This window comes from Flavobacterium phycosphaerae, from assembly GCF_010119235.1.
In the GTDB taxonomy this organism is placed as follows: domain Bacteria; phylum Bacteroidota; class Bacteroidia; order Flavobacteriales; family Flavobacteriaceae; genus Flavobacterium; species Flavobacterium phycosphaerae.
Genome location: NZ_JAAATZ010000001.1, coordinates 553,872 through 611,542, shown reverse-complemented (window position 1 = coordinate 611,542; position 57,671 = coordinate 553,872). Strand labels below are relative to the sequence as shown.

Sequence of the window (57,671 nt, the reverse complement as noted above, 5' to 3'; positions counted from 1 at the left end):
AATGGCCGGAATTCCTTCTATACCGGCTTCCACAGCGGCACTCATCGTTCCTGAATAGATCACATTAATGGAAGAATTTGAGCCGTGATTCACTCCTGAAACACACAAATCGGGTTTCTTTTTCAAAATTTCATTAACAGCCAATTTGACACAATCTACCGGCGTTCCGGAACAGGAATACTCGGTTACCTCGGCATTTTTGGCAGAAACTTTATTCAGATATAATGTGCTGTTGATGGTGATGGCATGACCCATGGCGCTTTGCGGACTATCAGGAGCCACCACAATGACTTCGCCGATTTCGGCCATTACGGAAATCAAAGCACGTATTCCCGGTGCATTGATACCATCATCATTAGTAACTAAAATAACAGGTTTGGAAATCATTTAATTTATTGAATTATGTAACGGTGGCTCGGTTTTTGCGTCTGATTTTACCGTCTGCAAAATTAACTTTTTTTAAAGTTTTATAAAGATACATTTTTTATAACTTTGATGCTTTAGGTATTGCAGCGCTTTATCCATAATGTTTTTAACAAAAAATAAGTCCCTAAGAAATGTTGGCAAGGTTTTTTGTTTACTTTAGACTAATAATTAATGAAAATTATAATTCAATTTATGAAAAGAAACTATAAAATACTACTGGTAATTGTAACCTTATCAGTAGCCTTGTGGAGTTTTATGCCTACTCAAAAAGCATCTGACCCCGAGAAAGACAAACTGCTGTTGGAATTATTGACTTTCGTTATTGAAAAAGGGCATTACAACCCGGCAGCTATAGATGATACCTTTTCAAAAGGTGTTTACAAAGATTATTTGAATGCCTTAGATCCTTCAAAACGTTTCTTTTTACAATCTGATATTGATGAGTTTGCCAAATTTGAAACACAATTGGATGACCAAATCAAAAATAAGGATTTAGCTTTTTTTGATTTGACTTATACCCGATTAATGAAACGTATGGAAGAAAGCAAAAGCTATTATAAAGAGGCTTTGGAGAATCCGTTTGATTATAAAAAAGAGGAATCTTTCAACACCGATTATGAAAAAATGCCTTTTGCCAAAAATACTGCTGAATTAAAAGAAAGATGGCGCTTGCAGGTGAAACTGTCAACTTTATCATCATTGGTAGAAAAGCAAAAACTACAAGATGATTTGGCAAAAGACGCTAAAAAAACCATAGAAGAAAAACTGGCTGACTACCGCAAAGATTCAAGCGAGGAAGTAACGCCTGAGATGGAAAAGAAATTCAGAGAAAATGACGCCAAAAAGAAATCACAAAAAATAAAAACCTATGCTGAACTGGAAAAAGAAACCAGAGAAAGCACTTTAAATTCACTTAACGATAACTTTAGTTTCATCAAAGACTTGAATAGAGAAGATTGGTTTTCAATTTATGTAAATGCCATTGCTTCTCGCTTTGATCCGCACACTTCTTATTTTGGACCTTCTGAAAAAGAGAAGTTTGATGTAAGTATGAGCGGAAAATTGGAGGGAATTGGAGCACGCCTTCAAAAGAAATGTGACTTTACCGAAATCTCTGAATTGATTTCCGGAGGTCCGGCTTGGAGAGGAAAGCAATTAGAATCAGGTGATGTCGTGTTGAAAGTAGCACAAGGTGAAGCAGAGCCCGTTGATGTGGTTGGAATGCGTTTGGATGATGTGGTTAAGAAAATTAAAGGACCAAAAGGAACTGAAGTTCGTTTGACCGTGAAGAAAACAGACGGAACGATAAAAGTAATTACCATCATTCGAGATGAGGTTGAAATTGAAGAAACCTATGTAAAATCAAGTGTGGTAGAGAAAGATGGTTTCAAATACGGTGTAATTTATTTGCCAAAATTCTATATCGATTTTGAAGATCAAAACAGTCGTGATGCCGGAAAAGACGTAGCGCAAGAAGTTGAAAGATTGAAAGCAGCTGGCGTGCAAGGGATAGTGATGGATGTGAGAGATAATGGTGGAGGTTCATTGAAAACTGTGGTTGATATTGCCGGATTGTTTATTGAGCAAGGTCCAATCGTTCAGATCAAATCAGCTGCCGGTAAAAAAGAAGTTTTATTTGACAGAGATTCCAAAGTACAATGGGATGGTCCGTTGGTAATTATGATTAATGAATTTTCGGCTTCGGCTTCTGAGATTTTAGCCGCTGCCATTCAGGATTACAAACGTGGCGTTATCATTGGTAGCAAACAATCTTATGGTAAAGGAACAGTGCAAAATGTGATTGATTTAAATCAGTTTGTTCGTGGCAGTACTTATGGTGATTTGGGTGCTTTGAAAACAACCACACAAAAATTTTACCGAATTAATGGGGGTTCCACTCAGTTAGAAGGAGTAAAAAGTGATATTGCTATTCCGGATAGATATTCTTACCTGAAAATGGGAGAGAGAGATATTGATAACGCCATGCCATGGGACAAAATTGACCCTGCGGATTACCAAGTTTGGAACAAGCAAAATAACTTTGATTTGGCTATTGCTAAAAGTAGAGAGCGTATGAATGCCAATGCTCAAATGAAGTTAATTGATGAGAACGCCAAATGGTTAGACGAGCGTAATAAAGAGAATGTATACAGCCTAAACATAGATAAATTCAAAGCGGAACAAAAAGCTTTAGAAGACAAAAGCAAAAAATACAAATCAATTGTAGATTACAAAAATCTATTCGAATTTAAATCGCTTCCGTATGAAGTTGAAGCTATGAATAAAGATTCAGTTTTAAAAGAGAAAAGAGAGCGTTGGCATGAAAGCTTGTCAAAAGACATTTATATTGAAGAAGCCATCCACATATTAAACGATTTACAATCGGAAAACAGTAAAGGATTAACGACTAAAGTAAAGAAGGATAAAATAGTAAAATCATAATTATAATTTGCTAAAGAAAAAGCCACCAAATTGGTGGCTTTTTTATTTTTAAGAGGTTGTAAAATCAATTCTGAATTACCATTCGTTTACCTTGTTGGCATCCATTTTTAGGAAAATAAATAGTAGAATAGTAAAGCCCCAAAGTCCGGAACCACCATAAGAAAAGAAAGGCAATGGCACTCCAATAGTTGGAAATATTCCCAAAACCATAGCAATGTTGACAAAGAAATGAATGAATAAAATCCCGGCAACACAATAGCCGTAAACCCTGCTAAACTTAGTCTTCTGTCGTTCCGCCAAATAAATGATTCTAATAATCAGAGCTACAAATAGCGCTATTACAAACAAAGAACCTAGGAATCCCCATTCTTCACCTACAGTTGTAAAGATGTAATCGGTATGTTGTTCAGGAACGAAACCTCCTTTGGTTTGAGTACCTTCCAGATAGCCCTTGCCAAACCAACCTCCGGAACCAATAGCAATTTCCGACTGGTTAGTGTTGTATCCAATACCTTTCATGTCCACTTCTTTACCCAAAAGAATATTAAAACGGTCACGATGGTGTTGTTTAAAAACATTTTCAAAAACATAATCCACCGAAAAAACAAAACCGGAAATCGTCACAAATATGATGGCACTTAATATCCAGTTTCGATGAATAATACGACTACGATAATATACAAAAATGATAACGGCTAGCGAAAGTCCGACCAAAGCCAAAGGTTTTATGATTAGTGCCAATACAAACAGCACTAAAGCTATAAATCCAGTCCATACATACCAAGAGGGCAAGCCTTCACGGTATAAAACTAAAATGAAAACACTATAGATTAAGGCACTCCCCGGATCGTGTGGTATAATTAACAATATAGGCAAGGCCAAAATTCCAAGGGCTTGAATCTGCCGGTTAGTGTCTTTTAAATTGACTTGTACGTCACTCAAATATTTAGCTAAAGCCAATGCGGTAGCAGCTTTCACAAACTCTGACGGTTGTAAACCAAAGGAACCAAACGAATACCAGTTAGCCTGACCTTTGATGGTTTTACCAAAGACAAACAAACCCGCCAATGACAACAACCCGACGACATAAATCACACTCGAAAATTTTTCATAGAATTTACCGTCAACGGAGAGCACTATGAATATCAACGGAATGGAAAAGAGTATAAACATAAACTGTTTCCCATAGATTTGTGTAAAATCAAAAATCGAAGTTTCTTCAGCGATTGAGGATAACGAAGAGGAATAAATATTCAGCCAACCCAATATCACAAGAGTCATATAGATAAGTACACTTATCCAATCCAGATTATTCGTTACACTTTGATTTTTCATTGGCTAGAAATTAATTTGCGGGAGCAACTTTAGGTTTGACTTCTTCTTTTTTAATTTCCGGTTTTATAAATGAGTCTACCTTTTGTTTGATTAAAGTATCCACAATAGGTTTGGCGTAGTATTTATTGTATTCGCCTTCAAGACTTCCTTCAAGCATTCGTTTTTCTAAATCTTTACGGGTGATTTTTTTTCTGATATATTTTTCAATCATCAAACTGGTAATCGGACCGGCCCAACGCGCTCCCCAATACCCATTTTCCACAAATACCGCAATGGCAATTTTTGGATTGTCTTTCGGAGCAAAAGCCACAAAAATAGAGTGATCCTGAAGTTTTACACGCTTACCGTTAATCTTGGCGTAGTTTTCGGCAGTTCCTGTTTTTCCGCAAATCTCAATGCCTTCCACATTCAAACCGTGAGCAGTACCCAAGTTATACACGTCAAACAGTCCGCTAATCATCGGCTCAAAATATTTTCGGTCAATGGTAGTAACATGCTTGGTTCGGAAGCGTTTGTCAATTTGTTGTCCTTTGATTTTTTTAATGATATGAGGCGTGTAATAGTATCCGCGATTAGCCACAGCAGCAATCATGTTCGCTAGCTGAATTGGTGTCATCAAAACCTCTCCCTGCCCAATAGCATTCGAAACAATAGTCTTACTCGACCAGCCCCAGCCGGGATACATTTTTTTATAGGTTTTTGATGTTGGTATACTTCCTTTTCTTCCCGTAGGTAAATCATATCCCATGAATTGTCCTAAACCAAAACTTTTCAAGTGGTTACTCCATACATCAACTCCTTTTGGAGGGCTGCTATACTTGTTAATCGTTCTCATATAAGAACTGGAAAATAAGGTGTTACACGATTCGTATATACCGCGGTGCAATTGCATTTCGCCACCATGACAGTGACATTTCATAAAACGCCCGGGCGCGTAGCTAAAACCGTGATGACAATTAAAAGATGTTGTTTCATCAATAGCACCTTCTTGAAGCGCCACTAATCCGGTTAAGATTTTAAAGGGAGAACCGGGGGTGTATTCTGCCAATAATCCTCTGTCATACAATGGTTTTGCAATAGAGTCATGGTAAAGCATTGTATAGTTCTTGGAACGCTGACGTCCTACCAAAATAGCCGGGTCAAAGGATGGTGCGGTAACAAGGGCTAAGATTTCTCCGGTTTTGGGTTCAATAGCTACAATTCCGCCACGTTTGTTTATCATCAATTCTTCCCCATACTTTTGAAGTTCGGCATCAATACTTAAATTAATGTCTTTTCCCTGAACGGCAATGGTATCAAACTTCCCCTCTTTATACGAACCAATTTCACGGTTGTATTTATCTTTCTGAATGTATTTTACGCCTTTGATACCCCGTAAAATCTCTTCATAACTTTCTTCTACACCTTGTCTTCCAATCAAATCACCACTGTTGTAGTATTTGTTTTTCTCAATGATTTTGTCATTTACCTGAGTGATAAACCCAAAAACATTGGCGCCAAAAGCTACCTGATAATCTCTCAAAGCACGTTTCTGAATGTAGAAACCATTAAATTTTCGCTGTATTTCCTGAAAGGCAGCATACTCTTTTTTATTCAACTGCGCCAAAAATACCGATGGTAATCTCGGGCTGTATACTTTGGCTTTAGCCACTTTGGTTAAAAATTCCTCTCGGGTGATTTTTAATAACGAACAAAATTCAGTGGTGTCCAAATCTTTGATGTCTTTTGGGATAACCATGATGTCATATGACGGTTGGTTGGCTACCAAAAGCTTGCCGTTTCTATCATAAATATACCCTCGCTCAGGATAATCATATTTGATTTTGATGGCGTTATTGTCTGATTTTAATTTTAAAGTATCGTCAATGACCTGCAGGTAAAAAAGCCGCATTACAAGAAAAAGCGTAGCAACGAAAATGATTGTGGGCAACAAAACTTTTCTCATCGTTTGCTTGGCTTAATGATGTAGATGATGATGATACAAGTGATGATGGTGAAAAGCGTACTAAGTACTGTACGGACTAAAATATCCCAAAGGAAACTCATTTTGAAAACCTCTAAAACGAATAACACAAAGTGATGAATCACAACCGCAATTAGTATAAATGAAAAGCGTTCCGGGGTTAAAACATCGTTGAGTTTTACCGTTTGGTATTCATAACTCAACCCAAAAGAAAATTTAAAAATAGCGGGTCGGTAATAGGCGAGTACCACACAAGCTGCGGCATGCACACCACCCGAATTCCAAAACATATCCATTAAAATTCCCAAGAAAAAGCTGGCTGCCAACAATCCCATTTTGTTTCCGTTTACCGGATATAAAATGATAAACAGCACATACGGAAACGGGTTAATGAATCCAAAAAGATCAATTTTATTGAATATCAAAACCTGTGCAGCGAGCAACAAGACAAATCGGGCGATATTTCCAAGTAAGGCACTATTCATCTTTTTTGTTTTGGTTTTCTAAGTTCGAAATTTCTTCGGCATCTTTGCTTTTAATGATATACACATGACCCAAATTAGTCATGTCATTAAACAACTTGATATCCAAAGTGTAGTAATTGGTTACGTTATCGATATAAACCTTATCAATGGTTCCAATGCCAATGTTTTCAGGGAAAATGATAGACTGTCCTCCGGTTACGATAGTATCGCCTTTGCGAACACCGGCCAAACGCGGTACATCAATCAACTGCACAAAACCGGTACTTTTCCCGTTCCAAACCAAAGACCCGAAGTGATTCGATTTTTTGATTTTAGCATTGATTTTCGAATTAATATTCAAAATACTGATAACCGTAGCATAATTTTTAGAAGTCTTATCCACGATACCCACTATCCCGGCACTGTTGATAACCCCCATGTCAGGTCTCACACCAGCAGCTTCTCCGCTGTTGATGGTCAGGTAGTTTTCGTGTATGCTGTAAGAGTTGTGAATGACTTTAGAAACAATAATCTCTGTTTTCTTAACGCCTTTGATGGTATCAATCTGAGGCACTTTAGTCGTGTCTTTCTGATTGAATAAAAGCGATTTCAATCGGGCGTTTTCAAGAGCCAATTCATCGTTTTGCGATTTCAGACTGAAATATTCGTTGACGTTGTTTATCCTGTCATAAATCCCGCCGGTAAAGAAATTAGCCGAACTGATGATTTTACTTTTGTGATAAGAATGCGATTGAATCGTGAGCGAAAACGATAGGATTAAAAGCAGCAAAAACAGTAAGCGATTACTGTTTTTAAGTATAAAATTAAAAATTTGCTGCATTTTTAAACTGTATAATGTTTGTTATAAATATCCGTCGAAATAAAGATAAAAAATAATTAGTGTTAACGTTCTAATTACTTGATTAAAATACTTCTGAATTTCGGAATATTTTTAAGGGCCATCCCAGTTCCGCGAACTACCGCTCTTAATGGGTCTTCAGCGATGTAAACCGGTAAATCGGTTTTTTGAGAAATACGTTTGTCCAAGCCTCTCAACATTGATCCTCCACCCGCAAGATAAATACCGGTGTTGTAAATATCCGCTGCTAATTCCGGTGGCGTTTGTGACAACGTTTCCATAATAGCATCTTCAATTCGTTGAATCGATTTGTCTAAGGCTTTAGCAATTTCTCTATAAGATACTTCTACCTGCTTTGGTTTCCCGGTCAATAAGTCTCGACCTTGTACCGACATGTCGTCCGGTGGTGTTTCCAAATCATCGGTAGCCGCTCCAATGGTAATCTTGATTTTCTCTGCCGTACTTTCTCCCACAAATAAATTGTGTTGCGTTCTCATGTAATAAACAATATCATTCGTGAAAACATCACCGGCAATTTTAACCGATTTGTCACAAACAATTCCGCCCAAAGCAATAACGGCAATCTCTGTTGTTCCTCCACCGATATCCACAATCATGTTTCCTTTAGGTTGCATAATATCGATACCGATACCAATCGCTGCTGCCATTGGCTCGTGGATTAAGTATACTTCTTTTCCGTTTACGCGTTCACAACTTTCTTTTACCGCACGCATCTCCACTTCAGTAATCCCCGAAGGAATACAAACTACCATTCTAAGTGCCGGAGTAAACATTTTTTTCTTCAAAGCCGGAATGCTTTTGATGAACATCGAAATCATTTTTTCAGATGCATCAAAGTCGGCAATAACCCCATCTTTCAACGGACGTATGGTTTTTATGTTTTCATGTGTTTTACCCTGCATCATGTTGGCTTCTTTTCCAACGGCGATGATTTTACCCGATATTCGGTCACGGGCAACAATTGAAGGGCTATCAATTACAACTTTATCATTGTGTATGATCAGAGTGTTGGCTGTACCAAGGTCAATGGCGATATCCTCGGTCATGAAATCAAAAAATCCCATAAGTTTTTTAAGGGTTTAAATGTTTATAAATTTTTAACGGACAAAGTTAAACAAATTAATGTTTAAAATGACGTGTTCCTGTAAATACCATGGCAACTTTATTTTCGTTGCAAAAATTGATGCTCAACTCATCTTTTATCGAACCTCCCGGCTGAATAACTGCCGTAATTCCTGCGTTGTGCGCTATTTCAACACAATCCGGAAAAGGGAAAAAAGCATCGCTGGCCATCACGGCTCCGTTCAAATCAAATCCAAAAGTGGTGGCTTTTTCAATGGCTTGTTTCAAAGCATCCACTCGCGAAGTTTGTCCGGTTCCCGATGCCACTAATGTACTGTTTTTTGCAAATACAATGGTGTTTGATTTAGTATTTTTACAAATTTTTGAAACAAATAATAAATCGTCAATTTCTTGTGCCGTCGGAGCAGTGTTGGTAACTACTTTCAAATGGTCTTTGGTATCGGTAACATTGTTTCTGTCCTGAACCAAAAGTCCGTTCAAACAAGTCCGAACTTGACGCTCCGGCAAAGCCACTTCATGCTGAACCAATATAATTCTGTTTTTCTTTTCAGATAAAACGGCAATGGCTTCATCATCATAACTTGGCGCAATAACCACTTCGCAGAAAAGGCTGTTAATTTCATTAGCAGTAGCCAAATCTATCGTACCATTGGCTATTAAAACACCCCCAAAGGCCGAAGTCGGATCACCGGCCAAAGCAGCCAAATAAGCTTCTTTCATGTTGCTTCTGGTCGCTAATCCACAAGCATTATTGTGTTTTAAAATGGCGAAGGTAGGCTCGTTTGCTTTAAATTCCAATATCAAATTTACAGCGGCATCAACGTCCAACAGGTTGTTGTATGACAATTCTTTGCCGTGCAATTTGGTAAACATCTTGTCAAATTCACCAAAGAAAAAGCCTTTCTGATGGGGATTTTCTCCATAGCGTAAAACTTGCCCCTGGTCTATACTGGTCTTGAAATAGGTTTCATCCGTATTAAAATAATTAAATATAGCCGTGTCATAATGCGAAGAAACATGAAACGCTCTGGTCGCCAAAAGTTTTCTTTGCTCCAAAGTCGTAGTACCGTTTTGAGTCGAAATCAAATCCAATAACATAGCATACTCATTAACCGAAGCCACGATTACCGTATCGTTAAAATTTTTCGCAGCAGCACGAATCAACGAAATCCCGCCAATGTCAATTTTTTCAATAATATCCTGTTCACTAGCTCCCGAAGCCACTGTTTTTTCAAAAGGATACAAATCAACAATCACCAAATCAATCTGCGGAATTTCAAAATCCTTCATTTGGGCCACATCGGTGGCATTGTCCTGACGGTTCAAAATACCGCCAAAAATTTTAGGATGCAAAGTCTTAACTCTTCCGCCAAGAATCTCAGGAAACGAAGTCACCTCTTCCACCGGAACTACCGGAATCCCCAAGTTGTTAATAAATTCTTCTGTTCCTCCGGTCGAGTAAAGGGTTACGTTTTGTTCGTGTAGCCTACGAACGATCGGCTCTAATCCGTCTTTCGAAAATACCGAAATCAGGGCCGATTTAATGGTTTTTGTAGTGTTCATTGTGTAGTTGTGTTTAAGCGACAAAAGTAGTTTTTTTCAAGCCAAAATTCAAGCCTCAATTGTAACAATATTTTATTTTTTGACACCTATACAACATTCAATAAAATTGTAGTGATTTCAATTATTTTTATAGAAATTTACAATTCCGTAAACCCATCATAAATGCTACTGTACTTTCGACTGCTTAAAGAGAGTTTTGCCTTTGCCATGAACGCACTCCGCAACAATAAATTGCGAACCATGCTTTCCCTTTTAGGCGTAACCATCGGTATTTTTTCCATCATTGCAGTATTGGCCGCAGTCGATTCGTTAGACCGAAAAATCAAAGCCGATTTAAGTACACTCGACAAAAACACTATTTATTTAACCAGCCAATCCTTTGGGCCAACCGAAGTGCCCCGCTGGAAAAGAGAACAATTTCCCAACGTAACATTTGAAGAATACCAATATTTAAAAGGTTCCTTAAATAATGTGGAGAACACTTGTTTCCAATATTTCACCAACAATCAAAACATCAAACAAGATTCAAAAACTGTATCAGCGGTAAATATGGTGCCGGTGACTTCAGAGTTTGTCGATATTCAACGCATGGAGTTTTCCGAAGGACGCTTTTTTAACGAAGCCGAATCCAATTCCGGAAAACAAGTAGTGGTGTTAGGTTATGAAATAGCCAAAAGTTTATTCGATGATTTCGACCCGATAGGGAAAACTGTTAGGATGTATGGCCAGCAATTTACCGTTATCGGAGTGACCAAAAAGAAAGGCGATTCGGGTATTGATATTGGTGGAGGCGATGATACGTCAGCCTTTTTCCCGTCTACCTTTTTAAGAAGAATTTATGGCGATAACAACGAGCAGGTTTTACCGGTTATTATCATCAAACCCGAAAAAGGAGCCGATATTGAACAGCTGAAAGGGGAGATTTCGCAAAAACTCCGCAACATCAGAGGGGTAAAACAAGGCGATATTGATAATTTCTTCGTCAATATCTTGGCCGGACTTACCGATATGATTGATAACATTATCGGTAGCCTCAAAGTAGGAGGGTGGATTATCAGTATCTTTTCACTACTGGTAGGCGGCTTTGGTATAGCCAACATCATGTTCGTTTCGGTAAAAGAAAGAACCAACCTCATTGGCATTCAAAAATCCCTCGGCGCCAAAAATAAATTCATCCTGTTTCAATTCCTGTTCGAAGCCATCATTCTTTGTGTAATCGGCGGATTAATAGGCTTGCTACTGGTCTGGATTATCGCCATTATATTAACCCAAGCGCTTGACTTTGAATTTGTATTGGGCATGGGCAATATCCTCTTAGGAACCGGTTTAGCCGCTATCATTGGTTTGATTTCCGGTATTCTCCCTGCCATTTCCGCATCCAGATTAGACCCGGTAGAGGCCATCCGCAGCGGTATGTAATCCCCAAAAAGCTTTCCCAAAACCATTCGCACTACCGCTATTGCCAAACGAAGGACTACTATAGCCTTTCTTGTTAATGGTTTAGTCAATCTTGCCAATGGTATAGCCTCTCTTGCCATTGGTTTAGTCAATCTTGTCAATGGTATAGCCTCTCTTGTCATTGGTTTAGTCAATCTTGTCAATGGTATAGACTCCCTTGTCATTGGTTTAGTCAATCTTGCCAATAGTATAATCTCCCTTGCTATTAGTTTAGTCAATCATATTAATGGTTAAGCTCTTTTTATCCTTAATGGAAGTCATAATACCGTTGTCAAAAGCACTATTCCTTTTTGTTGAAGCTCCAATAGCAATAGTTTGACCACGATAACCAAGGGCAAAGAACCCCTTCCCAATAGAGTAAACAATATAAGCCCTATAAGAACCGTCATCACCACTATACCAAACAAAAAAAAGACACAAAGTGAAAACTTTGTGCCTTTCTATAGGGTGTTTCTTTTAAGTAAAAAACTATCTCACGTCCTGATTCAAAATCAAGTCAATATATAAATTGATTTTGTCTTTCAATTCTTTACGAGGTGCAATAAAATCTAGGAAACCATGATCCAATACAAACTCCGCGGTTTGAAAACCTTCCGGCAAATCTTTCCCGGTAGTGTCACGCACCACACGAGGACCGGCAAAACCAATCAAAGCACCCGGTTCGGATATGTTAATGTCTCCCAACATAGCATAAGAAGCGGTAGTTCCTCCCGTAGTAGGATCAGTACACAAAGAAATATAAGGAATTTTAGCCTCAGCCAATTGCGCTAGCTTGGCAGAAGTCTTAGCCAACTGCATTAACGAGTAAGCCGCTTCCATCATACGAGCCCCTCCTGATTTGGATATCATCACAAAAGGCGTTTTGGTTTTAATAGCATAGTCAATACCGCGAGCAATTTTCTCACCCACTACAGCTCCCATCGAACCGCCGATAAAAGCAAAGTCCATACAGCAAACCACCAAGTCTTTCCCTTTTGATTTACCTACTCCGGTTCTAACCGCATCCTTCAATCCGGTTTTGTCAATGGCATCTTTTAAACGGTCTGAATATTTTTTAGTATCTACAAAGTGTAAAGGGTCCTTAGCCGTCATGTTGGCGTCCAACTCTTTAAATTCATTGTTGTCAAACAAGATTTCAAAGTACTCTTTACTGCCAATTCTAACATGAAAATCATCTTCCGGACTCACCCATAGGTTACGAGCCAATTCATCTTGATCGATAATCTTACCCGTCGGTGATTTGTACCAAAGTCCTTTGGGTACGTCTTTCTTGTCTTCGGTTGCGGTGGTAATCCCTTTTTCTGTTCTTTTAAACCAAGCCATATGTTTTAATTTAGGAATTAGGAATGAGGAATTAGGATTTTCAAATCCTTAATCCCAAATCCTTAATCGTAATTTATAATGTGTTAACGTTATTTAAATCAGCAAACGCCTGTTCTAACCTTTTGTTGAAAGTCAGTTCGCCTTCTCTAATCCACTTTCTCGGATCGTAGTGTTTTTTGTTCGGTGAATCAGCCCCGTCAGGACTGCCTATTTGAGTTCGTAAGTAATCAATTTTTGAAGTCATGTAGTCTCTTATACCTTCTGTAAAAGCAAACTGTAAATCGGTATCAATGTTCATTTTGATAACACCATACTCAATAGCTTCTCTGATTTCTTCTAAGGTAGAACCTGAACCGCCATGGAAAACAAAGTCAACCGGATTATGACCCGTATTGAATTTATTTTGAACATAGTCCTGAGAGTTTTTCAAGATTTTTGGAGTCAGTTTTACATTACCCGGTTTGTATACACCATGCACGTTTCCAAAAGCAGCAGCAATAGTAAACTTCGGAGAAACTTTCATCAATTCCTCATAAGCAAAAGCTACTTCATCAGGCTGTGTGTATAATTTAGAACTGTCAACATCGGAGTTGTCTACACCATCTTCTTCACCACCGGTAATACCCAATTCAATTTCCAAAGTCATACCCATTTTGCTCATACGGGTTAAGTATTCTTTGCAAATTTCAATGTTTTCGTGCAAAGGCTCTTCCGATAAATCAATCATATGCGAAGAGTATAGTGGCTTTCCGGTTTCGGCAAAATGCTTTTCAGAAGCATCCAACAAACCATCTAACCAAGGCAATAAATTTTTAGCACAATGGTCCGTATGCAGAATTACAGTAGCTCCATAAGCTTCCGCCAAAGTATGAATGTGTTTAGCTCCGGCAATCCCACCAAGGATAGCGGCTTTTTGACCTTCATTAGACAATCCTTTTCCGGCATTGTAGGCAGCTCCACCGTTTGAAAACTGAATAATCACCGGCGCATTTAACTTAGCAGCCGTTTCCAAAACACCATTGATGGTACTGGAACCAATTACGTTTACCGCCGGAAGTGCAAATCCTTTTTCTTTGGCATAGTTAAAAATTGCCTGAACTTCATCGCCTGTTGCTACTCCGGGTTTGATATTGTGAGCCATTGTTGTGGTTGTTTTTAAGTTAAGGGTACAAAAATAATAATTTCTAATTTTAGAAAGGATAATTTATTCCAATATTTAAAACCGATTTATCGAAGCGCAATTCCTTGAACCATTTGTCTTCAGAAAGCGCCGGATTATAGGTTTTGAATCCCATATCAATCCTTAATATAAAGAAATTAAAATCATAGCGTAAACCATATCCGGTACCGAGCGCCATATTCTCTAACGACTTTAGGTTTCTGAAAATAGAAGGCTCAAAGGTAGTGTTGTCTAAAATGTTCCAAATATTTCCGGCATCGGCAAACAGCGCTCCGTTCAGTTTTTGAAATAAATTAAAACGCAATTCTGTGCTCAACATCAGTTTCATATTAGCTTCATTAAAATCCAAAATACTACTGCTTCCTCCCGGACCTAAACTATAAGATTGCCAAGCTCGGTTGTCATTAGAACCTCCGGCAAAATAACTTCGTGAAAAAGGAATACTCGTAGAGTTTCCGTAGGGAATGGCAATACCGAAAAAAGCTTTAGAAGCCAGTACTTTTTTTCGTTTTAAATCCCAATGTTTGATAAACTCAACTTCGGTTTTAATGTATTGCGAAAATTCAACATCAAAAATGGTATTGGCTCCGTTTTGATTTTTAAGTTGTTTTGCCGCCCTGGCCAAAAGAGACAGCATGTTTCCGGCCGATTCTAATTTGGTTTTAAAGGCATAAAACTCATTGTCAAACAAATCGCGCTGTGAGGTTTTAGAGAAAGAAAGACTGGAAGCAAAAATCAGGTTGTTTTCGGTCAATCGGACTCTTCTTTCTACAATACTCAATATTGATTTAGAATCAGCAGCGGTGATGCCTAAACTTGGATCTGTGAGCGCATCATTGGCAAAGCCTAAGACACCGCTTTCAATTTTCAAATCACCATTTGCATCCGTATAGTCCGGATTAATAGTGTAGTTTTTGGCAATATCATTTATCGTATTGTATGATGATTTATAGATGTTAAAATAATTGGTAGGATTCAGGTTTTTTACAAACTGAATATTGAATAAATCAAATTTAAAGTTGACGCCTTTCTTAGGTGTCCAGTTGTAAGTTAGCGAACTCGTAAAGTTTTGTTTGTCTAATCCGATATTGGTTTGTTTGGCATAACCAATACTCATCTTAGTATAAGGAATCATCGTTTTCGGAATGATTTTATCCGTTTTGAACGGTAAAAACAAACGCGGGAAATTCAGGTTGGCATCCACACCAATTTCCGAAATATTAAAGAAGTTATTGTTAGGATTGGCCAAGTCTTTTGAAGAACCAATATTGCCTCTAAACCCAATGTCAAAGGTTTCGGCACCGTTAAATACATTTCGAATGGCCAAAAAAGTATTGCCCGAAATTCCGAAATCCTGAATGTTGGAATGGGTAAAATCAGTCGAAAAACCAAAGGTGTATTTCTTCCTTGGTGTCAGATATACATTGGCAATCAAAGCATTTTTTTGTGTTTTGTCTTCTACATATTGAATCAAAGGATAGTTGAATACCTTAAGATTACTCAGGTACTTAGAAGTAAGCGTTGTTTTGTTATCTGAAAAATAAGTGCCTTTGACTACAAAAACACCATCGGTTATAGCTTTCGGGCGGTATTTTAGTTTATTAACACTGTATAATGTAAAGTCTTTGTAAACCGTGCTGTCGCTTATTTTTGCGTTAGGATCAGTGGCGCTGTGGTCCGTAAAAATATTTACTTTGCTAATCTTGTACAGTTCAAAAGGAGCCATTTTAACGCTGTCGTCAACTCTAACCGATTCATTTTCTATGACCAAATCTACATTGGCTTTGTGGGTTTTCGCAATAGTGTCAATGTCAAAAGTCACATAATTTTGCTGAAAACGGTAGGCACCATTGTTTCTGAAATCTTCAGTGATTCGACCTCTTTCATTATCAAAATCAACGGTTTCATAACGTTTGCCTGTTTTGAGAAATGAATTTTTCTTTCGCAATTGATAAATCGAATCTAACGGGGCACTGCTGATGTAACTATCAATGCTGTCAAGAATATAGGGTGTTCCGGTGGCAATGTCATATTTGAGTTTCACCCTTTTTGAATCAAGGGTGTCAATTTTGTATTTGGTGGTAACGTCAAAATAACCTCGGTTGAAATAGTATGACTTTAAACGGCGTAATGATTTTCGAGTGCTGGCAGTATCTAAAATCACGGGCGCTTCACCTGTTTTTCGCAAGAAATTATCTTTGCCCGAATAAAAGAAAGACTCGCCCAAACGTTTGACTTGTTTTTTGGATAACCATTTTGCTTTTCGGTAATAGCGTTGCGGATTTTTAATCATTTTGGCCTTGAACAGTGAATCCGATTTTGGTTTGGCCAAATTGTAGATGTTCAAACGAAGGTGATACCCTAAAATTGAAGTGTTTTGTTTTTGATAGAGTTGATTAAAGATGTCTTCGGTGTTGTCTTTTTTGCCATCAACATAGATATCATTTTTGTTCAGGAGTCTTTTCCCGTCAGGAACTCTTTTTGTGGTGTTGCAACCAAAGATAATTAGTCCAGTTAGAATAAATAATGATATTTTTGTGATACTATTTTTCAAGTGTTGCGAAATATTTAATTCAAAAGTACAGTATTTTATGGTTAGTAAAAACCAAATAAAATTAATTACCAGTCTTCAACATAAAAAATACCGAAATGAAGAACAATTGTTCCTTGCTGAAGGTGTAAAAGTAATACAGGAATTGTTACTATCAAATTTTGTGCTGGAACATTTGTTTGTTACCGAAGATATTTTCCCAAAGGTTACGACTTCGCAAAAAACAATGATAAAAGAGCAGGATATGAAACGCATTAGTGCGCTAAGTTCTCCGAGTTCGTGTTTGGCACTTTTTAAAATTCCAAAAGAAACAAATGTTGAAAATTCTGGCTTGATAGTAGCTTTGGATGATATTCGTGATCCCGGAAATTTGGGAACTATCATTCGACTGTGTGATTGGTTTGGAGTCAAACAATTAATTTGTTCTAAAGAAACAGTTGATAGTTACAACCCAAAAGTAATTCAATCAACCATGGGTTCTATAGCTCGTGTCAAGGTCAATTATTTAGATTTAGAGGAGTATCTCTCCAAAAGTCAATTGCCGGTTTTCGGTACTTTTATGGATGGGAAAAATGTTTATAAAGAAACATTGCCCACTGAAGGAATATTGGTTCTTGGTAACGAAGCTAACGGAATTTCGGCAGTTTTAGAAAAAAGCATCAAAAACCGAATTGCCATTCCGAGATTTGGAGACTTACAACAAACCGAAAGTTTGAATGTAGCTACGGCGACCGCTATTTTCCTGAGTGAGTTTAAAAGAAATTCTTAGTGGAAAGTAAAATTGATAAGCACCGCACGGGTTTTCAATGATTCAATGTTTCCTGTCCACGGGCTGTTAGGGTCATTGTCGCGAATCAATTCGTCTTTGAAACCAAAAACCCCTCGAATAGAAGGAGAGAATTTAAAATATTCAAAATACAAATCAACGCCAAAACCAAAAGTATAATTTTGGGTCCAAGGTTTTACTCTGAATTTTTGTTGCAGGTTGTCGTCTTTTGATTTCGAGTTGCTCGAAAGATTCAATGTAGAGGATACACCACCAACCAAGTAAGGGCGAACATTACCGGTTCTTAACGAAGAAAATTTCAACATCAACGGGAAGTCGATGTAAGTTGCCTTTACTTCTCTAATAGCATCACGATCTTTGTTGAATCCTGAGTATGTTAATGTTCTGCTAGCGTAGTACAAGCCTGGTTCAAAACGAAGTTCTACGTATTCATGAAGTCTTAAACTGCCCACAAGTCCAACATTGAATCCGGTATGTCCTTTCACATCAATATCCTTTCCGGGCACTTTATAATCGGTTTTGTAATCAAAAGTACTAAATCCTAAAAAATAGCCCCAATACACTTTTTGTTTGTCAAAATTCTCCAAGTTTATGATTGGGTCTTTGGTAAACAAACTTTTGCCCAATTGTGCTTGTGTCTGTAGTGTAATTAGAAGAAATAGAACAAATATTTTTTTCATTGGTATGCTGACAACTTCAGTTTTATTTTTTTGTTGCGGTATAAATGGTGGCTACTCCAAAGGTTTGCGGCAACGCTTTACAATCTATAAACGAAGTTTTTCGTAAAATATTGTTTAACGCTTCGCCAAATGGAAAGTTAGCAGCTGATTCTGATAGGTAACCGTAGGCACTATTGTCTTTAGAAAATAATTTCCCTACCAAAGGTAAAATGTATTTAGTATAAAAAGTATAACCTTGTTTGAAAGGGAATTTTGTCGGAACCGAAGTTTCTAGTATAACAAAAACACCGTTAGGTTTTAAAACACGGTGAATTTCAGCTAAGCCTTTTTCTAAGGTTTCAAAGTTTCGAATACCAAAGGAAACCGTAATGGCATCAAAATAATTATCGGGATAAGGAATGTTTTCACTGTCACCTAAAACCATTTCTATTTTATCGGATAAATTTTTACCTTGAATTTTTTCTTGCCCACTTCCAACATGCCTGAGGATAAATCAAGACCAATTATTTTTTGGGCGGTAGTGGTAGTCATCAAAATGGCCAAATCACCGGTTCCGGTGGCAATGTCTAAAATGGTTTCCGGTTTTTTTGCGGCTACTAAAGCGACAACTTTTTTACGCCATTTAACATCAATGCCCAAAGAAATGACTCTGTTTAATCCATCATAATTCCCCGAAATGGTATCGAACATTTGGGTTACTTGTTCTTTTTTGCCAAGTGCGGAATCTTTATAAGGAGTGATACTCTTAGACATAGGTTATTTTTCGACAAATATAAGCCAATATTTTAATTAGCGGAATGATTTAGTAAAACAGCTATTTTTAATTTCAGATAAATTAATTGTAGTAAAATTATATCATTTTTTAATAAAAAATACCCATTGTTGGGGATTTTTTTGTCATTTATAATTAGAAACTTTGTAGTATCAAAAATCAAAATATTTAAGACCATGAATGCAAGAGTTATGATGTCAGAAATAAGATGGATTGTAGTTTCACTTGTGGTAACTTTTGTCCTTTTATTTCTATTGAAAGATTCTGTCAATCTTATTGGGGGCAATGAGGTTGAAAGGCATTTGTTTATTGGGTTAAATAAATTTTTGGAAATTTTGACATATTTCACCTTTAGCACTTTTGTGGTATTTGGCGTTAAAGGATTCTATGAAATGTACTCGCAAAGAATTTCCAATGTGATAATGATATCCTCAGGCCTGTTCTTGGTACTGATTATTTTCGTCTTAAGCTGCCAATTATTATTGGAAACTTAATGAGAAATGGATTAACTGTTTTGATTTTAAACACCTTTCGGGGTGTTTTTTTATCTTCTGACGTAAGTTAAAAAAGTAAAGTCAAAAGCATGCTTTTCATCTTTGGGATGAAATTCTTCACTTATCAACTTCCATAGCTTCAAATCGATTTCGGGAAAAAAAGTGTCGGCTTCAAAATGCTGATGTACTTTGGTGATGTCAATTTTATCAGCCATGGCTATAGATTGAGTATAAATTTCACCACCTCCAATGACAAAAACTTCTTCGTCTTTTGGACAAACCGCAATAGCATCTTCCAATGAATTGACAACAATACAACCTTCTGGAGCATAGTTTTTTTGTCGGGTGATGATAACATGCGTTCTGTTGGGCAAAGGTTTTGGAAAACTTTCAAATGTTTTTCTTCCCATGATAATATAATGTCCGGAAGTTAAACTTTTGAATCGTTTAAAATCATCGGGCAAATGCCAAAGCAGTTGATTGTCTTTACCCAGTGCATTGTTTTCTGCTACTGCCGCTATAAGTGTAATCATTCTGCAGTAGATTTAGCATTATCAAAATCATTTTTCAATTGTTCTAATTTTTTGGATTGTTGCAACATTAGCTTATCAATTTGAGCACGCTCCCAGTGTTTGTTCATAAAGCTGTCAATGATAAATACTTTAATGGTGTGAAGTAAAAACAGGAATATCCAAAGGGCAACCGCCCAAGTCCACCAGGTTCTGTCAGGATAGAAAGAAAGCCATTTGTTGGCAACAAATAAAAACAAACTGCCGATTAACAGCACCATGAAATGAAAATACAAACTTTTTTTTTGTTTGATTCTATCTCGGGCATATTCGTATAATTCGTGTTGATCTCTTTCCATAGGGCGAAATTAGTGCTTTAAAGATAAAACTTATTTTTAAAATGCTAAAATCTCATTTTCAGATAATGCAGTAAGAAAACGTTTTCTTGATAAAGAATAAAGAAATTAAGGAGTCATAAATTATGTGTTTTCTTTTAATCACACCTGCTTTTTTAGTAATCTCCTAAAAGTGATAGCGCTTGTAAAATAGTAAATTTGGTAAACAATACGGAAGCCGACAGTTTTACTTATAACGATTTTGCCGGAGCAGAAAACAGTGTTTTGGTACTATGATATTTTAGTTGGTTAAAAAATAAAAAATCCGCTTAAGAGCGGATTTTATGCATAAGATATAAGGTGATTAAGCATCTAATGGCTGAACTACCGTTGGCTGATTTTGCGGTTTAAGTCTTTCGGCCAAACGTTCAGCTTGTGTTCTAAGTTCATTCACCGCGGTGCTTTCCCAAAGTTCGCCTTTCAAATTTCCGCCCAAGGTAAATAAATTGGAATGCGGTTGATTGTTGGCATCAATAACTTGAAAAGTGGTGGTGTCAGCAACAATTCCCAATTTAAGAGTGTCTTGTTTTAAGAGTCCTTTTAGCAGACAGTTTTTCAGAAACGAATGCTCAATATTATTCAAATCGGTGTCTGGACCGGTGCAGTTAATGATTCTCGATACTTTTACTTGCTTGTTGGCGTGTTCTTTTTTGTCAAAATAATCCACTAGGATACCATCTGCCACTTCGGTGAAATTCAGTAATCGGCCGGAATTGATTTTTAACTTGCCGTCAATACGCAACTGCTGTAATTTATCGTGAGAGTGAATCGGAATTCGATGACGCGCAACTCCCCATAAATGACGGAATCTCGACATGAATATACTTCTTTCTTCATCGGTAAAACGTTTCCACATATTTTGAGTAAACGGACGCAAAGAATCGATGACCGGTTCGGCAGTTGCGCCATATTCTCTAACCGCTTTGATGTGTTTATGAACCAATTTCACCAAATCATACAAACTCATATCGTCTCGCAGCTCTTCGGTTAGTTTGGTGTATTTCAATCCGTTGTGACGGTGTGGTAAAATATTAAATCCGTTAGGGGAAATGGAATAAATTTCATTTTTAAATCCTTGTTCCAAAAGAGCAATTACAGTATCCACCATGGTCAATCCATTACCTACAATCAATACGGGCAAATCGGGGTTGATGTTAAGTACTGAATCAATCTTCCAGGGGTTTTGGAAATAATTTTTGCTTTGGTAAAAATCAGGATTTTCTATTTTTGGATTCTTTGGCACTTGATTTCCGGAAGCAATTATACCATAATCCACCAGCAATTTGTCGTTGTTGTCTAACCAAAGTTCTACGGAATTAGGATGTACTTCTAAATCGACCACAAAACTTTCAATGACGGTTAGTTTTATGTTTTTTGATTTAGCAACTGCTTGGTATTTTTCCCAAATGGTAACCAAATAATCGCCAAACAATTGACGTGGTAAAAAGGAATTGGCAATAAAAGCCTTGTCTTTATTTTTAAAGTCATCCCTTTCCATAATCCAGTCCAAAAAATGATCCGGCTGATCAGGGAAAGCACTCATTTTAGCGGTTATGACATTTAATAAATGTTTGTCTGAATACGGATTATAAGCAATGCCTCGGTTCAGTGTTTCTCTCTCATTTATTAAAGTTATTTCACATGGAGCTGTAGCTTTTTCAATAAGCTGAACGGCTGTCATTGTTCCGGTGAATCCGACGCCGATAATTCCGATTGTTTTCATTGGTTAAAGAAAAGTAAATTCCATATAAAAATAAACAAAAAATTAGCGGAACTAATAATTGGTAGTCTTTTTTAGAAATTTGGAAACGATTTAAATAGCAACAGCGCCTTTAATATGAGGATGCGGGTCGTAATCTACTAAAGTAAAATCTTCAAAAGTAAAGTCGAAGATGTTTTTCACCTCCGGATTCAGAATCATTTTCGGTAATGGTCTTGGCTCACGCGATAATTGCAATTCTACTTGTTCAAAGTGATTGTTATAAATATGAGCATCGCCAAAAGTGTGAATGAATTCGCCTACTTGTAAGTCGCAAACCTGAGCAATCATCATGGTAAATAAAGCATAAGAAGCAATATTAAACGGAACGCCTAAGAAAATATCAGCGCTTCTTTGGTATAACTGACAAGATAATTTGCCATCGGCTACATAAAATTGAAAAAAGGCATGGCAAGGAGGTAAAGCGGCTTTTCCGTTGGCTACATTTTCGGCAAACGATTTTGAAGTGTCCGGCAATACCGAAGGATTCCAGGCGGAAACCAACATGCGTCGACTGTTGGGGTTTTTCTTTAAAGTGTCAATCAATTCGGTGATTTGATCAATTTCTTCGCTGTTCCAATTGCGCCATTGATGGCCGTATACCGGACCCAAGTCCCCGTTTTCATCAGCCCATTCGTCCCAGATTTTTACGCCGTTTTCTTTTAAATAAGCAATATTAGTATCGCCTTTTAAGAACCATAATAACTCATAAATAATTGATTTCAGGTGAAGTTTTTTGGTAGTTACCATTGGAAAACCTTCATTTAAATCAAAGCGCATTTGGTACCCAAAAACACTTTTGGTTCCCGTCCCGGTTCTATCTCCTTTTTGACAACCGTTTGCTAAAACGTGTCGCACTAAATCATGGTACTGCTTCATAAAATTTATTGTAAATGTTGAATGATAAATTAATCTGGGTTAGTTAAATTGATAACGCATTTAACATTCAAAATAATTATTTAGCTTTCTCTTTTCGAAATTTCGTCTCTTATCTTGGCGGCCTTTTCATAATCTTCATCCTGAACGGCTTTCTCTAAAGCTTCGTGCAGTTCAGACAAACTCATGCTGACATAAATATCTCCTGATTTGCCTTCGTTGTCTAAACCGAAAGTTTCCGGAGTAGAGAGTACGCCTTCGTCTTCTGAGCCCGGATTTTCCAATTCAGCCGGATTTGGATTTAAATAGATTCCGGCTTTGTCTAGAATGTTTTTATATGTAAAAATCGGAGCGGCAAAGCGCAGGGCTAAAGCAATAGCATCCGAAGTTCGGGCATCGATAATTTCCTCTATTTTGTCGCGTTCGCAAATGATGCTCGAGTAAAAAACACCATCCACCAATTTGTGGATAATGACTTGTTTTACTACAATATCAAAACGGTCAGCGAAACTCTTGAATAAATCGTGTGTCAACGGCCGTGGCGGTTTGATTTCTTTTTCGAGTGCTATGGCTATAGATTGGGCTTCGAAAGCGCCGATGACAATCGGTAATTTTCTTTCCCCGTCTACCTCGTTTAGAATCAACGCGTAAGCGCCATTTTGTGTTTGACTATAGGAAATCCCTTTTATGGTTAGTTTTACTAAACTCATTATGGTTTTTAATGTTAGATTCAGTTACTCCAGTTTCTGTATTCAAAACGATAGCAACTATGCAATACAAATCCTCATTAGCCCTGATGGCAGTGTAAATCCTTTTTTGGATTGCCCTGTAGCGATAGCGAAAGGGAAATGCAGAAAAGATTGGAACGTACAGCAGGAAAATGGACTGCAAAGTAACAAAAACTTTTCGCTTCTAAAAATGGAAAGGATAAAAAAAAGAGCCGTCAAAAAAATAATTTTTCGACAGCTCCTGATTTGAATTAATAAATTTATTTTAGGCGTTTTGCGCTTTGAACTCTTTTAGTTTTTGCGTCAATCTTGGTACAATATCGAAGGCGTCACCCACCACACCGTAATCGGCTACTTTGAAGAATGGCGCGTCGGCATCGGAGTTGATTACCACTTTTACTTTTGAGGAATTGATTCCGGCAATATGCTGAATAGCTCCCGAAATTCCTATGGCGATATATAAATTGGTAGCTACCGGTTTTCCGGTTTGTCCTACGTGTTCGCTGTGAGGTCTCCAACCTAAATCGGATACCGGTTTTGAACAAGCGGTAGCCGCTCCTAAAACAGAGGCTAATTCTTCTAACATGCCCCAATTCTCCGGTCCTTTTAACCCACGACCTCCTGATACTACTATGTCTGCATCGGCGATGGTTACTTTACCGCTGGTTTTTTCAACCGAAGCTACTTTTACATTGAAATCGGCTTCGTTTAAGCTTGGCGCGAAATCTTCTTCAGTAGCTGAGGAAGCACTTTCTACTAATCCGTATGAGTTTTTAGCTAAGCTTAATACTTTTACATCTGTTGTAATTTCGGTGATGTTGAAGGCTTTGTTTGAAAAAGCATTTCTTTTTACCTGAAAAGGTGATGTGCTTATCGGCAATCCTACTACGTTTGAAGCAAATCCGGCGTCAAGGCCCACGGCTACTATTGGTGCCATGTATAAACTATCGGTAGTAGAGGAAAGCAAAATCACTTTGGCTCCTTCTTTTTGTGCGGCTTGTTTTACTACATCGGCATAAGCTTTGGCATTGAAGTTGGCCAACTTGTCGTTAGATACTTTCAATACTTTATCTACACCATATTTTGATAAATCGGAAACATTACCGGCGTTTACAGTTACTGCTGTTACGGTTGTTCCTAATGATTCGGCTACTTTTTTTGCATAAGACGCCAACTCAAAAGCTACTTTTTTGAATTTTCCGTCTGCCGATTCTGCGTAAATTAATAATGACATAATTTTTTTATTTAAGATTAAGGATTTTCGGATTAAGGATTTATAGATTTTGGATTAAGGATTTTAATTCCTGATTCCCAAATCCTAATTCCTAAATCACTTTTGCTTCGTTGTGTAAGGCATTTACTAATCCGTCTAAATCATCAGCGGAAAATAATTTTACGGCTGATTTCGGAGCTGGTTTTTCAAATTTCACCGCTTTGGTATTTACATTAGCCGCAACCGGTTCAAGTACTGTTAATACTTTGGTTCTGGCGGTCATGATGCCTCTCATATTCGGGATGCGTAAGTCTTTTTCTTCCACCAATCCTTTTTGTCCGCCTATTACTAATGGCAATGAAGCTGCAATAGTTTCTTTTCCACCGTCAATTTCTCGAGCTACTTTGGCTGAAGTGCCTTCGATAGTTAACTCGGTACAAGAGTTTACAAAATTGTAATCTAATAAACCGGCCAACATACCAGGAACCATACCTCCATTGTAGTCTAACGATTCTTTTCCGCAGATCACTAAATCATAGCCGCCTGATTTAACGACTTCCGCTAATTGTTTGGCAACAAAAAATCCGTCGGTTGGATTAGCATTCACACGAATCGCTTCGTTAGCGCCTATAGCTAGTGCTTTTCTAAGTGTAGCTTCCGCATCAGGACCGCCAACATTGACAACCGTTACAGTAGCTCCTTGTTGTTCTTGAAACCAAATCGCTCTGGTTAATCCGAACTCGTCATTGGGGTTGATAACGAATTGTACACCATTGGTATCAAATTCTGAATCACCGTTAACGAAATTGATTTTTGAAGTAGTATCAGGCACATGACTGATGCAAACTAATATTTTCATTATAGTATCTATTAAGTGAATTTTAAGAGCGTAAAAGTATAAAATATATTTCTAATTTTTATATGCGTGCATAATATTTTTTTTAAATTTCAATCGATTTCGTAAGGAATGAAAAATGCAATTGGTTTTATTTCAAATTTATGTTGGGTCAAAACGCTATTAATTAAGGGCGATAAATGTTTTTTAATCGTTTTTAATTTTTATTTTTGCCATTCAAAATTATAGAAAGTAACATAATCATACTATGAGAACGATACAATTTAGAGAAGCGATAGCCGAAGCGATGAGTGAAGAAATGCGTCGCGATGAATCTGTATATTTAATGGGAGAGGAAGTAGCCGAATACAATGGTGCTTACAAAGCTTCTAAAGGAATGTTAGACGAATTTGGCCCGAAAAGAGTCATTGATACTCCTATTGCAGAGCTTGGTTTTGCCGGAATTGCAGTAGGTTCAGCGATGAACGGTTGTCGTCCGATTGTAGAATATATGACCTTCAATTTCTCATTAGTCGGAATTGATCAAATCATCAATAACGCTGCTAAGATGCGTCAAATGTCGGCCGGACAATTTCCAATGCCGATGGTTTTTCGTGGGCCTACCGCTTCTGCCGGACAATTAGGTGCTACACACTCACAAGCTTTTGAAAATTGGTTTGCCAACACACCGGGATTGAAAGTTGTGGTTCCGTCTACCGTTTATGATGCCAAAGGATTATTGAAAGCCGCCATTCGTGATAACGATCCGGTAATTTTCATGGAATCGGAGCAAATGTATGGTGATAAAGGCGAAGTGCCTGAAGAAGAATACACTATTCCACTTGGTGTTGCTGATGTTAAAAGAGAAGGGACTGATGTAACGATTGTTTCTTTTGGAAAAATCATTAAAGAAGCTTTTATCGCTGCGGATGAGTTAGCCAAAGAAGGCATCTCTTGTGAAATTATCGATTTGAGAACTGTGCGTCCGATGGATTATGATGCCATTATCAATTCGGTTAAAAAAACGAACAGATTAGTAGTGTTGGAAGAAGCTTGGCCATTTGCCAGCGTAGCCTCTGAAATCACCTATATGGTTCAAGAAAGAGCTTTTGATTATTTAGATGCACCTATCCAAAGAATCACTACGGCTGATACCCCTGCACCTTATTCGCCAACGCTATTAAAAGAGTGGTTGCCTAATGCAGAAGATGTTATCAAAGCAGTAAAAAAAGTAACATACAAATAATAGAATTATACTTATATTTGAAACTTCATCAAACCTTTTTTGATGGAGTTTTTTTTTGTTTATGAGAAAGATATTTTTTAGTTTATTTCTAGTGGTTTTTGCCAATATCATTACGGCCCAAACCAAAGTAAGCGGTGTTGTGTTAGATAATTCTAAGGAACCAATTCCCTATGCAAATATTGTATTCAAAGGTTCTAATGTTGGGGTAGTTTCCAACGAAGATGGACGTTTTTATATAGAATCACCCGATAATTACACTGAGTTAGTCGTTTCGTTTGTAGGTTTTCCTGATAAGGTAGTGAAATTGCCTAAACAGGTAAATTATGATTTCAAAGTGGTTCTAACCGAAGGAAATACATTAAAAGAAGTTAAGATTTATGCCGGTAAAACATCCAAAAAGAACAATCCGGCTTTAGACATTCTCAGAAAAATATGGGAGCGAAGAAGAAAGAACGGACTTAAAATGTTCAAGCAATATCAATTTGAAAAATACGAAAAAGTAGAATTTGATATGAACACCATCGACAGTGCCTTTATGAAAAGTAAAATTTTCAAAGGAATGGAGTTTGTGTTCAAAAATATAGATACTTCAAAAGTTACCGGAAAAACCTATCTGCCTATATTCATTAATGAATCTTTGACTGATTTTTATGGTGATAACGAAAACAAAAGATCAAAAGAAATCCTGAAAGCCAACAAAAACTCAGGTTTAGGAAGCGGCGATGGAGTCAATATGTTTATCAAGGATTTGTATAACGATTACGATATTTATGACAACTATTTGCAGTTGTTTGACAAGAGTTTTACCAGTCCGTTATCCCGAACCGGAATTGATGTCTATAACTATGTTTTGGCCGATACAGCGGTGATTGATAACAAACTTTGCTATAATATTGTCTTTTACCCAAGACGTAAAAACGAACTCACTTTTAAAGGGGATTTCTGGGTCAATGATACCACATTTGCCATCAAGAAAATTAATATGGCCATCACCAAAAGCGCCAACATCAACTGGGTAAAAGATATTTATTTGGAACAAGAATATGAAGTGTTGAATGATTCTGTTTTCTTGCCGACCCGCGATTATATGATGTCCGATTTTGCCTTGAGAAAAAAGGAAGAATCGAAAGGGGTCTACGGAAAACGAACCACTTTGTATAGAAACTTTAAGTTCAATGAAAAGAAACCGGATAAATTCTATAAACAAGAGATCAATTATATAGACAATGAGGTTTATGCAAGATCTAATGAGTATTGGGATGAAAACCGATTTGAACATCTGAATAAAGATGAGGAGAAAATCTATAAAATGATTGACACCCTCAAAACAGTCAAAAAGTTCAAACAACTTTACAGTCTGGTGTCAATTCTAGGTAGCGGGTATATTGAAATTCCAAAATATCATTTGGATTACGGGCCAATATTTTCCACAATTGGCAACAATGAAGTAGAAGGTTTGCGTTTAAGAGCCGGAGTCAGAACCTATTTCGGGCCTAATGACCTTTGGCGTATACAAGGCTACACCGCTTACGGATTTAAAGACAATAAATTTAAATACGGAATTTCCGGGAAATGGATGGTTAACAAGGAAAATAGAATTATTATTTCCGGCGGAAACCGACGTGATGTGGAACAAATAGGAGCTAGTTTAACAACGACCAATGATGTTTTGGGGAGGAGTTATGCCTCGTCCGGATTATTTACAACAGGCTCCAATGGAAAACTAACCAATATCAACCTGACGACTTTAGCAGCAGAGATTGAGCCTATAAAAAATGTGACTTTCCAACTTGGATTTTCTTACCGCACGTTACAATCGGCGTCAGATACCTTTAAGCTTGATTATTACACAGACGAAACGTTAACAAGCACAAAAAGCAACGTGACACAATCAGAGTTGAATGTGCAGATTGAATTGACGCCAAAGAAAAAAACAATCGGTTATGGTGTTGAAAGACGCGATATCGATAGTCCGTACAGTCGAATATTTGTGAATTACAGTCAAGGATTTAAAGGGTTTATCAATAGTGATTTTGATTACCAAAAAATTCAGTTATACTACAAACAGCCCATTATCATTGGAGCATTAGGTCGTTCGAATGTTACTGTGGAATTAGGAAAAACCTACGGTCAGATTCCGCTCGGATTAATGAGTGTGGTGCCTGGGAATCAAACTCTTTTCATCATCGACAATACGTTCAGCAACCTGAATTTCTATGAATTTGTTGCCGATCAGTATGCTACTTTCAAATGGGAGCACAATTTCCAAGGAAAAATATTTGCCAGAATTCCGGGATTACGAAAACTAAACCTTCGTGAAATTGTGGGTGTTAAAGGCGTTTACGGAACCGTTTCAGATGAAAACAGATTAATCAACGCTTCCGGACTTATCTATCAAGCACCTGAAAAACCATATTGGGAATACAATGCCGGTATTGGGAATATCTTTAAAGTTTTCCGTCTTGACTTTGCTTGGCGCGGTAATTACAGAAATTTACCCGAGACCAATAATTTTACCATTAAAGGCTCGTTCGGTTTTTACTTCTAAAAATGCAGGATGCAGTTGTTTTTTTAGCTGAAAAAGACAAAATACTACAATTCATAGTAGCAAACTTTGGCCATCCTGTCATTCAAAAACGAGAGGAAGGCTTTGCGGCATTGTGTCATATTATACTGGAACAGCAGGTTTCTATTGCTTCGGCAAAAGCTTGTTATGCTAAGTTGCAAAATTATTATGGCGAAATCCATCCTGAAAAAATTTACAAGGCAACTGATGAGGAGTTGAGAGGGTTTGGAGTTTCGCGCCAAAAAAGCATTTACTTAAAACATCTGGCCGAAAAAGTGCTAAACAACGAAATTGTCTTTGAGAGTTTTGCGTCCAAATCACAACAAGAAATCAGAGAGGAGCTCCTGCAATTAAAAGGTGTAGGCAATTGGACAGTGGAAGTCTACTTGATGTTTTGTTTGCAGGCCCCTGATATTATTCCGCTAGGAGACATAGCCATTCGGAATACAATCAAAGAATTATACGACATTCACACTTTGGAAGAAATGGAGCAATTGGCTGACAATTGGAAACCTCACAGAACCTTGGCTTCCTATATATTATGGCATTACTACCTCAAAAGAAGAAATAAAATTTAAGTACCTATACGAAATTAGCAGTTTTGTTTTTTATAAACCGAAACAACTTGTATAAGTTCTTAAAATTTTGTTATTTTTGCCCCCGATAAAATTTATAACGAAAATTATATTTATGGAATCAATGATGATTTACGTGCCAATAGTAATGGCAATAATTGGGTTGCTGTTTATGGCAGCCAAAAGAGCTTGGGTTTTAAAACAAGATGCCGGAGACGGTAAGATGAAAGAGATTTCAGATTACATCTACGAAGGTGCCTTGGCTTTCCTAAAAGCAGAATACCGTTTGTTAGCTGTGTTTGTACTTATTGCAAGTGCTGTGTTAGCGGGTATTACTTTTTTACCGGGTGTTAAAACGCATTTATTAATTGTTATCGCGTTTATTTTCGGAGCTTTCTTTTCAGCATTAGCTGGGAATATGGGGATGAAAATTGCTACTAAAACAAACGTTAGAACGACACAAGCTGCTCGTACCAGTTTACCACAAGCTTTGAAAGTGTCTTTTGGTGGTGGAACAGTAATGGGACTTGGTGTTGCCGGTTTGGCTGTTTTAGGATTAACAACATTCTTTATATTATTCTTCCACTTCTTTATGGGTGGTGTTTGGACAGATACCGAAGGAATGACTGTAGTGTTAGAAACATTAGCAGGATTTTCTTTAGGAGCTGAATCAATTGCTTTGTTTGCTCGTGTGGGTGGTGGTATTTATACTAAAGCTGCTGACGTTGGTGCCGACTTAGTAGGTAAAGTAGAAGCAGGAATTCCAGAAGATGATCCTCGTAATCCTGCTACTATTGCAGATAACGTGGGTGATAACGTGGGTGACGTTGCCGGAATGGGTGCCGATTTGTTCGGTTCATATGTAGCAACGGTATTAGCAGCTATGGTATTAGGTAACTATGTTATCAAAGATATGGGCGGAAAAATCGAAGATGCGTTCGGTGGTATTGGTCCAATTTTATTACCAATGGCAATCGCCGGTTTCGGAATCTTATTCTCTATCATCGGAACGATGTTAGTGAAAATTACTAGTGATGATGCCAAAGAAGCACAAGTACAAAAAGCCTTAAATATTGGAAACTGGGTTTCTATTATTTTAACGGCAGTGGCTTGTTTCTTCTTAGTACAATATATGTTACCGACTAAAATGAATATGGATTTCTTTGGTGAAGGTTTAAAAGAAATCTCTTCTATGAGAGTTTTCTATGCTACTATCATCGGATTAATCGTGGGTGGAGCTATTTCATCCGTAACTGAATATTACACAGGATTGGGTACAAAACCGGTTTTGGCTATTGTACAAAAATCTTCTACTGGAGCAGGAACTAACGTAATCGCCGGTTTAGCTACTGGTATGATTTCTACCTTCCCAACTGTATTATTGTTTGGTGGTGCTATCTGGGCTTCTTATGCTTTAGCTGGTTTCTACGGGGTGGCTTTGGCTGCTTCTGCTATGATGGCTACGACTGCTATGCAGTTGGCAATCGACGCTTTCGGACCAATCTCTGATAACGCTGGTGGTATTGCCGAAATGAGCGAATTACCTAAAGAAGTTAGAACAAGAACCGATATTTTGGATTCAGTTGGTAATACAACAGCTGCTACAGGAAAAGGTTTTGCCATCGCTTCTGCAGCGTTAACGTCATTAGCTTTGTTTGCTGCATACGTCACTTTCACAGGAATTGATGGTATCAACATCTTTAAAGCGCCAGTTTTAGCGATGTTATTCATTGGTGGTATGATTCCGGTTGTGTTCTCGGCTTTGGCTATGAATTCGGTTGGTAAAGCTGCTATGGATATGGTTTACGAAGTACGTCGTCAGTTCAAAGAAATTCCGGGTATCATGGAAGGTACAGGAAAACCTGAGTATGGTAAATGTGTTGAGATTTCTACTAAAGCCGCTTTAAGAGAAATGATGTTACCGGGAGTTTTAACTATCGGTTTCCCTATCGCAATCGTATTATTAGGTAAATTAGTTTACGGAGATAACAACCAATTAATCGCTGAAATGTTAGGAGGTTACATGGCCGGAGTTACTGTTTCTGGTGTTCTTTGGGCTGTGTTCCAAAACAATGCCGGAGGTGCTTGGGATAATGCTAAAAAATCTTTCGAAGCGGGTGTTGAAATCAACGGAGAAATGACATACAAAGGTTCTGATGCTCACAAAGCTGCCGTAACCGGAGATACTGTTGGGGATCCATTTAAAGATACTTCAGGTCCATCTATGAACATCTTAATCAAATTAACTTGTTTAATTGGTTTAGTAATTGCTCCAATTTTAGGAAACGGTGTAGCATCGGAAGGCAAAAAAATGGAGTGCACTATGGATGTGAAAATGGAGTGCAAAGGGGATATGATAGGCAAATGCGATATGAGTAAATGCGCTACTATGACCAAAGAAGAATGTGCTGCTATGTGCGATTCTTTACAATGTACACCGGAACAAAAAGAAGCTTGTTTGTCACATTACGACGCTGATGGAAAATTCATTGCTGAGAAAAAAGACGATTGTTGCGCTAAAAAAGGAATGAAAATGGAGGCACCGATGGGTAAAAACGTAAGAGTTGAAATTACCAATACAAACGGTAAAGCAAAAGCAACTGTTACTACAACTGTAAACGGGACATCGGCTACTGAAACTTTTGAAGGTACAGAGGCTGAAGTAAAAGCTAAAGTTGATGCTTTGAAATAATAAAGTATTTCTATTTGATACAAAAGTGCCTCACATATGTGAGGCACTTTTTTTTTGATTTTTGTATGTTATGTTTTTTTGCTTTCTTTTTTTATTATATTTGATTACCTCAAGTCACTTACAATCAGATAATTTATTAACCAAACAACCAAAAACCAATGAGAATTAAATCTATTTTAGTACCCTTTTTAGGGTTAGTCTTTCTGATGTTGAGTTGCAGTAAGGATGACAGTTCAACACCAGTTCAAGCAACAGGAACCATAAAAGGAAAACTTATGGTTAAAAATGGCTCTAAACCGGTAGGTGGGGCCTTAGTTTTTGTCTTTGATGACAACAACAAACTTTATTATACCTATACTCAAGCCAATGGGGATTTTTCGTTACAAGCCCCTATCGGACAAAGAAAACTACAAATGCAAACCGGTGGAGGAGCTAATTTCAGGACCTCGCTTCAGGTAACCGTTGTAAAAGATCAAACTTTAACCATAGACTCATCATTGTCAAGATTAGACCAGGTGGCCAATATGGCTTATGTAGCCGGTTATTATGATGAAATCCAAGATATCGTTACGGGTTTAGGATATACCATAACTCAAATTACTAATGCTGACTTGGCTGATTACAGTATAGTATCTCAATTTGACATTATCTTCTTAAATTGTGGTGCAAAACAAGGTTATGTTAATGCTGCTATGGATACTAATTTGGCCAATTTTGTGACCAATGGAGGTAGTTTATACGCATCAGATTGGGCAGTTGCCTATTTAACCGGTGGAGGTTCAAATTCACATGATTGTGGTGAAACCGGCGGATTTATTCCGGATGATAAACTGTGTTCGAAAAATATCGGTGCCAGTACTACTATTACCGGAGCCCAAGTAACAGATGCTAATTTGGCTACCGCTTTAGGATTTTCCGCACTTGATATTGAGTATAATTTAGGCTCTTGGCAAAATGTATTCAGTTATGATGCCACTTACTGGGATGTAATGGTGAGTGATCCGGTTTCTAACCAACCTTTAATGATTAAAACAAACAGCTTCAGTTCAGGGACTGTTTCTGATCCGGTTGGCGATAATGAAAATGATGGTTGGATTACTATTTGTCATACAGATGACTCAGGAAGTCCAATTACCATTACAATAGAAGAAAGTGAATGGCCGAGTCATGAAGCTCACGGCGATTCAGTTGGTGCTTGTACCAATACCAATAATAGCGGAACGATATACTACACCACTTTCCACAATCATGCTAACGGAAATATTGGTAATTCAGGTTTGATTTTAGAATATGTAATCTTGAATTTATAATCTTTAGAATTCTATTGAAAATGCCTCATCAACATGAGGCATTTTTTATAACTTTGATTTTCAAAAAGCTATACTTATGAAGAAACTTTACACGCTCTTTTTTTTCTGTTTGGCAGTTGCCGTTAGTAAGGCTCAGATTGTTAATATTCCCGATGCCAATTTTAAAGCGAAATTGTTGGCGACAACCGGACCAATAGGATTTAATTCATCGTATAATATAGTCCCTATTGATGCCAATCATGATGGGCAAATTCAGGTTAGTGAAGCACAACTTATTTATAGGTTATGGGTAATGAGTTCCAATATTTCAGATTTAACCGGAATCGAAAGTTTTACTAATCTTAGAGAACTGAACTGTAATAATAATCAATTAACATCTATCAATCTTAGTGCTTTAGTTAACCTGAAAGAACTAGATTGTTCAAAAAATGCAATATCTAATTTGAATTTGACCAATTTAAACCTGCAAACCCTTTACTGCACTAATAATTCAATATCGAATTTAGATTTACACAATTTGACCGCTTTAAAGTATCTGTATTGTAATAATAATTCGATTTCTAATCTAAACGTAAGCGGGTTATCAATTTTAAACACATTTGTATGCAATAATAATCAATTGACAAGTTTAACATTGACGGGACTTACCAGTCTGTTTAATTTTGATTGTTCAAATAATCAATTGACAGTGCTTGATCTTGCTGGTCTGAATTCTATTTATTCCATTAACTGTGCCTATAATAATTTGAGTAAAATTGATGTGAGTATTTTTACTGTATCGCGACCTTGGGTTCAGATAAACTGTTCATACAACACCAATTTAATCTCTATCAATACTAAAGATAACATCATAATGAGCAGTGAGTTTTCTGCTAATTACAGAATGGGGAATAGTGGTGCTAATGCCATTCCTCCTCCAGTAGTTCCCCCACCAACTTCTGGGATTAATTTTCAGGGCACACCAAACTTACAGTATATATGTGCTGATGCAAATGAAATGGCATATTATCAAAACAAAATCAACCAATCTGGGTATACTAATCCCAATTGCCAGTTGAGTTCAACTTGTGAATTTTTGAATCCGACATCCAACACAACCACAGCAACTGTTTGTGGTAGTTACACATGGTCAGTAAATGGCCAAACCTATAGCACATCGGGAACGTATACGGTTGTAACAGGCAATCATACCGAAATATTAAATCTGACCATCAATAATTCGCTCATAACAACAGCCCCAATTGCTCCAGTGCTATGTACAACGTTAGGTTCAATGGCTAATATTTCAGTAGCATCAAACATTGCTAGTCCAACTTACACTTGGCAGTATCGTGTACTTACCGATGCCATGCCCAATTCGACATGGATAACGATTACAAGTTCCAATGCCGGAAGTGTTTACAGTAATTATACTTCAGCTGCTTTAAGTATTACAAGAACAACGACAGCCTTACCCAAATCAGGAACCCAATACAGAGTCATCGTTGGGGGAGGCGAATGCGCTTCAGTAACTTCGGATGCTGTAAACCTAACGATTATAGGCGTGGCCAAATCAGGAAGCATAACAGCAGCCAGTTCGGTATGCGAAGCCAATGATATTACTTTTACGCTTGGCAATTATGTTGGCACATCTATTCAATGGCAATCGGCTCCTAATGCGAGTAGTACGTTTTCAGATATTCCGAACGCGACAGGAACTACATTCACGGTAACTAATATGCAGCTGACTTCCTATAAATCGTATCGTGCGATTGTAACCAACGCCCCTTGCGGAACTACAGCCACTTCGACTATAAAAACGATTACGGTAAATCCGACTCCGGTTGCGGGAACAATTACGGGTGGAGGAACTATTTGTAGCGGAGGCAGTGGAACCTTGAAAATTATGGGTTATATCGGAAAAATACAATGGGAATATTCTATAGATGGAATCACCTATTTCAATGCGCCAACAGCTTCGTCTGCCACATCTAGTTTATCTTTTGGAACCACTTCGGTAAGCAGTACTTCGGCCGCTTATATGTTGGTGAACATAACCGGAAACACTTATTTCAGGGCGAAAGTGACCAGCGGTGCCTGTAGTCCTGTTTATAGTGATGTTGTTTCTTACATCATTGGAACACTCGCCTCAGTCGGTACTACCAGTGCAGCTTTAACCACCATTTGTTCGGGTACAGCAACCAGCGTAACCATAACCACAGCTACAGGAACCATCACATGGCAAAAATCAATAAATTATACGGCGGCATCGCCAACGTGGACCAGTATAGCTAACTCCAACGCATTGTCAATAAGCACCGGAAATTTAGCCTACAATACTGCGTTCCGCGCCAAGGTGACCTTAGGCAGTTGTTCAACAGTTTATAGCAATACGGTCTATGTGTATATGGTTGCCAAACCATTGGCTAAGAACATTTCGAAAAACGTTACTTCACCTTCAGGAGCAAGCTCCTCAACAGCAATGTGTACTAGCAATCATTCCAAAGTGCTTACCATTGGCTCAGGATACAACGGCACTATTCAATGGCAGGCTTCCACAACTTCAACGACCACAGGATTTGCAGATATTGGAGGTGCTACAAACGAGAGCTATACCGTGAACAATCCGGTTGTAGGCGCTAATTATTTAAGGGCTAAATTTACCAATAGCTGTGGTGCCTCGGTTTTTGGTGTAGCTGCGACGGTTTATTATCAGGAATGTCTAATTACGAAGTTGGATGCGGCTTTATTATTTGAGGTAACTGCCTCCCCGAACCCATACAAAAATGGTTTTAACTTAGATTTACACTCTTCAAACAACGAAGGGGTAACCATTGCGGTTTATGACATGACCGGAAAACTCATTGAAAGAACCGCAATCCAACCGGATGCTATGGCTGATCTCACTTTAGGACAGGGATATTCCTCAGGATTGTATCAAGTTGTGGTTTGCCAAGGCACCACCACTAAAACACTTAAAATAATTAAAGAGTAATGTTGAAAATAAAAAGCCCCGCATTTGCGGGGCTTTTTATATATAAAGGACTAAAACAATCCGTTTATCTCAGCGTCAATTCGGTTGATGATCATTCCTAAATCTTCAGGATTATTGACAAAATCAACATTGTCAACATCAATAATAAGCAGCTTTCCTTTGTCGTAAGTGGTTATCCAAGCTTCGTAGCGTTCGTTCAATCGACTTAAATAATCAATCGAAATGGTATTTTCATAATCACGACCTCGCTTGTGAATTTGCGAAACCAAATTAGGAATCGAACTTCTTAAATAAATCAACAAATCCGGGGAGCCCACTAATCCTTCCATCAATTCAAAAAGATCGGTATAATTTTGAAAATCACGATTAGTCATTAAGCCCATTGCATGCAAATTGGGAGCAAAGATGTGAGCATCTTCATAAATCGTACGATCCTGAATGATGTTTTTACCGCTTTCGCGAATTTGCAACACTTGACGAAAACGAGAGTTCAAGAAATAAATCTGTAAATTAAAACTCCAACGTTCCATTTGGTGGTAGAAATCATCCAAATAGGGATTGTCAACTACATCCTCAAAATGAGGTTCCCACTTGAAATGTTTGGCCAAAAATCTGGTCAATGTTGTCTTTCCTGCTCCGATGTTTCCTGCTACCGCTATGTGCATTATGGTAATTTTAATTTAAAATTGGTAATTTGTTGGTTGGTAAAAATAGCTAAAATTTGGTCTTTGTAATAAAAATTCTGAAACGATTTCTCAACAATTTCTATTTCGTAAATCACTTTCGATTTGTTATTCAGGCAATACAGAATATTGTCATAGGAAAACAACAATTTATCATTATCTATTATCTGCAATTTTTCCCATGGCGGAATGTTAGCCAGCAAAGTCACTTTGCCATAAATATCAGTAGCAAACCAATTATTGTTTTCATCAATCCAGTAAAAATTATTGAAATCAGACTGGGTGTATTTGATGCTTTCCTGTATCGGATTTCCAACGGTGGTGGAAGTATTATTAGCATAATTGAACAACAAAATCTGCTGTGTCAAAGCATTGTAAATCCAAAACTGACTCTTAGAAGCCATGCCGATTTTAGAAGCAAAAATACTGTTGTCAATATCAAAAAGATTCAGTTTCTGAATTTCATTCAGCTGATTGTCCAGTGTAATAATCGTATTGAAATCTTCATAAAAAACCACTATTTGCAACGGGTTTATATAATCTACCGAAGTTATTTTTCCTAAGGCTATATTTTTGTATTCCCATTTTTGTTTGTTGTCCTGTTTGATAAATACATTGTCTTTAATGTAATAATTGTTGCCCAAACCATCGAAACCGACATAAGTCTTATTTTCCATTTCTTCGGAATTCAAAGAAGTAGTTTTCAGTTTTGGTTTTTGACAAAAACTAAGCGAACAAGTTAGTAGTAAAAAAAGGTAAATCGTGTTTTTCATCATAAGGCTAATTTACGGTAAACCAAATTAATTTCAATGAGACTGAAATACTATTTTAACAAAATATTGGTAGCAGATTTCGCAACGATTCGTCATATTTGCTCTATCAAAATAAACTACAATGAAAAGCATCGTTTTAACTTTCACATTACTCTTGGTATTTAGTACTTCAAATGCACAAAAAGATTTTCAGGGCATGGCGGTTTATGAATCCAAAACCAGTACATCTGATTTCAAATCCCGTTTTGAAGGCAATAAAGAAATCACTCCCGAAATGCAGAAAATGATTGAAGAGCGCATGAAAAAAATGTTCGAAAAAACATTCATTCTCAATTTTGACAAATCGGCTTCTATTTATAAAGAAGAAGAAAAGCTTGATGCTCCCGGCGGGCAACAAGGCGGCTTTAGAATGATGTCTTCAATGATGGGCGGCGGCGGAACGTACTATAAAAACGTAAAGGACAAAAGCTATACGGTGGACAAAGAGTTTATGGGGAAAGAATTTCTAGTCAAAGATTCGCTGCCAAAACTAAACTGGAAAATGGAGTCGGAAACCCGCGTTATAGGTGGTTACAACTGCTTCAAAGCAACAGCAGTGCGTCCGGTTAGCCAGTCTGATTTTAGAAATTTCCGTCCTAAAAAAGAAGAAAATAAAAAAGAAGATGCTGCAAAATCAGAAACTAAGACTGAAGACAAAGACAAAAAAACCAACTTCATGGATGATTTTGATATGCCTAAAGAAATTACCATTACCGCTTGGTATACGCCTGAAATTCCGGTGAACCAAGGACCGGAAACTTATTGGGGTCTTCCGGGTTTGATTTTGGAAGTCAATGACGGCAAAACGGTAATTTTATGTTCTAAAGTGGTTTTGAATGCCAAAGACAAAGTTGAAATCAAAGCGCCAACCAATGGTAAAGTGATTTCGCAAAAGGAATACGATGAAACCGTAGTCAAAAAAATGGAAGAGATGCGCCAAATGTACGACGGAAAAGGGGGCGGTAGAACTCAAATGAGATTTGGACATTAATTTCGACCGATGAAAAAAGTAATTCTCCTATCGTTGATTTTCGCTGCTGTAGTGTTTAATGCCCAAGAATTTCAAGGCAAAGCAGAATATTTCTCCAAACGCATTTTAAAAAACGGAGGAAAGGGCTTTGGTGTTAAGCAAAACGATGATGCCGAATTGAAAAAAGCCTATAATGAAGCCTTACAGATAGCTTCTGAAAAAATGTTTATTCTGACTTTTAACCAAAAAGAAGCATTGTACGAAAAACAGCAATATTTGGAAAAACCAAAGCCGGAAAGTGATGATGTGAGTGTCACTATCAGTTTCTCGGGCGAAGGGAAAAAGTACATCAATCTCAAAGACCAAACAAAAATTACTGAAGATGATATATTAGGAAAAGAGTTTTTAATTGTTGAAAAATTAATTCCTCTTGATTGGAAGCTGATAAATGAAACTAAGAAAATAGGAGATTATAATTGCTATAAGGCAGAACTTATAATTCCGGTTTCAGAAAAGGACAAGAAGGAATATGAAGAGTATTTAAGCAAGCAGCAAGCAAAAACATCTTTTTTTACGAAGGAAGAGCCAAAGGATAAAAAGATTATTGCATGGTACACTCCTGAAATTCCGGTTAGTGTTGGCCCAGCCAGCTATTGGGGATTGCCCGGTTTAATCTTGGAACTTAATGATGAAGTTGCTATTACATTATGTTCAAAAGTTACTTTAAGCAATAAGGGAAATACACCTATTAGAGTTCCTAATACCGGTAGAGTGGTAACCCAAGAAGAGTTTGATATTTTTCACAAAGACAAAATGGAAAGCCTCGAACGCTAATGGAACATGATTTTTCAAACCAAAGCATACAATATACAAGCCACCACATGAACAAATTATTCTATTTTTTTTTATTACTAACAACTGTCTCTTTTTCGCAAAATATTCGTTTCGAAGGAGTTATTCAAGACAATACAAAGGCACCACTAGAAATGGCTAACATCATGGCCATGAACCAAGGGACCAATGCTATGGATGCTTATGCAATAACAAATGACAAAGGAAAATTTGTACTCAATTTGAAACCTAATTCAACTTATACCATTAAGCTGAGCTATTTGGGTATGAAGAATAAAGAAATTACCATTGCCACACTATCCGAAAATATTACTCAAAATATCACTATGGAAAGCGGTGGGATTGAATTGGACGGCGTAGAAATCGTTCGCGAAATGCCGGTTTCCATTAAAGGGGATACAATAGTGTATAATGCTGATTCGTTCAAAACCGGAACTGAAAGAAAGCTCGAAGACGTGTTGAAAAAATTGCCCGGTGTTGAAGTCAATGCCGATGGTGAGGTAGAAGTTGAAGGTAAAAAAGTATCCAAATTAATGGTGGAAGGGAAAGATTTTTTTGATGGTGATACCAAATTGGGTGTCAAAAATATTCCCGCTGATGCCATTGATAAGGTGCAAGTTTTGAGAAACTACAACGAAAATTCCATACTAAAAGGGGTTGAAAACAATCAGGATAATGTAGCGATGAACATCAAACTAAAGGATGGCAAGAAGAACTTTTGGTTTGGTGATATTACGGCTGCCGGCGGTTTTCGACCTGAGAGCAAGTTTGACCGCTATAATATCAGCCCAAAATTGTTTTATTACAGCCCAAAATACAGCATCAATATCATTACTAATACCAATAATATAGGTGAATTGCCGCTGACGATTCAGGATTATTTCAAATTCACTGGCGGCTTTAAGAACATGATGGCCAAAGGCGGTTCAAGTTTTAATGTATCGTCTAATGATTTGGGTATTTCGTTGTTGCGAAATAACCGAGCCAAAGCAATTGAAACTGATTTTGGGGCTACCAATTTTTCCTATAATCCAACCAAATCCTGGAATCTTAGTGGTTTTGCCATTCTTTCAGCTTCTAAAACAGATTTAGAAACTAAATCCACAACGAATTATTTGAATGAAAATTCCAGCGAAGTAGCCTCAACCGAAAACAGAGCTGAAGTAGCCCATCAAAAAAATAATTTAGGATTGTTTAAACTAAGTTCAAGTTATAAACCGAATGCCAATTTCCAGTTTGATTATGATGTTTTGGCGAAATTTTCTAAGCAAGATGAGGACAATTTCCTTTTGAGAGAAGCCATTGATGAGAGCAATAACTCATCTACCGAAAATATTTTTACCAAGAAAAAGCAAGATCCCGTTTCAGTCAATCAGAACCTGAGTTTTTACTACACAGCTTCCGAGAAAAATGTTTTTGCTTTGGAAATGCAGCATTTATACCAAGATGAAAATCCGTTTTATAACGCTGATTTAGCTTCCGATCCTTTTGTTAATCCGTTAGCGCCGCCACCGGCGAATAATGTTTTGGGCTATGATCCTTCACAAAACAGAACCAATTTGAATCAAAATCGTTTTGTGAAAACCAATAAAATTGATACGAAATTGGATTACTACTACATGGTGACGCCAAAAAGCAACATCAATATTACTTTGGGGAATACCTTCTCGCATCAGAATTTCAATTCCGGTATGTATCAGATTATGGACAACGAAACGGTTAATGAGTTGAATACTCCCTCTAATACGAATGACGTTAATTACCGCTTTAACGATGCTTTCCTGGGATTGCATTACAAAATTTTAAGCGGGAAATTTACCTTTACCCCTGGAGTAAGCTTGCATACCTATGCTTTAAACAATGAACAATTAGGAACAAACTACACCCAAAACTTCACGAGATTGTTGCCTGATTTCTTAGCCATTTACCAAATCAAAAAAGCGGAAACACTAACGTATAATTTTTCGTTTACTAATAATTTTAGTGATATTACTAGGTTGGCGCAAGGGTTTATTATCAACAGCTACAACAGTTTGTCTGCCGGTAACCGAACGCTTGAAAATGCCATTCAGCAATCTCATTCTCTGCGGTATTTCAAATACAACATGTTCAACTTTGAGAATATTTCGGCATTTGCCAGTTATAATCGTACAGTTGATGCCGTGAAAACGAGAGCTTTTTTTGATAATGTAAACCAAGTTTCATCTCCGTATAATTCTTCGTTTGCTGATGAAACTTTGACATTTTATGGGAATTATGGTCGTTCTTTTTTCAAATATTATAAAGCTTCTTTAAGTGCCAGTTTGAATTGGGCCAAGTATAATAATATTCAAATCGATAGAAATACATTACAAGATGTACTGATAACGAATGAGAGTTTTAGTCAAACCTACAGTTTAAAAGCTTCGACCAATTTTAAGCAATGGCCTAACATTGAATTAGGTTACAGTTATACGGTGAATGATTATCCGACAGATACTTTTTTTACAGACAAGCCCACAATAACGTTGGATTATTTCTTCTTAAAAAGCTTTTCATTCGTAACCGAGTATGAGTTTTATCACTATTACAATAACGACAAATCAGTCGAAAATGAATACGATTTCCTATCTGCCAGTTTGATTTATCAAAAGACCAAAGACAGCAAATGGGAGTATAAAATTTCAGCAACCAACTTGCTGAATACCACTTCGCTTAATGACGACAGCTTCTCGCAATTCACCACCCGAACATCGCAATACCGTGTGCAACCGCGCTATGTGATGTTCAGTTTAAAGTATAATTTATAGCAACAAAAAATCCCGCAATTGCGGGATTTTTTATAACTAAATGCTTTGGGAATTTTATAATCCAAAAGCTGCTTTTACTTTGTCAACGAAGTCTAATTTCTCCCAAGTAAATAACTCTACCGATACTGTTTTCGGAGCGCCATTTGGCAATTGGAAAGTTTTAGTAACCGTTTCCGGTTTACGTCCCATGTGTCCGTAAGCTGCGGTTTCGCTGTAGATTGGGTTTCTCAATTTCAAACGTTGCTCAATAAAGTAAGGCCTCATATCAAATACATTCTCAACCACTTTACTGATTTCACCGTCGGTTAAATTTACTTTAGAAGTTCCGTAAGTAACCACATTGATAGAAGTTGGTTTTGCCACTCCAATCGCATAAGAAACTTGTACCAAAACTTCATCACACAATCCGGCAGCTACTAAGTTTTTAGCAATGTGACGGGTTGCATAAGCCGCTGAACGATCTACTTTTGATGGGTCTTTTCCTGAGAAAGCACCACCCCCGTGAGCTCCTTTTCCGCCATACGTATCAACGATGATTTTTCTTCCTGTTAATCCGGTGTCTCCGTGAGGACCGCCGATTACGAATTTTCCGGTTGGGTTTATATGATACGTAATATCGTTATTGAATAAATGGGCGTATTGAGGATATTTGGCTTTAATTCTCGGAATCAAAATCGAAATCAAATCACTTTTAATTTTAGCCAACATTTCAGCTTCTGCAGCAAAATCATCATGTTGTGTTGAAATTACAATGGCATCAATTCTTACCGGTTTGTTGTCATCAGAATACTCTAAAGTCACCTGAGATTTAGCATCAGGGCGTAAGTATTTAATTTCGTTGTTTTCTCTTCTTAAGTTAGCCAATTCAATCAATAACGCATGAGATAAATCTAAAGCTAATGGCATGTAGTTTTCAGTTTCATTGGTAGCATACCCAAACATCATTCCTTGGTCACCGGCTCCTTGCTCTTCTTTGCTGGCTCTGTCAACTCCTTGATTGATATCAGCTGATTGCTCATGAATGGCAGATAAAACACCACACGAATCAGCTTCAAACATGTATTCGCTTTTAGTATATCCGATTTTACGGATTACTTCTCTGGCAATTTGCTGCACATCAAGATAGGTATTCGATTTTACTTCGCCGGCCAAAATTACCTGACCCGTTGTTACCAAGGTTTCGCAAGCTACTTTTGACTCAGGGTCAAAGGCTAAGAAATTGTCAATTAACGCATCTGAAATTTGGTCTGCAACTTTGTCTGGATGTCCTTCACTAACTGACTCCGACGTAAATAAATAAGCCATAATTATAGTTTAATTTAATATTAATTGTAATGAAGAAAAACTGAAAATTGCCGGTAAAGCTAAAGGAGAGTTTCTGCTTTAGCATTTTTTAACGAGGTTGCAATCAGTTCAAATTTTTCCTCTCATTTTTCGGTTGCAAATGTATAAAGACTATTTAGAATACAAAAAACAATTTTACTTTTTTTATTTTTTTTATGATTCATTCAAAATTCTAAATACGTAGTATTTAAATATATATAAACAAACTTCAAATGTTAATTTTTCAAATTTCGTTTGGTCAATTCAAAAAACATTCAGAAGTTTGCTTCATCCAATAACAACAAAAAATGAAATTTACAATGTGCCATATGTGTCGTATGATGTCGGAAGATTCCGCAGAGCACACTATTGCATAATTTTAAATTTTTTAAAATAGATACAATCGAACCTCTGCCAAAACGCAGAGGTTTTTTTATTTAAAGCAAAAACCAATAAACTTAAAACAACAAATCAAAATGAAAAAAAACATCCTTTTACTGCTACTTATTTCGTTCAGCTTCTTTACAAGCAATGCACAATCCAAAAAGAGCAAAAGCGAAAAATATTTAAATGAATTGGTAACTATCATGCAAGGTCATTATTCTTCGGAAAAACAATCAGTAACTGATACCACGTATTTCAACATTTCGCTTCGTATGGTTCCCATCTGGAAAAATAAAGGGCACTATTTGTATGTTGAACAAGCTATTTTCAAAAAACAAGACAAGCCATACAGAGTAAGAATTTACAAATTGGTTCAAAATGGAGATGAGTTTATTAGCGAAATCTATACTTTGAAAAACGAAAAAGATTGGATTGGTAAATGGAATACGCCGGAAACTTTTGATGCCCTAACGGAAAATGATATCGAACAAAAAAAAGGATGTGAAGTGGTGTTGAAACGTCTTGGTAAAAATAAATTTACCGGACAAACCGGAATTAAAACATGTTCTAGTGAATTGAGAGGGGCTAATTACGCCACGTCCAAAGTTACCGTTCTGGAAAATCAGATTCTGTCTTGGGATCAAGGATTTGACAAAGAGGGAAAACAGGTTTGGGGGGCAAAAAAGGCAGGATATATTTTTGACAAACTGAAGTAATCCGCAATAAAAATAAAATTCTAAAAGCAATAAAATAAAAACAAAATAATGAGCCTAGCAGTAAAAAATATGATGATGAACCGCACGATGATGCACATGATGATGTGTTGCATCACCATATCCTATAACCAAAAGCGGAAGACGTAATCGTAGTTATTGCTCAATTCTTAAAGTCCTTTTGGTAAGCCATCCAAAGGGACTTTTTTATGCCCAAACATTCGTAAACACTTAAAATTATTCATACTAACATTTAAATTTAAACACCATGAGCACACAAAAATTTGCAACCAACGCGTTGCACGCAGGACACGACGTTACTAAAAATGCAGGAACCAGAGCCGTTCCGATTTACCAAACCACTTCGTATGTATTCAACAATTCAGACCATGCCGCTAATCTTTTTGGTTTGGCCGAAGCAGGATTCATTTACACTCGATTGAACAATCCAACTAACGACATTTTGGAACAACGCTTAGCCGCCTTGGAAGGTGGAATCGGAGCTGTAGTGACCGCTTCAGGAACGTCAGCCATCGCCACCGCATTATTGGTTTTACTAAAATCGGGTGACCACATCGTAGCTTCAAACAGTCTTTACGGAGGAACTTACAATTTGCTGAAAGTAACTTTACCAAGATTAGGGATTACGACCACTTTCGTTGATCCATCAAATCCGGAAAACTTTACCAAAGCCGCACAGGAAAACACCAGAGCCTTCTTTGTCGAAAGCCTTGGAAATCCAAAGTTGGATGTACTCGATTTGAAAGCCATTTCCGCAGAAGCAAAAGGATTCAAAGTGCCTTTCATTGTTGATAATACCGTTGCAACTCCTTTTTTGCTAAACCCAATTCAGCATGGAGCCGACATTGTAATTCACTCGTTAACCAAGTACATTTCCGGAAACGGAACGTCGCTGGGCGGTGTCATCATCGATGCCGGGAACTTTGATTGGAGCAACGGTAAATTCCCGGAATTCACAGAACCATCAGCGGGATATCACGGACTGAAATACTATGAAGCTCTGGGCGCGGCTTCTTTCATTGCCAAAGTGAGAATTGAAGGATTGCGTGATTTCGGTGCGGCATTAAGTCCGTTCAACGCGTTTCAAACCATTCAAGGGTTAGAGACTTTGGAAATTCGAATCAAAAAACACAGCGAAAATGCTTTGGATTTAGCGCAATGGTTAGAAAAACAGGAGCAGGTTGCCTGGGTAAATTATCCGGGATTGGCAACTTCAGAATACAAAACTTTAGCCGATGAATATTTACCGGAAGGCAAAAGCGGTATCGTAACATTCGGATTAAAAGGAGGATTCGAAGCTGCTAAGAAAGTAGCTGACAACACCAAATTATTTTCACTGTTAGCCAACATCGGTGACACTAAATCGTTAATCATCCATCCCGCCAGTACCACCCATCAACAGTTGTCTGATGCCGAACAAGAAGCGGCCGGAGTAACCAAAGACCTGATTCGTTTGTCAGTTGGTTTAGAAAACATCGACGATTTGAAAGCCGATTTACAAGCGGTATTCACTACCATTAAATCCCCACAAACCGTATAAATCATGAGCACAAAAACAGTAACCGTATTAGGTTACGTTAAAGACAATAATCAGTTCGTAGTTAAAGCCCAAAGCTTCGATATCCGAATCAGTAAAAACGAACAATTCCCGGAACTGGAAGGCCCCAGTCCGATAGAATAAATTCTGGCAGGTTATGCCGGTTGCATTAATGCTGTTGGGGAATTGGTAGCTAAAGAACAGGGTATTGTTTTAAAATCACTTCAAATAGAAATTTCAGGAACCCTAAGTTTAGATAAGTATCAGGGGAAAATCAGCTATGAAAGAGCGGGTTTCAAATCGGTTGAAGTAGTAGTTAAACCAACATCCGATGCTACTTTAGAGCAATTAAAAGATTGGTTAATCGCTGTTGAAAATCGCTGTCCGGTTCAGGATAATTTGGCCAATCCAACTCCGGTTTCCGTAGTGTTGTTCAAGGAATATGAATCCTCAGCAGTCGCCTAATACTGAAAAATAAAACTATAGGTTAGGTTTTGTTTGCTAAGACTGTCTGCAGTTTCAAGGTTGGAGGCAGTCTTTTAAAAAAAATAAAAATGAAAAATTTAGAAAAAATAGACCTGTTTACTTTTGATTTAGAAAACGGGAAGCAACGTCCTTATCTTTCGTTGTTTTATCAAACTTTTGGGAAGCCCATCGGCACAGCTCCGGTGGTGGTGGTAAATCATGCTTTAACCGGAAACTCCACGGTGACCGGAGAAAACGGCTGGTGGAATGATTTGATAGGTGACCATAAAATCATCGACACTACTTACTTTACCGTTATAGCCTTTAATATTCCGGGAAATGGATATGATAATAATTTTGGGAATTTAATTTCCAATTATCAGGATTTTACCATTCGAGATGTAGCGCGAATTTTTTGGGAAGGCCTGCAGTTTTTAAACATCAAAAAAGTTTTTGCTGTAATAGGAGGGAGTTTGGGCGGAGCCGTAGCCTGGGAAATGGCTGTTTTACAACCCAACAAAATCGAGCATTTAATTCCCATCGCCACCGATTGGAAAGCCACCGATTGGGTCATTGCCAATGTGTTGATTCAAGACCAAATTCTCAACAATTCTGACGATCCGATTGCTGATGCCCGATTGCATGCAATGCTTTTGTACCGAACACCACAATCCATCAACCAACGGTTTCAAAGGAATAAGTTCAACAACTTGTCCATCTTTCAAATCGAAAATTGGCTGATTACTCATGGGTTCAAACTCAAAAACCGCTTTCGTTTATCGGCTTATAAATTGATGAATCATTTACTGAAAACAAATGACATCACTCGTAACCGAAAAGAATTTTTGACTGTTGCCCAAACAATCCAAGCTCATATTCATGTGGTGGCTGTTGACACGGATTATTTTTTTATTCCCGAGGAAAACCGCGAAACGCACCGGCAATTGCAAACCGTAAAAGAAAATGTCTTTTATCACGAAATCCAATCCATCCACGGACACGATGCTTTTTTGATAGAATTCGAACAGCTAGCTCAAATTTTAGAACCTATTTTTAACAAACAAAATCAACATAATTATGTCAGCGCTTAGAGTCAATGTCATCCTTTTCGGCATCGGAAATGTCGGAAGCACTTTAATCAATCAGGTAATCGAAAGCCAACAATTCTTTCTTAAAAAAAGAAATATTGAGCTGCGTTTTCCCATCATCACCAATTCCACTTTGGCTTTTTTTGAAAAAGAGGGCGTCAAAAACAAATGGGAAGCCAACTTCGCCCAATCAGCTATTCCATTCCGAATCGATGACATCATTGAATACGTTCAAGAGCAACAATTGGAAAACCTGATTGCTGTGGATGCCACCGCCAGTTCCGAATTGATTAAAAGCTATATCCCACTCATTCAAAACGGGTTCGATATAGTTGCTGCCAACAAAAAAGCAAATACTCAGCACATCGACTTCTACAAAGAACTCCGAAGGAACCTCAAAAAATTTGACAAATCCTTTCTGTATGAAACCAATGTAGGTGCCGGTTTACCAGTAGTCCAAACCATCAACGACTTACACTTTTCGGGTGAAGAAATCACCAAAATTCGAGGCGTATTCTCCGGCTCGCTGAGTTATATTTTTAATCGATTTTCTTCCGAAGACATTCCGTTTTCTACTATTCTTGCCGATGCGGAGAAGAAAGGATACACGGAGCCCGACTCCCGAGAAGATTTATCCGGAAACGATGTGGCCCGAAAATTATTGATTCTGGCTCGCGAAATAGAGCAAGAGTTTGAGTTTTCAGGTATAAAAATAGAAACCCTTTTGCTTCCCAATCTGAATGAAAAGAATACCAAAGCAGAATATTCAGTAAATAAATTGCTTTTTGACAAACCGTTTCAAATTGCCAAAATCACGCAAGCCGAAAACCATGTTTTGCGTTATGTAGGTGAATTTGATGTGATCAAAAAAGAATTGGAAGTCAAACTGATTTCAGTTCCAAAAAGTTCCGCATTGGGTCAACTCAAAGGCGCCGATAACCTGATTGAAATTTACACCAAATCCTATGGCGAAATCCCAATTGTCATCCAGGGAGCTGGCGCAGGGAAACAAGTTACCGCTCGTGGCGTTTTGACTGATATTCTCAAAATCGCCGAAAAAATTAAAATCAAAGAAGCCGTTTGGCTCTAACGCTAAAAACCTACAGCACTACAACGTTGTAGGTTTTTATTTTTTCAAAAGACTTGCAAATCCAAAATCTATGATGTTACTTTGCACCGTTCATAAACGTATTGTTTGTTATCACGAAAGCCGGAGGGAATAGACCCGATGAAAGCTTAGCAACCCTTTGCCAAAAGAAGGTGCTACATTCTATCTCAAATTACTTGAGAGCAGATAACCCGAGAATTTTTCTCACTTTCACGATAACATATTTATAATTTTTAAGAGCGAATGGCTTGCGCAATTGCAGCAGTCCCTATTCCCGCTTTTTGCACTGCATGGCAGTCGCGTCAATCGGGGCTAAAAAGTAAAATGTATTGATTTCTTGGAGTCAGTTGCCTACTCAACAACCGACAACCAAGACACAACACCCAAAAAAATATGTCAACAATTCAAGACGCCATAAAAGAAAGAATTCTCGTCCTCGACGGTGCCATGGGAACGATGCTGCAACGCAACAATTTCTCCGAAGAAGATTTCCGAGGTGAACGCTTTAAGGATTTTCCCCATCCGCTGAAAGGCAATAATGATTTGCTTTCCATCACCCAACCCGAAGCAGTAAAACAAGTCCACCGCCTATATTTTCAAGCCGGTGCCGATATCGTAGAAACCAACACGTTCTCAGGAACCACAATCGGTATGGCCGATTACCACTTGGAAGATTTGGTTTATGAATTAAACTACGAATCCGCCAAAATTGCCCGTGAAGTAGCCGATGAATTTACAGACAGACCACGTTTCGTAGCCGGTTCCATCGGACCAACCAACAGAACTGCTTCCATGTCACCCGATGTAAACGATCCGGGATTCAGAGCGGTAACCTTTGACGATTTGCGCATAGCCTACAAACAACAAGTAGAAGCCTTAATTGAAGGTGGAGTCGATGTACTTTTAGTAGAAACCATTTTCGACACACTTAACGCCAAAGCGGCTTTATTCGCTATTGAAGAAGTCAAGGAAGAACGCAATTTAGACATACCTGTAATGGTTTCTGGAACCATTACCGATGCTTCAGGACGAACCCTTTCCGGGCAAACAGTAGAAGCCTTTTTGATTTCCATTGCCCATATTCCTTTACTAAGCATAGGATTTAATTGTGCTCTTGGTGCCGACCAATTAAAACCGTATTTAAAGCGTTTAGCCCACAATACAACCTTAAATATTTCTGCTCATCCTAATGCCGGTTTGCCTAATGCTTTCGGGCAATACGACCAAACACCACAGGAAATGCAAGCCTTAATCAAAGAGTATTTACAAGATAATTTAGTAAACATCATTGGCGGTTGCTGCGGTACAACTCCGGAACATATCAAAGCCATCGCTGAAGTAGCCAAAGAATTTAAACCAAGACATATTTTAGAAACGATATAATGGCGGAAGCAACAAAATATTTAAAACTATCCGGTTTAGAGCCGCTTATCGTGACTCCGGAATCTAATTTCATTAACGTAGGAGAACGCACCAACGTAACCGGTTCGCGTAAATTCTTGCGACTTATTAAAGAAGAAAAATACGAAGAAGCACTCGATATTGCCCGCAACCAAGTGGAAGGCGGAGCACAAATCATCGACATCAATATGGATGAAGGAATGTTGGACGGGGTTTATGCGATGACCAAATTCCTCAACCTGATTGCCGCCGAACCAGATATTGCTCGAGTTCCGGTAATGATTGACAGTTCCAAATGGGAAATCATTGAAGCCGGTTTGAAGGTAGTACAAGGTAAAGGGGTTGTGAATTCCATTTCTTTAAAAGAAGGGAAAGCAGCTTTCATTCATCATGCGAAGTTGATTAAAAGATATGGTGCCGCAGTAATCGTTATGGCTTTTGATGAAGAAGGTCAGGCTGATAACTATGAAAGAAGAATTGAAATCTGTAAAAGAAGTTATGATATCTTAGTCAATGAAGTGCATTTTCCGGCGGAAGACATCATCTTTGATCCGAATATTTTCCCGGTGGCTACCGGAATGGAAGAACACAAATTAAACGCCTTAGATTTCTTCAGAGCCACCAAATGGATTCGCGAAAACTTGCCTTATGCCGGTGTTTCCGGTGGGGTGAGTAATGTGTCGTTTTCATTTCGTGGGAATGACAAAGTACGGGAAGCCATGCATTCGGCGTTCTTATACCACGCGATTAAAAACGGCATGACGATGGGAATTGTGAATCCGGAAATGTTGGAGATTTATGATGAAATCGATCCAATCTTATTGGAACATGTAGAAGATGTTTTGCTAAATAGAAGAGAAGATGCCACAGAAAGATTATTGGATTTAGCCGAAAGCTTCAAAGGCGATTTCAAGACCAACGAAAAAGCGATTCAAGAATGGCGCAGTGGTTCGGTACAAGACCGATTAACCCATTCGTTAGTGAAAGGAATTGACGAATTTATAGAAATAGATGTTGAAGAAGCAAGACAAGTAGCCTCCAAACCCATTGAAGTTATCGAAATCAATTTGATGGCCGGGATGAATGTGGTGGGTGATTTATTCGGAAGCGGGAAAATGTTTTTGCCTCAAGTGGTAAAATCAGCCCGTGTAATGAAGAAAGCCGTGGCCTATTTGCTACCATATATAGAAGCTTCTAAAGACGGGAAATCATCCTCCGCCGGAAAGGTTTTGATGGCCACCGTAAAAGGAGATGTGCACGACATCGGCAAAAATATAGTAGCCGTAGTATTGGCCTGCAACAATTTTGAAATCATCGATTTGGGCGTAATGGTGCCACCGGAAAAAATCATTGAAGCGGCTGTTCGCGAAAATGTCGATATCATTGGGTTGAGCGGATTGATTACGCCTTCGCTGGATGAAATGGTGTATTTGGCCAAAGAAATGGACAAACTCAACATCAAAATTCCGGTCATGATAGGCGGAGCTACGACTTCTAGAGCGCATACGGCTGTGAAAATTGCACCGGAATATAAAGAAACGGTGGTTCACGTAAACGATGCTTCGCGTGCGGTAACCGTAGCCAGTAATTTGCTTCAAGCAGAAACTAAAATAGCTTATGCTCAAACCGTTCGGGCCGAATACGACAAACTCCGGGAAGGCTATTTAAGTCGAAGTCGAGATAAAAATTACCTTTCAATTGAGGATGCAAGAAAGAATAAATTACAATTAGATTGGAATAATTTCACACCGGTTAAACCAAATTTCATCGGAACAAAAACCATTGATGTTGAATTATCTGAACTAGTTGATTTCATCGACTGGACACCCTTCTTCAGTTCGTGGGAACTGTATGGAAAATATCCGGCGATTTTGACGGATGAGGTAGTAGGGGAACAAGCCACTACTTTATTCGCCGATGCCCAAAAAATGCTCAACCAAATAGTTTCCGAGAAATGGTTAACAGCGAAAGGAATTCTTGGAATTTTTCCAGCGAATACGGTCAATGATGATGATATTGAAATTGAAGGAACTAATCATAAGTTTCTGACTTTGCGACAACAATCACAAAAAACAGCGGGAGCACCAAACATCGCGTTAGCTGATTTTATTGCACCAAAAGCAAGCGGAAAGCAAGATTATATTGGTTGTTTTTGTGTTGCTACCGGATTTGGCGTAGAGGAAAAAGCAGCCGAATTCGAAAAACAATTAGACGATTACAACTCGATTTTAGTAAAAGCCCTTGGTGATAGATTAGCAGAAGCTTTTGCTGAGTATTTGCATTTAAAAGTCCGTAAAGAGATTTGGGGCTATGCGTCCGAGGAAAGTTTGACCAATCAAGATTTGATTGACGAAGAATACAAAGGCATCCGCCCGGCTCCGGGTTATCCTGCTTGTCCTGACCATTTAGAAAAACCCACCATTTGGAAACTGTTGAATGTAGAACTGGAAATAGGCGTGAAGCTAACTGAAAGTATGGCAATGTGGCCGGCTTCTTCGGTTTCGGGCTATTATTTTGCGAACCCGGAAAGCAAGTATTTTGGCTTAGGAAAAATCAAGAATGACCAAGTAGAAGATTATGCCAAAAGAAGAGGAATTTCAACAGAAACAGCCAACAAATGGCTTTCACCAAATATTGCCGATTAACCAACTCATAACTCATAATTCATAACTTATAACTAGGAATGAAAGTAACCCAACATATAGAAAACGCTAAAGGAAAACCATTGTTCTCCTTTGAGATTTTACCGCCTTTGAAAGGGCAAAACATTCAGTCGATTTTTGACAGTATTGATCCGTTGATGGAGTTCAATCCGCCATTTATTGATGTGACTTATCACAGAGAGGAATACGAATACAAAGAATTACCCAATGGGTTGTTACAAAAGAAAATCGTTAAGAAACGTCCGGGAACGGTGGGAATTTGTGCCGGTATTCAGAATAAATATAATGTAGATGCTATTCCGCATATCTTGTGTGGTGGTTTTACCAAAGAAGACACCGAGAACCTTTTGATTGATTTGGATTTTTTAGGAATTGATAATGTTGTGGCTTTACGAGGCGATGCTTTAAAAACCGAAACCTATTTTCATCCGGAAAAAGAAGGGAATGAATACGCGACTGAATTGGTTACTCAAATCAGTAATCTGAATAACGGAATTTACTTGGATGAAGATTTGAAGAATTCGGCTAAGACTAATTTTTGTGTGGGTGTGGCCGGTTATCCTGAGAAACACATGGAGGCTCCGAGCTTGGACAGCGACATCCATTTTCTGAAACAAAAAATAAAAAATGGTGCCGATTACATTATTACTCAGATGTTTTTTGACAATCAGAAATTCTTTGATTTTGTAGAAAAATGCAGAACAGCCGGCATAACAGTACCAATTATACCGGGATTGAAACCTATAGCGACTAAAAAACAACTGAACTTAATTCCCCACCGATTCAGTATAGAATTGCCTGATGATTTAATTATGGCTGTGGTAAAAGCCAAAGACAACGACCATGTAAAAGAAATAGGAATTGAGTGGTGTACCCAACAAAGTAAAGAGTTAGTAGCTGCAGGAATACCGGTTTTGCATTATTACTCGATGGGAAAAGCAGCGAATATTAAGGCAATTGCTTCACAGGTGTTTTAACTTTGGCAAAAGAGCATTCCTAACTAGCCCCGATGGGAGCAACTACCTTGTAGTGCGGACAGCGGGAACATGGATGTTAAAAATGCCCGAACCCTTCGCTCCTTAAGATATTCCGTTATATTTGTGCGTTTTTAACTTTTAGCATGAAACATTTTTACTGTTTTCTTTTATTGGTTTCAGGCCTTGCTTTGGCGCAGCAAAAGGATACTTATGCCATAGAGGTGTCAGCCTTGCGAGGGAATGTTTTACCGCACAAAGAAGATATGTATCACTTAATTAACGGACATCCGGAAGGATTGATGGTGCGTTTTTTGGTCAAAACTCATGGCCGAAAAGAGTGGCAAAAAGCGTTTAATTTTCCCGATTACGGAACCTATTTTTTATATCAGGATTTTAAGAGCGAACCTTTAGGCTCGGCTTATGCTGTTGGTGGTTTTTACAATTTTTATTTTTGGAAAAGAAGGTTGCAATTGCAACTGGCGCAAGGATTTGCGATGACGACCAATCCGTATGATAAAGAAACCAACAGCAAGAATAAGGCTTTTGGAACCAAGATTTTGGATAATACCAATTTTGGTTTGACGTATACGAATCAGACGCTATTTAAAAATATAGGGTTTCATGCCGGACTGTTTTTTGCGCATTATTCGAACGGTAGAGTGAGGTCGCCCAACAGTGGAATCAATACTTATTCGCTGAATTTAGGGGTGAATTATAATTTTAATGATGAAAAAGCGATAGTGAATGATACTACCGGGGTCAAAAAATCATACCGCGAACCTATAAAATACAATTTTGTTTTACGAACCGGAATCAATGAAAGTCCGATTATAGGAAGTGGTCAGCGACCGTTTTATCATATAGGTTTTTATGCGGATAAACGCCTGAACCGCAAATCGGCTTTGCAGTTGGGAACCGAATTGTTTCTGACAAATTCATTTAAAGATTATATCAAATATTTCGCGGTAGCTTATCCGGAGAAAAACATTGACCCGAATACCGATTACAAGCGTGTCGGGGTTTTTGTGGGGCATGAATTGTTTATCAATAGGGTTTCGCTCGAAGCGCAATTGGGATATTATGTTTACCAGCCGTTTAAAAAAGACATTGCTATTTATGACCGTGTTGGAATTAAATATTATGTTACCGATAAAATTTTTACAAGCTTTGCTGTTAAAACGCACTTGTTTTTAGCTGAGGCTTTAGAATTTGGTGTTGGGGTTAGATTATAAAAGAAAAAGATGAAAAAGATATTGACACTCATAGTTCTAATTTTACTTTTCAACTCGTGTGAAAAGCCAAGCGATTGCATTGAAAGTAGTGGCGCTACGGTGCTAAAGGATGTTGAGGTGTTGCCATTTAAGAAAATTAAAGTCTATAGAGGCATTGAAGTAGTGATTACGCAAGGCCCGGAAACGAAAGTACAGATCGAAGCCGGAGCTAATTTTATTGATAATGTTGAAGTCAAGCAATATGGAGACCAATTGGTTTTTAAAGATGAAACCAGTTGCAATTGGGTGCGAGCTTATGGCAAAACCAAAATTTTAATTACTACGCCAACACTGGAAGAAATCTATTCAAAAACAGACCGAAATATCAGTTCCAATGGCGTGTTGGGTTTTGATAATCTGACTCTGTTCTCCTTTGATAAAGATGCCGATGGCGAATCCGGTGCCGGAACGGGTGATTTTATTATGACATTGAATAGCACTGGAACATTGACGATTAACAACAATAATGTTTCCCGTTTTTATCTTTCGGGACAAATGGGTACCGCTAATTTCAATTTTTATTTTGGTGATGGCAGAATCGAGGCGGCAAATTTAATTACTCAAGACATCACGGTATACCATCGTGGCTCTAATGATATGATAGTACATCCGGTACAAAGTATCACGGGACTATTAAACAGTACAGGAAATCTTGTCCTGAAAAACGTTCCGCCTATAGTTGATTTACAGACGCTTTTCTACGGAAGTGTAGTATATCCATAAAAAAATCCCGATGCTTCGGGACTTCTTTATTTCTTAGTTTTTTCTCTGAAAATTTGCTCCAGATTTTTATTTTTCAAACTGATTTGCAGTGTTTTCAAGCCATTGTCATGCGCAAAGTCAAATAGGGTTGGGCGCATATCGTCCTCCGAAGTAAAGGTCAGTAACCAAAGATTATCAGTCGTGTTTTTATACGTTTTGATATTAGGCAGATTGGCTAACAAATCAGCAGCAATGGATTTGTCAAATTCGACTTCAATGATTTGTTCTTTTTCTTCCGTAACCAGTTTGTCAAGTTTTTTATCGGTAACAATTTTTCCGTTATCAATAATAATCACTCGGTCGCAAATGGCTTCTACTTCCTGCATAATGTGAGTAGATAAGAAAACTGTTTTGTCTTTCCCCACATTTTTAATCACATTTCTGATTTCAACCAATTGATTGGGATCTAATCCGGTGGTAGGTTCGTCTAAAATCAGCACATCCGGATTGTGTAACAAGGCAGTGGCCAAACCTACTCTTTGACGGTATCCTTTTGATAGTTGCCCAATTTTTTTATGACTTTCCGGCGTTAATCCGGTTAGTTGAATTACTTCCTCAATACGCAATTTGTCTACTTTATAAACATCTGCATTAAAAGCCAAATACTCGCGAACGTATAAATCCAAGTACAACGGATTGTGTTCCGGTAAATACCCCACTGATTTTTGTACCAACAATTGCGCTTCGTTTACATCGTTGCCATTTACGGTTGCTGTTCCTTCATCGGAGTTGATAAAGGTGGTCAGTATTTTCATTAAGGTTGATTTTCCGGC

46 protein-coding genes, 1 pseudogene and 1 riboswitch (2 of these 48 cut by a window edge) are annotated in these 57,671 nt (G+C 37.9%); of the genes and pseudogenes, 23 read left to right on the top strand and 24 right to left on the bottom strand.

Annotated features, from left to right (window positions below; translation table 11 throughout):
* Positions 1 to 387, bottom strand: partial view of a 5'/3'-nucleotidase SurE gene (surE, locus tag GUU89_RS02695; protein ID WP_162126479.1) — the 5' portion only. 384 nt of this gene lie to the left of the window's left edge; only the first 387 of its 771 coding nucleotides appear in the window; its start codon is at positions 385 to 387; its stop codon lies beyond the left edge, outside the window.
* A 210-nt stretch (positions 388 to 597) separates the two neighbouring features.
* Here surE and GUU89_RS02690 point away from each other — a divergent pair, with 210 nt between their 5' ends.
* Entirely contained in the window at positions 598 to 2,868 is a 2,271-nt protein-coding gene (locus GUU89_RS02690; protein ID WP_162126478.1) for a carboxy terminal-processing peptidase, read from the top strand.
* A gap of 75 nt (positions 2,869 to 2,943) precedes the next feature.
* Here GUU89_RS02690 and rodA read toward each other — a convergent pair whose 3' ends face one another.
* From rodA to purH, 6 genes are all read right to left on the bottom strand, one after another.
* On the bottom strand, positions 2,944 to 4,203 hold the full coding sequence (gene rodA, locus GUU89_RS02685; RefSeq protein ID WP_162126477.1) for a rod shape-determining protein RodA: 1,260 nt from the start codon (positions 4,201 to 4,203) through the stop codon (positions 2,944 to 2,946).
* A 10-nt stretch (positions 4,204 to 4,213) separates the two neighbouring features.
* A complete protein-coding gene (gene mrdA / locus GUU89_RS02680) occupies positions 4,214 to 6,148 on the bottom strand; it encodes a penicillin-binding protein 2 (RefSeq protein WP_162126476.1) in 1,935 nt (644 codons plus the stop codon).
* Positions 6,145 to 6,651, bottom strand: coding sequence for a rod shape-determining protein MreD (locus GUU89_RS02675; RefSeq protein ID WP_162126475.1), 507 nt, complete (start codon positions 6,649 to 6,651; stop codon positions 6,145 to 6,147). The genes mrdA and GUU89_RS02675 overlap by 4 nt, the downstream gene beginning before the upstream one ends.
* Positions 6,644 to 7,471, bottom strand: coding sequence for a rod shape-determining protein MreC (gene mreC / locus GUU89_RS02670; RefSeq protein WP_162126474.1), 828 nt, complete (start codon positions 7,469 to 7,471; stop codon positions 6,644 to 6,646). The genes GUU89_RS02675 and mreC overlap by 8 nt, the downstream gene beginning before the upstream one ends.
* Before the next feature lie 74 nt (positions 7,472 to 7,545).
* Positions 7,546 to 8,574, bottom strand: coding sequence for a rod shape-determining protein (locus tag GUU89_RS02665; RefSeq protein ID WP_121312631.1), 1,029 nt, complete (start codon positions 8,572 to 8,574; stop codon positions 7,546 to 7,548).
* 55 nt (positions 8,575 to 8,629) lie between these two features.
* A complete protein-coding gene (gene purH, locus GUU89_RS02660; RefSeq protein ID WP_162126473.1) occupies positions 8,630 to 10,156 on the bottom strand; it encodes a bifunctional phosphoribosylaminoimidazolecarboxamide formyltransferase/IMP cyclohydrolase in 1,527 nt (508 codons plus the stop codon).
* A gap of 162 nt (positions 10,157 to 10,318) precedes the next feature.
* On the opposite strand from purH, the gene GUU89_RS02655 reads away from it, so the two are divergent.
* Complete coding sequence (locus tag GUU89_RS02655) at positions 10,319 to 11,575, top strand: ABC transporter permease (protein WP_162126472.1); 1,257 nt, start codon at positions 10,319 to 10,321, stop codon at positions 11,573 to 11,575.
* 249 nt (positions 11,576 to 11,824) lie between these two features.
* On the opposite strand, the gene GUU89_RS02650 is transcribed toward GUU89_RS02655, so the two are convergent.
* The 4 genes from GUU89_RS02650 to tamL form a co-directional block, all read right to left on the bottom strand.
* On the bottom strand, positions 11,825 to 12,034 hold the full coding sequence (locus tag GUU89_RS02650) for a hypothetical protein (protein ID WP_162126471.1): 210 nt from the start codon (positions 12,032 to 12,034) through the stop codon (positions 11,825 to 11,827).
* A 48-nt stretch (positions 12,035 to 12,082) separates the two neighbouring features.
* Positions 12,083 to 12,937, bottom strand: coding sequence for an acetyl-CoA carboxylase, carboxyltransferase subunit beta (accD, locus tag GUU89_RS02645; RefSeq protein WP_162126470.1), 855 nt, complete (start codon positions 12,935 to 12,937; stop codon positions 12,083 to 12,085).
* A gap of 73 nt (positions 12,938 to 13,010) precedes the next feature.
* Complete coding sequence (gene fbaA, locus GUU89_RS02640) at positions 13,011 to 14,078, bottom strand: class II fructose-bisphosphate aldolase (protein WP_162126469.1); 1,068 nt, start codon at positions 14,076 to 14,078, stop codon at positions 13,011 to 13,013.
* A 49-nt stretch (positions 14,079 to 14,127) separates the two neighbouring features.
* Positions 14,128 to 16,671 (bottom strand): translocation and assembly module lipoprotein TamL, encoded by a 2,544-nt coding sequence (gene tamL, locus GUU89_RS02635; protein WP_162126468.1) that lies wholly within the window; start codon positions 16,669 to 16,671, stop codon positions 14,128 to 14,130.
* A gap of 37 nt (positions 16,672 to 16,708) precedes the next feature.
* On the opposite strand from tamL, the gene GUU89_RS02630 reads away from it, so the two are divergent.
* Positions 16,709 to 17,437, top strand: coding sequence for an RNA methyltransferase (locus GUU89_RS02630; RefSeq protein ID WP_162126467.1), 729 nt, complete (start codon positions 16,709 to 16,711; stop codon positions 17,435 to 17,437).
* Here the strand turns inward: GUU89_RS02630 and porT are convergent.
* From porT to GUU89_RS02585, 9 genes and pseudogenes are all read right to left on the bottom strand, one after another.
* Positions 17,434 to 18,135, bottom strand: coding sequence for a type IX secretion/gliding motility protein PorT/SprT (porT, locus tag GUU89_RS02625; protein WP_162126466.1), 702 nt, complete (start codon positions 18,133 to 18,135; stop codon positions 17,434 to 17,436). The two genes, GUU89_RS02630 and porT, sit on opposite strands and share 4 nt — an antisense overlap.
* 22 nt (positions 18,136 to 18,157) lie before the next feature.
* Positions 18,158 to 18,888: pseudogene (gene ubiE, locus GUU89_RS02620) on the bottom strand (bifunctional demethylmenaquinone methyltransferase/2-methoxy-6-polyprenyl-1,4-benzoquinol methylase UbiE).
* 563 nt (positions 18,889 to 19,451) lie between these two features.
* The gene (locus GUU89_RS02615; RefSeq protein ID WP_162126465.1) at positions 19,452 to 19,934 is read right to left on the bottom strand and encodes a dihydrofolate reductase; all 483 of its coding nucleotides are present in this window, start codon (positions 19,932 to 19,934) and stop codon (positions 19,452 to 19,454) included.
* Positions 19,931 to 20,269, bottom strand: coding sequence for a 2TM domain-containing protein (locus tag GUU89_RS02610; RefSeq protein WP_162126464.1), 339 nt, complete (start codon positions 20,267 to 20,269; stop codon positions 19,931 to 19,933). The genes GUU89_RS02615 and GUU89_RS02610 overlap by 4 nt, the downstream gene beginning before the upstream one ends.
* A 340-nt stretch (positions 20,270 to 20,609) precedes the next feature.
* Positions 20,610 to 22,028, bottom strand: a complete 1,419-nt coding sequence (locus tag GUU89_RS02605) for an FAD/NAD(P)-binding protein (RefSeq protein ID WP_162126463.1) — start codon at positions 22,026 to 22,028, stop codon at positions 20,610 to 20,612.
* A gap of 90 nt (positions 22,029 to 22,118) precedes the next feature.
* Positions 22,119 to 22,943, bottom strand: a complete 825-nt coding sequence (locus GUU89_RS02600) for a thymidylate synthase (RefSeq protein ID WP_162126462.1) — start codon at positions 22,941 to 22,943, stop codon at positions 22,119 to 22,121.
* A gap of 80 nt (positions 22,944 to 23,023) precedes the next feature.
* Positions 23,024 to 23,650, bottom strand: a complete 627-nt coding sequence (locus tag GUU89_RS02595; RefSeq protein ID WP_162126461.1) for a bifunctional nuclease family protein — start codon at positions 23,648 to 23,650, stop codon at positions 23,024 to 23,026.
* Positions 23,651 to 23,933: 283 nt separating this feature from the next.
* Entirely contained in the window at positions 23,934 to 24,902 is a 969-nt protein-coding gene (locus tag GUU89_RS02590) for an electron transfer flavoprotein subunit alpha/FixB family protein (RefSeq protein ID WP_162126460.1), read from the bottom strand.
* A 91-nt stretch (positions 24,903 to 24,993) separates the two neighbouring features.
* A complete protein-coding gene (locus GUU89_RS02585; protein WP_162126459.1) occupies positions 24,994 to 25,740 on the bottom strand; it encodes an electron transfer flavoprotein subunit beta/FixA family protein in 747 nt (248 codons plus the stop codon).
* A 244-nt stretch (positions 25,741 to 25,984) separates the two neighbouring features.
* Between GUU89_RS02585 and GUU89_RS02580 the strand changes: the two genes are divergently transcribed.
* The 6 genes from GUU89_RS02580 to GUU89_RS02555 all read left to right on the top strand — a co-directional run bounded on the left by GUU89_RS02580 (position 25,985) and on the right by GUU89_RS02555 (position 37,079).
* Positions 25,985 to 26,962: a pyruvate dehydrogenase complex E1 component subunit beta gene (locus GUU89_RS02580; RefSeq protein ID WP_162126458.1), complete on the top strand. Its 978-nt coding sequence runs from the start codon at positions 25,985 to 25,987 to the stop codon at positions 26,960 to 26,962.
* Positions 26,963 to 27,023: 61 nt separating this feature from the next.
* Positions 27,024 to 29,510: a DUF5686 and carboxypeptidase-like regulatory domain-containing protein gene (locus tag GUU89_RS02575; protein ID WP_162126457.1), complete on the top strand. Its 2,487-nt coding sequence runs from the start codon at positions 27,024 to 27,026 to the stop codon at positions 29,508 to 29,510.
* A gap of 2 nt (positions 29,511 to 29,512) precedes the next feature.
* Positions 29,513 to 30,106 carry a DNA-3-methyladenine glycosylase family protein gene (locus tag GUU89_RS02570; RefSeq protein ID WP_162126456.1) on the top strand — a complete coding sequence of 198 codons (594 nt, stop codon included), beginning with the start codon at positions 29,513 to 29,515 and terminating at the stop codon, positions 30,104 to 30,106.
* A gap of 112 nt (positions 30,107 to 30,218) precedes the next feature.
* Positions 30,219 to 32,795: a sodium-translocating pyrophosphatase gene (locus tag GUU89_RS02565; protein WP_162126455.1), complete on the top strand. Its 2,577-nt coding sequence runs from the start codon at positions 30,219 to 30,221 to the stop codon at positions 32,793 to 32,795.
* Positions 32,796 to 32,953: 158 nt separating this feature from the next.
* Positions 32,954 to 34,105 carry a carboxypeptidase-like regulatory domain-containing protein gene (locus tag GUU89_RS02560; RefSeq protein ID WP_162126454.1) on the top strand — a complete coding sequence of 384 codons (1,152 nt, stop codon included), beginning with the start codon at positions 32,954 to 32,956 and terminating at the stop codon, positions 34,103 to 34,105.
* Between the two features lie 76 nt (positions 34,106 to 34,181).
* Complete coding sequence (locus tag GUU89_RS02555) at positions 34,182 to 37,079, top strand: leucine-rich repeat domain-containing protein (protein ID WP_162126453.1); 2,898 nt, start codon at positions 34,182 to 34,184, stop codon at positions 37,077 to 37,079.
* 50 nt (positions 37,080 to 37,129) lie between these two features.
* Here the strand turns inward: GUU89_RS02555 and GUU89_RS02550 are convergent, their stop codons facing one another.
* Entirely contained in the window at positions 37,130 to 37,744 is a 615-nt protein-coding gene (locus GUU89_RS02550; RefSeq protein WP_121312655.1) for a deoxynucleoside kinase, read from the bottom strand.
* Complete coding sequence (locus tag GUU89_RS02545) at positions 37,744 to 38,439, bottom strand: hypothetical protein (protein ID WP_162126452.1); 696 nt, start codon at positions 38,437 to 38,439, stop codon at positions 37,744 to 37,746. Before GUU89_RS02545 ends, GUU89_RS02550 begins: the two co-directional genes overlap by 1 nt.
* Positions 38,440 to 38,656: 217 nt before the next feature.
* Here GUU89_RS02545 and GUU89_RS02540 point away from each other — a divergent pair, with 217 nt between their 5' ends.
* Genes GUU89_RS02540 through GUU89_RS02530 form a run of 3 tightly spaced genes read left to right on the top strand, consistent with a single transcriptional unit; the run spans position 38,657 to position 43,185 of the window.
* On the top strand, positions 38,657 to 39,565 hold the full coding sequence (locus GUU89_RS02540; protein WP_162126451.1) for a GLPGLI family protein: 909 nt from the start codon (positions 38,657 to 38,659) through the stop codon (positions 39,563 to 39,565).
* A 9-nt stretch (positions 39,566 to 39,574) separates the two neighbouring features.
* Positions 39,575 to 40,378: a GLPGLI family protein gene (locus GUU89_RS02535; RefSeq protein WP_162126450.1), complete on the top strand. Its 804-nt coding sequence runs from the start codon at positions 39,575 to 39,577 to the stop codon at positions 40,376 to 40,378.
* A gap of 47 nt (positions 40,379 to 40,425) precedes the next feature.
* On the top strand, positions 40,426 to 43,185 hold the full coding sequence (locus GUU89_RS02530; RefSeq protein ID WP_162126449.1) for a carboxypeptidase-like regulatory domain-containing protein: 2,760 nt from the start codon (positions 40,426 to 40,428) through the stop codon (positions 43,183 to 43,185).
* A 54-nt stretch (positions 43,186 to 43,239) separates the two neighbouring features.
* Here the strand turns inward: GUU89_RS02530 and metK are convergent, their stop codons facing one another.
* Entirely contained in the window at positions 43,240 to 44,490 is a 1,251-nt protein-coding gene (gene metK, locus GUU89_RS02525; protein WP_162126448.1) for a methionine adenosyltransferase, read from the bottom strand.
* Positions 44,491 to 44,984: 494 nt separating this feature from the next.
* On the opposite strand from metK, the gene GUU89_RS02520 reads away from it, so the two are divergent.
* The 11 genes from GUU89_RS02520 (at position 44,985) to GUU89_RS02475 (ending at position 56,859) form a co-directional block, all read left to right on the top strand.
* The gene (locus GUU89_RS02520; protein ID WP_162126447.1) at positions 44,985 to 45,608 is read left to right on the top strand and encodes a chromophore lyase CpcT/CpeT; all 624 of its coding nucleotides are present in this window, start codon (positions 44,985 to 44,987) and stop codon (positions 45,606 to 45,608) included.
* Positions 45,609 to 45,873: 265 nt separating this feature from the next.
* Positions 45,874 to 47,166, top strand: a complete 1,293-nt coding sequence (locus GUU89_RS02515) for an O-acetylhomoserine aminocarboxypropyltransferase/cysteine synthase family protein (protein ID WP_162126446.1) — start codon at positions 45,874 to 45,876, stop codon at positions 47,164 to 47,166.
* Between the two features lie 3 nt (positions 47,167 to 47,169).
* Positions 47,170 to 47,307 (top strand): hypothetical protein, encoded by a 138-nt coding sequence (locus tag GUU89_RS14770; RefSeq protein ID WP_202924431.1) that lies wholly within the window; start codon positions 47,170 to 47,172, stop codon positions 47,305 to 47,307.
* A complete protein-coding gene (locus GUU89_RS14765; RefSeq protein WP_317163895.1) occupies positions 47,308 to 47,628 on the top strand; it encodes an OsmC family protein in 321 nt (106 codons plus the stop codon). It begins immediately after the preceding gene.
* Between the two features lie 89 nt (positions 47,629 to 47,717).
* Complete coding sequence (locus tag GUU89_RS02505) at positions 47,718 to 48,719, top strand: alpha/beta fold hydrolase (RefSeq protein WP_162126445.1); 1,002 nt, start codon at positions 47,718 to 47,720, stop codon at positions 48,717 to 48,719.
* Positions 48,706 to 49,806, top strand: coding sequence for a homoserine dehydrogenase family protein (locus tag GUU89_RS02500; protein WP_162126444.1), 1,101 nt, complete (start codon positions 48,706 to 48,708; stop codon positions 49,804 to 49,806). Before GUU89_RS02505 ends, GUU89_RS02500 begins: the two co-directional genes overlap by 14 nt.
* Positions 49,807 to 49,911: 105 nt before the next feature.
* Positions 49,912 to 50,017: riboswitch (SAM riboswitch) on the top strand.
* 200 nt (positions 50,018 to 50,217) lie between these two features.
* Positions 50,218 to 51,207, top strand: coding sequence for a homocysteine S-methyltransferase family protein (locus tag GUU89_RS02495; RefSeq protein WP_162126443.1), 990 nt, complete (start codon positions 50,218 to 50,220; stop codon positions 51,205 to 51,207).
* On the top strand, positions 51,207 to 53,870 hold the full coding sequence (gene metH / locus GUU89_RS02490; RefSeq protein ID WP_162126442.1) for a methionine synthase: 2,664 nt from the start codon (positions 51,207 to 51,209) through the stop codon (positions 53,868 to 53,870). The genes GUU89_RS02495 and metH overlap by 1 nt, the downstream gene beginning before the upstream one ends.
* A 38-nt stretch (positions 53,871 to 53,908) precedes the next feature.
* Positions 53,909 to 54,865 carry a methylenetetrahydrofolate reductase [NAD(P)H] gene (metF, locus tag GUU89_RS02485; RefSeq protein ID WP_162126441.1) on the top strand — a complete coding sequence of 319 codons (957 nt, stop codon included), beginning with the start codon at positions 53,909 to 53,911 and terminating at the stop codon, positions 54,863 to 54,865.
* Between the two features lie 143 nt (positions 54,866 to 55,008).
* Positions 55,009 to 56,097 (top strand): acyloxyacyl hydrolase, encoded by a 1,089-nt coding sequence (locus GUU89_RS02480; RefSeq protein ID WP_162126440.1) that lies wholly within the window; start codon positions 55,009 to 55,011, stop codon positions 56,095 to 56,097.
* Between the two features lie 9 nt (positions 56,098 to 56,106).
* A complete protein-coding gene (locus GUU89_RS02475) occupies positions 56,107 to 56,859 on the top strand; it encodes a head GIN domain-containing protein (RefSeq protein WP_162126439.1) in 753 nt (250 codons plus the stop codon).
* A gap of 26 nt (positions 56,860 to 56,885) precedes the next feature.
* Here GUU89_RS02475 and gldA read toward each other — a convergent pair whose 3' ends face one another.
* Positions 56,886 to 57,671: the 3' portion of a gliding motility-associated ABC transporter ATP-binding subunit GldA gene (gldA, locus tag GUU89_RS02470; protein ID WP_162126438.1), read on the bottom strand. It continues 114 nt past the right edge of the window; the window shows 786 of its 900 coding nt (coding positions 115–900); its start codon lies beyond the right edge, outside the window; its stop codon occupies positions 56,886 to 56,888.

Excerpts from the sequence above, each read along its gene's own strand:
- GUU89_RS02690 (WP_162126478.1), top strand. The coding sequence starts at position 598 with ATGAAAATTATAATTCAATTTATGAAAAGAAACTATAAAATACTACTG.
- rodA (WP_162126477.1), bottom strand. The coding sequence starts at position 4,203 with ATGAAAAATCAAAGTGTAACGAATAATCTGGATTGGATAAGTGTACTT.
- mrdA (WP_162126476.1), bottom strand. The coding sequence starts at position 6,148 with ATGAGAAAAGTTTTGTTGCCCACAATCATTTTCGTTGCTACGCTTTTT.
- GUU89_RS02675 (WP_162126475.1), bottom strand. The coding sequence starts at position 6,651 with ATGAATAGTGCCTTACTTGGAAATATCGCCCGATTTGTCTTGTTGCTC.
- mreC (WP_162126474.1), bottom strand. The coding sequence starts at position 7,471 with ATGCAGCAAATTTTTAATTTTATACTTAAAAACAGTAATCGCTTACTG.
- GUU89_RS02665 (WP_121312631.1), bottom strand. The coding sequence starts at position 8,574 with ATGGGATTTTTTGATTTCATGACCGAGGATATCGCCATTGACCTTGGT.
- purH (WP_162126473.1), bottom strand. The coding sequence starts at position 10,156 with ATGAACACTACAAAAACCATTAAATCGGCCCTGATTTCGGTATTTTCG.
- GUU89_RS02655 (WP_162126472.1), top strand. The coding sequence starts at position 10,319 with ATGCTACTGTACTTTCGACTGCTTAAAGAGAGTTTTGCCTTTGCCATG.
- accD (WP_162126470.1), bottom strand. The coding sequence starts at position 12,937 with ATGGCTTGGTTTAAAAGAACAGAAAAAGGGATTACCACCGCAACCGAA.
- fbaA (WP_162126469.1), bottom strand. The coding sequence starts at position 14,078 with ATGGCTCACAATATCAAACCCGGAGTAGCAACAGGCGATGAAGTTCAG.
- GUU89_RS02630 (WP_162126467.1), top strand. The coding sequence starts at position 16,709 with ATGGTTAGTAAAAACCAAATAAAATTAATTACCAGTCTTCAACATAAA.
- porT (WP_162126466.1), bottom strand. The coding sequence starts at position 18,135 with ATGAAAAAAATATTTGTTCTATTTCTTCTAATTACACTACAGACACAA.
- GUU89_RS02615 (WP_162126465.1), bottom strand. The coding sequence starts at position 19,934 with ATGATTACACTTATAGCGGCAGTAGCAGAAAACAATGCACTGGGTAAA.
- GUU89_RS02610 (WP_162126464.1), bottom strand. The coding sequence starts at position 20,269 with ATGGAAAGAGATCAACACGAATTATACGAATATGCCCGAGATAGAATC.
- GUU89_RS02605 (WP_162126463.1), bottom strand. The coding sequence starts at position 22,028 with ATGAAAACAATCGGAATTATCGGCGTCGGATTCACCGGAACAATGACA.
- GUU89_RS02600 (WP_162126462.1), bottom strand. The coding sequence starts at position 22,943 with ATGAAGCAGTACCATGATTTAGTGCGACACGTTTTAGCAAACGGTTGT.
- GUU89_RS02595 (WP_162126461.1), bottom strand. The coding sequence starts at position 23,650 with ATGAGTTTAGTAAAACTAACCATAAAAGGGATTTCCTATAGTCAAACA.
- GUU89_RS02590 (WP_162126460.1), bottom strand. The coding sequence starts at position 24,902 with ATGTCATTATTAATTTACGCAGAATCGGCAGACGGAAAATTCAAAAAA.
- GUU89_RS02585 (WP_162126459.1), bottom strand. The coding sequence starts at position 25,740 with ATGAAAATATTAGTTTGCATCAGTCATGTGCCTGATACTACTTCAAAA.
- GUU89_RS02580 (WP_162126458.1), top strand. The coding sequence starts at position 25,985 with ATGAGAACGATACAATTTAGAGAAGCGATAGCCGAAGCGATGAGTGAA.
- GUU89_RS02575 (WP_162126457.1), top strand. The coding sequence starts at position 27,024 with ATGAGAAAGATATTTTTTAGTTTATTTCTAGTGGTTTTTGCCAATATC.
- GUU89_RS02570 (WP_162126456.1), top strand. The coding sequence starts at position 29,513 with ATGCAGGATGCAGTTGTTTTTTTAGCTGAAAAAGACAAAATACTACAA.
- GUU89_RS02565 (WP_162126455.1), top strand. The coding sequence starts at position 30,219 with ATGGAATCAATGATGATTTACGTGCCAATAGTAATGGCAATAATTGGG.
- GUU89_RS02560 (WP_162126454.1), top strand. The coding sequence starts at position 32,954 with ATGAGAATTAAATCTATTTTAGTACCCTTTTTAGGGTTAGTCTTTCTG.
- GUU89_RS02555 (WP_162126453.1), top strand. The coding sequence starts at position 34,182 with ATGAAGAAACTTTACACGCTCTTTTTTTTCTGTTTGGCAGTTGCCGTT.
- GUU89_RS02550 (WP_121312655.1), bottom strand. The coding sequence starts at position 37,744 with ATGCACATAGCGGTAGCAGGAAACATCGGAGCAGGAAAGACAACATTG.
- GUU89_RS02545 (WP_162126452.1), bottom strand. The coding sequence starts at position 38,439 with ATGGAAAATAAGACTTATGTCGGTTTCGATGGTTTGGGCAACAATTAT.
- GUU89_RS02540 (WP_162126451.1), top strand. The coding sequence starts at position 38,657 with ATGAAAAGCATCGTTTTAACTTTCACATTACTCTTGGTATTTAGTACT.
- GUU89_RS02535 (WP_162126450.1), top strand. The coding sequence starts at position 39,575 with ATGAAAAAAGTAATTCTCCTATCGTTGATTTTCGCTGCTGTAGTGTTT.
- GUU89_RS02530 (WP_162126449.1), top strand. The coding sequence starts at position 40,426 with ATGAACAAATTATTCTATTTTTTTTTATTACTAACAACTGTCTCTTTT.
- metK (WP_162126448.1), bottom strand. The coding sequence starts at position 44,490 with ATGGCTTATTTATTTACGTCGGAGTCAGTTAGTGAAGGACATCCAGAC.
- GUU89_RS02520 (WP_162126447.1), top strand. The coding sequence starts at position 44,985 with ATGAAAAAAAACATCCTTTTACTGCTACTTATTTCGTTCAGCTTCTTT.
- GUU89_RS02515 (WP_162126446.1), top strand. The coding sequence starts at position 45,874 with ATGAGCACACAAAAATTTGCAACCAACGCGTTGCACGCAGGACACGAC.
- GUU89_RS14770 (WP_202924431.1), top strand. The coding sequence starts at position 47,170 with ATGAGCACAAAAACAGTAACCGTATTAGGTTACGTTAAAGACAATAAT.
- GUU89_RS02505 (WP_162126445.1), top strand. The coding sequence starts at position 47,718 with ATGAAAAATTTAGAAAAAATAGACCTGTTTACTTTTGATTTAGAAAAC.
- GUU89_RS02500 (WP_162126444.1), top strand. The coding sequence starts at position 48,706 with ATGTCAGCGCTTAGAGTCAATGTCATCCTTTTCGGCATCGGAAATGTC.
- GUU89_RS02495 (WP_162126443.1), top strand. The coding sequence starts at position 50,218 with ATGTCAACAATTCAAGACGCCATAAAAGAAAGAATTCTCGTCCTCGAC.
- metH (WP_162126442.1), top strand. The coding sequence starts at position 51,207 with ATGGCGGAAGCAACAAAATATTTAAAACTATCCGGTTTAGAGCCGCTT.
- metF (WP_162126441.1), top strand. The coding sequence starts at position 53,909 with ATGAAAGTAACCCAACATATAGAAAACGCTAAAGGAAAACCATTGTTC.
- GUU89_RS02480 (WP_162126440.1), top strand. The coding sequence starts at position 55,009 with ATGAAACATTTTTACTGTTTTCTTTTATTGGTTTCAGGCCTTGCTTTG.
- GUU89_RS02475 (WP_162126439.1), top strand. The coding sequence starts at position 56,107 with ATGAAAAAGATATTGACACTCATAGTTCTAATTTTACTTTTCAACTCG.